This window comes from Paenibacillus whitsoniae (genome assembly GCF_003955665.1).
Classification (GTDB): Bacteria; Bacillota; Bacilli; order Paenibacillales; family NBRC-103111; genus Paenibacillus_E; species Paenibacillus_E whitsoniae.
Map to the genome: position 1 here is coordinate 57,672 of NZ_RXHU01000062.1, position 45,885 is coordinate 103,556.

39 protein-coding genes (1 of these 39 cut by a window edge) are annotated in these 45,885 nt (G+C 52.4%); 30 read left to right on the forward strand and 9 right to left on the reverse strand.

Annotated features, from left to right (window positions below):
* From pseI to argH, 21 genes are all read left to right on the forward strand, one after another.
* Positions 1–377 carry the 3' portion of a pseudaminic acid synthase gene (gene pseI, locus EJQ19_RS20015; protein WP_126143008.1) on the forward strand. It extends 673 nt beyond the left edge of the window, so 377 of the gene's 1,050 nt are visible here — the last part of the coding sequence; the start codon falls outside the window, past its left edge; its stop codon occupies positions 375–377.
* A 26-nt stretch (positions 378–403) separates the two neighbouring features.
* Entirely contained in the window at positions 404–1,777 is a 1,374-nt protein-coding gene (locus EJQ19_RS20020) for a DUF4910 domain-containing protein (RefSeq protein WP_241243004.1), read from the forward strand.
* A 4-nt stretch (positions 1,778–1,781) separates the two neighbouring features.
* On the forward strand, positions 1,782–2,582 hold the full coding sequence (locus EJQ19_RS20025) for a formyltransferase family protein (protein WP_126143009.1): 801 nt from the start codon (positions 1,782–1,784) through the stop codon (positions 2,580–2,582).
* Between the two features lie 17 nt (positions 2,583–2,599).
* Positions 2,600–3,547: a dTDP-glucose 4,6-dehydratase gene (locus EJQ19_RS20030; RefSeq protein WP_126143010.1), complete on the forward strand. Its 948-nt coding sequence runs from the start codon at positions 2,600–2,602 to the stop codon at positions 3,545–3,547.
* 35 nt (positions 3,548–3,582) lie between these two features.
* Entirely contained in the window at positions 3,583–4,773 is a 1,191-nt protein-coding gene (pseC, locus tag EJQ19_RS20035; protein ID WP_126143011.1) for a UDP-4-amino-4,6-dideoxy-N-acetyl-beta-L-altrosamine transaminase, read from the forward strand.
* A 90-nt stretch (positions 4,774–4,863) separates the two neighbouring features.
* The gene (locus tag EJQ19_RS20040; protein WP_126143012.1) at positions 4,864–5,280 is read left to right on the forward strand and encodes a flagellar protein FlaG; all 417 of its coding nucleotides are present in this window, start codon (positions 4,864–4,866) and stop codon (positions 5,278–5,280) included.
* Positions 5,281–5,306: 26 nt separating this feature from the next.
* Positions 5,307–7,547 carry a flagellar filament capping protein FliD gene (fliD, locus tag EJQ19_RS20045; protein ID WP_126143013.1) on the forward strand — a complete coding sequence of 747 codons (2,241 nt, stop codon included), beginning with the start codon at positions 5,307–5,309 and terminating at the stop codon, positions 7,545–7,547.
* A gap of 32 nt (positions 7,548–7,579) precedes the next feature.
* A complete protein-coding gene (gene fliS / locus EJQ19_RS20050) occupies positions 7,580–7,978 on the forward strand; it encodes a flagellar export chaperone FliS (protein WP_126143014.1) in 399 nt (132 codons plus the stop codon).
* Positions 7,978–8,319 (forward strand): flagellar protein FliT, encoded by a 342-nt coding sequence (fliT, locus tag EJQ19_RS20055; RefSeq protein WP_126143015.1) that lies wholly within the window; start codon positions 7,978–7,980, stop codon positions 8,317–8,319. Before fliS ends, fliT begins: the two co-directional genes overlap by 1 nt.
* A gap of 395 nt (positions 8,320–8,714) precedes the next feature.
* Complete coding sequence (locus EJQ19_RS20060) at positions 8,715–8,912, forward strand: cold shock domain-containing protein (RefSeq protein ID WP_126143016.1); 198 nt, start codon at positions 8,715–8,717, stop codon at positions 8,910–8,912.
* A 167-nt stretch (positions 8,913–9,079) separates the two neighbouring features.
* The gene (gene hpf, locus EJQ19_RS20065; protein WP_126143017.1) at positions 9,080–9,628 is read left to right on the forward strand and encodes a ribosome hibernation-promoting factor, HPF/YfiA family; all 549 of its coding nucleotides are present in this window, start codon (positions 9,080–9,082) and stop codon (positions 9,626–9,628) included.
* Positions 9,629–9,907: 279 nt separating this feature from the next.
* Complete coding sequence (gene secA, locus EJQ19_RS20070; RefSeq protein ID WP_126143018.1) at positions 9,908–12,427, forward strand: preprotein translocase subunit SecA; 2,520 nt, start codon at positions 9,908–9,910, stop codon at positions 12,425–12,427.
* A gap of 57 nt (positions 12,428–12,484) precedes the next feature.
* A protein-coding gene (gene prfB, locus EJQ19_RS20075) for a peptide chain release factor 2 (RefSeq protein WP_126143019.1) occupies positions 12,485–13,604 on the forward strand; the annotation gives its coding sequence in 2 pieces (ribosomal slippage) (positions 12,485–12,556 and positions 12,558–13,604; 1,119 coding nt in all).
* Positions 13,605–13,799: 195 nt separating this feature from the next.
* Positions 13,800–14,642: a YitT family protein gene (locus EJQ19_RS20080; RefSeq protein ID WP_126143050.1), complete on the forward strand. Its 843-nt coding sequence runs from the start codon at positions 13,800–13,802 to the stop codon at positions 14,640–14,642.
* Positions 14,643–15,165: 523 nt separating this feature from the next.
* Positions 15,166–16,215 (forward strand): N-acetyl-gamma-glutamyl-phosphate reductase, encoded by a 1,050-nt coding sequence (argC, locus tag EJQ19_RS20085; protein ID WP_126143020.1) that lies wholly within the window; start codon positions 15,166–15,168, stop codon positions 16,213–16,215.
* A gap of 28 nt (positions 16,216–16,243) precedes the next feature.
* Positions 16,244–17,467: a bifunctional glutamate N-acetyltransferase/amino-acid acetyltransferase ArgJ gene (argJ, locus tag EJQ19_RS20090; protein ID WP_126143021.1), complete on the forward strand. Its 1,224-nt coding sequence runs from the start codon at positions 16,244–16,246 to the stop codon at positions 17,465–17,467.
* Between the two features lie 84 nt (positions 17,468–17,551).
* Positions 17,552–18,322 (forward strand): acetylglutamate kinase, encoded by a 771-nt coding sequence (gene argB, locus EJQ19_RS20095; protein ID WP_126143051.1) that lies wholly within the window; start codon positions 17,552–17,554, stop codon positions 18,320–18,322.
* A 137-nt stretch (positions 18,323–18,459) separates the two neighbouring features.
* Positions 18,460–19,656 (forward strand): acetylornithine transaminase, encoded by a 1,197-nt coding sequence (locus EJQ19_RS20100; protein ID WP_126143022.1) that lies wholly within the window; start codon positions 18,460–18,462, stop codon positions 19,654–19,656.
* A 30-nt stretch (positions 19,657–19,686) separates the two neighbouring features.
* Positions 19,687–20,646: an ornithine carbamoyltransferase gene (argF, locus tag EJQ19_RS20105; RefSeq protein ID WP_126143023.1), complete on the forward strand. Its 960-nt coding sequence runs from the start codon at positions 19,687–19,689 to the stop codon at positions 20,644–20,646.
* Positions 20,647–20,690: 44 nt separating this feature from the next.
* Positions 20,691–21,929, forward strand: coding sequence for an argininosuccinate synthase (locus tag EJQ19_RS20110; RefSeq protein ID WP_126143024.1), 1,239 nt, complete (start codon positions 20,691–20,693; stop codon positions 21,927–21,929).
* Between the two features lie 218 nt (positions 21,930–22,147).
* Positions 22,148–23,560, forward strand: coding sequence for an argininosuccinate lyase (gene argH / locus EJQ19_RS20115; protein WP_126143025.1), 1,413 nt, complete (start codon positions 22,148–22,150; stop codon positions 23,558–23,560).
* A 370-nt stretch (positions 23,561–23,930) separates the two neighbouring features.
* Here the strand turns inward: argH and EJQ19_RS20120 are convergent, their stop codons facing one another.
* From EJQ19_RS20120 to EJQ19_RS20130, 3 genes are all read right to left on the reverse strand, one after another.
* The gene (locus tag EJQ19_RS20120) at positions 23,931–24,818 is read right to left on the reverse strand and encodes a DUF4097 family beta strand repeat-containing protein (protein WP_126143026.1); all 888 of its coding nucleotides are present in this window, start codon (positions 24,816–24,818) and stop codon (positions 23,931–23,933) included.
* Between the two features lie 3 nt (positions 24,819–24,821).
* A complete protein-coding gene (locus tag EJQ19_RS20125) occupies positions 24,822–25,658 on the reverse strand; it encodes a DUF1700 domain-containing protein (protein ID WP_126143027.1) in 837 nt (278 codons plus the stop codon).
* A gap of 120 nt (positions 25,659–25,778) precedes the next feature.
* Positions 25,779–27,236, reverse strand: coding sequence for a VanW family protein (locus EJQ19_RS20130; RefSeq protein ID WP_126143028.1), 1,458 nt, complete (start codon positions 27,234–27,236; stop codon positions 25,779–25,781).
* Positions 27,237–27,601: 365 nt separating this feature from the next.
* Between EJQ19_RS20130 and ftsE the strand changes: the two genes are divergently transcribed.
* The 5 genes from ftsE (at position 27,602) to EJQ19_RS20155 (ending at position 33,451) form a co-directional block, all read left to right on the forward strand.
* Positions 27,602–28,288, forward strand: a complete 687-nt coding sequence (gene ftsE / locus EJQ19_RS20135) for a cell division ATP-binding protein FtsE (protein WP_126143029.1) — start codon at positions 27,602–27,604, stop codon at positions 28,286–28,288.
* Positions 28,278–29,195, forward strand: coding sequence for a permease-like cell division protein FtsX (ftsX, locus tag EJQ19_RS20140; RefSeq protein ID WP_126143030.1), 918 nt, complete (start codon positions 28,278–28,280; stop codon positions 29,193–29,195). The genes ftsE and ftsX overlap by 11 nt, the downstream gene beginning before the upstream one ends.
* A gap of 103 nt (positions 29,196–29,298) precedes the next feature.
* On the forward strand, positions 29,299–30,492 hold the full coding sequence (locus EJQ19_RS20145) for a murein hydrolase activator EnvC family protein (RefSeq protein WP_126143031.1): 1,194 nt from the start codon (positions 29,299–29,301) through the stop codon (positions 30,490–30,492).
* Between the two features lie 91 nt (positions 30,493–30,583).
* The gene (locus EJQ19_RS20150) at positions 30,584–32,047 is read left to right on the forward strand and encodes a S41 family peptidase (protein ID WP_126143032.1); all 1,464 of its coding nucleotides are present in this window, start codon (positions 30,584–30,586) and stop codon (positions 32,045–32,047) included.
* Between the two features lie 120 nt (positions 32,048–32,167).
* Positions 32,168–33,451, forward strand: a complete 1,284-nt coding sequence (locus EJQ19_RS20155) for a PDZ domain-containing protein (protein ID WP_126143033.1) — start codon at positions 32,168–32,170, stop codon at positions 33,449–33,451.
* Between the two features lie 60 nt (positions 33,452–33,511).
* Here EJQ19_RS20155 and EJQ19_RS20160 read toward each other — a convergent pair whose 3' ends face one another.
* Both EJQ19_RS20160 and EJQ19_RS20165 read right to left on the reverse strand, forming a co-directional pair.
* A complete protein-coding gene (locus EJQ19_RS20160) occupies positions 33,512–34,333 on the reverse strand; it encodes an OmpA/MotB family protein (protein ID WP_126143034.1) in 822 nt (273 codons plus the stop codon).
* Positions 34,317–35,111, reverse strand: a complete 795-nt coding sequence (locus EJQ19_RS20165) for a flagellar motor protein (RefSeq protein ID WP_126143035.1) — start codon at positions 35,109–35,111, stop codon at positions 34,317–34,319. Before EJQ19_RS20165 ends, EJQ19_RS20160 begins: the two co-directional genes overlap by 17 nt.
* 271 nt (positions 35,112–35,382) lie before the next feature.
* Here EJQ19_RS20165 and uvrB point away from each other — a divergent pair, with 271 nt between their 5' ends.
* From uvrB to EJQ19_RS20180, 4 genes are all read left to right on the forward strand, one after another.
* The gene (gene uvrB, locus EJQ19_RS20170) at positions 35,383–37,380 is read left to right on the forward strand and encodes an excinuclease ABC subunit UvrB (RefSeq protein ID WP_126143036.1); all 1,998 of its coding nucleotides are present in this window, start codon (positions 35,383–35,385) and stop codon (positions 37,378–37,380) included.
* A 38-nt stretch (positions 37,381–37,418) separates the two neighbouring features.
* A complete protein-coding gene (uvrA, locus tag EJQ19_RS20175) occupies positions 37,419–40,310 on the forward strand; it encodes an excinuclease ABC subunit UvrA (protein WP_126143037.1) in 2,892 nt (963 codons plus the stop codon).
* Positions 40,311–40,745: 435 nt separating this feature from the next.
* Positions 40,746–40,895: a hypothetical protein gene (locus EJQ19_RS31920; RefSeq protein WP_164716640.1), complete on the forward strand. Its 150-nt coding sequence runs from the start codon at positions 40,746–40,748 to the stop codon at positions 40,893–40,895.
* 374 nt (positions 40,896–41,269) lie between these two features.
* On the forward strand, positions 41,270–41,470 hold the full coding sequence (locus tag EJQ19_RS20180; RefSeq protein WP_126143038.1) for a hypothetical protein: 201 nt from the start codon (positions 41,270–41,272) through the stop codon (positions 41,468–41,470).
* A gap of 116 nt (positions 41,471–41,586) precedes the next feature.
* On the opposite strand, the gene EJQ19_RS20185 is transcribed toward EJQ19_RS20180, so the two are convergent.
* The 4 genes from EJQ19_RS20185 to EJQ19_RS20200 form a co-directional block, all read right to left on the reverse strand.
* Positions 41,587–42,555: a sugar phosphate isomerase/epimerase family protein gene (locus EJQ19_RS20185; RefSeq protein WP_126143039.1), complete on the reverse strand. Its 969-nt coding sequence runs from the start codon at positions 42,553–42,555 to the stop codon at positions 41,587–41,589.
* 49 nt (positions 42,556–42,604) lie between these two features.
* Positions 42,605–43,762 carry an MBOAT family O-acyltransferase gene (locus tag EJQ19_RS20190; protein WP_126143040.1) on the reverse strand — a complete coding sequence of 386 codons (1,158 nt, stop codon included), beginning with the start codon at positions 43,760–43,762 and terminating at the stop codon, positions 42,605–42,607.
* Positions 43,763–43,908: 146 nt separating this feature from the next.
* The gene (locus EJQ19_RS20195; protein ID WP_126143041.1) at positions 43,909–44,811 is read right to left on the reverse strand and encodes a hypothetical protein; all 903 of its coding nucleotides are present in this window, start codon (positions 44,809–44,811) and stop codon (positions 43,909–43,911) included.
* 251 nt (positions 44,812–45,062) lie between these two features.
* Positions 45,063–45,885 (reverse strand): class-II aminoacyl-tRNA synthetase family protein (locus EJQ19_RS20200; protein WP_126143042.1); only part of this gene is annotated, 823 nt, incomplete at its 5' end.

A 45,885-nucleotide genomic window follows, 5' to 3' on the forward strand; every position in this document is an offset into this window, starting at 1 on the left:
GTGTAGGCAGTGTGGCACTTGGTGCTTCCGTGATCGAAAAGCATTTTACGTTGTCGCGTGCTGCCGGCGGGGTGGACGCAGCTTTTTCCATGGAACCGGCCGAAATGAGCGCGTTGGTTGTCGAGACGGATCGCGTTTCGAAAAGCCTAGGACAAATCCATTATGGGCCAACAGAAGCCGAGAAAGTTTCATTAAAACATAGAAGATCCTTGTATGTGATTAAGGATTTGAAGCAGGGAGATATATTGACCAAGGACAATATCAAATCTATTCGCCCTGGGGCAGGGCTGCCGACGAAAAATTTGGAGCTTGTACTTGGCAGGAAGGTCACAAAGGATGTTGCAAGAGGAACTCCGATGACATGGGACATACTGTAACTTGAATGTAGAGGGATGGATAAATCATGGACCGGGTAGACAGCTTGGAAAAACAATCGGAAAAAATGCTGGAATTTGAGGAAATGGATAAGCTATTCGACCGTCTTTTCCCGATTTGCAGGAGTATTACAGGGCCTGGCGTCAGGGAAACGATTGCGATATTCCAACAATATATACCATTGGAGCAATTCGCCGTACCGACGGGGGCGAAGGTGTTTGATTGGGAGATTCCCCGTGAATGGAGAATTCGTGAAGCTTGGTTAAAAGGGCCGAATGGAGAAACAATCGTCGATTTTAAAGATCATAATCTGCATGTTCTCAATTACAGTGTTCCAGTAAATCGAACGCTATCTCTTGATGAAGTCAAAGCGCATCTTTACAGTGTTCCTAGCCTGCCAGACGCCATTCCATACGTGACATCTTACTATAAGGAGAGATGGGGATTTTGTCTTCCACATTGCGTACTGGAGAACCTGAAGCCGGGTCAGTACCATGCTTATATCGATAGCGAGCTCATTCAAGGTGAACTCAATTATGCGCAAGTTGTTTTGCCCGGTGAGTCCGATCAAGAAGTGCTGTTCAGTTCTTACATCTGCCATCCTTCTATGGCGAATAATGAGCTTAGCGGGCCAATCGTTACAGCCTTCATGTACCTTCGTTTGGCCAAATGGCAGCATCGCCGATTCACGTATCGGTTTGTATTAGCACCTGAGACGATCGGTGCGATTGCCTATCTGCATCAATTTGGGGAAGAGTTGAGGGAAAAGGTGGTTGCGGGCATGGTGTTAACTTGCATCGGCGGCAACGACCCGTTGAGCTTTAAGAAAACGAGACGCGATCATTCACAGCTGGATATAATCATTGCTCATTTAATTCATCATAAAAAGATAGACGCAAGATTGAGAGGGTTTACGCCAACTTATGGGTCTGATGAACGCCAGTTTTGCTCCCCCGGTTTTAATTTTCCGGTAGGTCAGATGTCGCGAGGTCTGCACTCGGGCTTTCCTGGCTATCATAATTCGTTAGATACGAAGGAAGCGATGACGATTGAAGCCCTTCAGCAAAGTTTGGATGAATTAGAATTCGTATGCAAAGCTCTGGAATTAGATGGATATTATATAAACCAGTCCCCTTTTGGTGAAGTCAAATTGGACAAGCATGGTCTTTATCCAGATATGAATGCGCCGACGATGAGAGGGCACTCCAATAATGAGGTCGTGGATCACCGAACACAGCTCAACCGTATCCTTATCGTTTTGAATTATTGCGATGGGCAGCATTCAATGCAGCAGATTGCGGATCGCTGTGGATGTTCGATCCTAGATCTAGAGCCCGTTATTGAGATTTTAAAAGAAAAACAACTGATCATCGGTCCATTTTCCGAAAAAAGGGGGTTATAACGAAATGAAAGTTGTGTTATTCATTGGCTCCCATCCCAGACACTTATTTGTAGCTGAAACATTGCAGAAACACGGATTTTTAAATGCCGTCGTCATGGAGAAACGAGAAGAATTTTTACCTGCGCCGCCTCCTGGCTTGCAGGAGCTAGATCGCGAGAACTTCATCCGCCATTTTGCAGACAGAGATGCAGCGGAAACTAGGCAATTTGGGCATTCGCGCCAATTGGAGATGGATCCGGAGGCTATTCTGCAAGTTGATTACCATAATCTGAACAGCAAGCAGGTTAAAGACTGGATCGATGCCATACAGCCGGATGTTGTGCTTACTTATGGCGTTCATAAAATCTCAACGGAGCTTCTGGCGTCGTTCCCGACTTACGCATGGAATGTTCATGGGGGATTGTCGCCGTGGTACCGCGGCAACACGACGCTGTTCTGGCCGTTTTATTTTATGAAGCCGAATTGGGCGGGGATGACCATCCACCAATTAACCTCAAAGTTAGATGCAGGAGCCATCATTCATCATGCGGTTCCGGAGCTAGTACGGGGAGACGGCTTGCATGACGTTGCCTGCCGTGCGGTTAAGCAAGCAGCAGAAGATATTGTGATGATTTTGCATAAATTAGCTAAGGGCGAATCGGTTCAGCCTGTACCCCAAAAATCGTCCGGCAAGTTATTTATGACAGAGGACTGGGGCCCGCAGCACCTGCGAGTGGTTTACAATCTGTTCGATAATGACATTGTCGATCGCTATCTTGATGGCGAGTTTGGACATCACGAGCCTCCACTTATTAAGGCTTTTTAACAAAGGAGCGGAATGTAGTGAACATTTTATTAACAGGCGGTGCGGGGTTTATCGGCCGATGGGTGGCGAAACGTTTGCTGGAAGACGGCCATCAGGTTTGGATTGTGGATGACTTCTCCAATGGCCGTCGAGAGAATGTACATGAGTTTGAGCAGCATCCTGGCTTCCAAGAACTAATTGCCGGAGATATTAAGGATGAGAATCTGCTGACGCAGTTATTTGATGCGCACCACTTTGATATTTGCTATCATCTTGGCGCTTCGATCAACGTACAGGATTCCATCGATGACCCCCGAACGACGTTTAATAACGACACTGTGGGAACTTTTTATATGATGGAGCAATGCCGGAAGCACCAAGTTAAGGTGGTGTTTATGAGCACTTGCATGGTCTATGATCGTTGTACGGACGATACTGGTATTACGGAATTGCATCCGACCAAACCGGCCTCTCCGTACGCAGGCGCCAAAATCGCAGCAGAAAATATGGTGCTCTCCTACTACTATGCGTACAATCTGCCGGTTGTCGTTATTCGTCCATTCAATACGTACGGTCCTTTCCAAAAAACAGGCGGTGAAGGCGGCGTTGTCGCGATTTTCGTGAGAAATAAGCTGGCTGGGAAAGATCTGCAAATTTATGGCGAGGGAACTCAAACACGAGACCTATTATATGTAGAGGATTGCGCACGTTTTGTAGTAGAAGCCGGGTATTCCGACCGTGTTAATGGGCAAATTGTGAATGCTGGGCTAGGGCGTGATATTTCGGTTAATGAGCTTGCACGGCTAGTCGTTGGCGATGAGAATCGAATAAAACATGTTGAGCATATTCACCCGCAAAGTGAAATCCAAAAATTATTGTGCAACTATTCAAAAGCCAAAGAGCTGCTCGACTGGGAGCCTTCGGTGTCTCTTGAAGAGGGAATCAAGTTAACTGAAGAATGGATTCGTACAAGCTACCTTATGTAAATAAGGTGGCTATTTTACATAAAGGTGGACGCTAGATGGACAAGTTGGCAATTAACGGAGGACAGCCGATCAGAAACGCGATGCTGCCTTATGGTCAGCAATGGATTGATGGTGACGATATTAGTGCGGTTATAGCTACACTGGAAAGCAGTTTTATAACCCAAGGGCCAGCCATCCAAAAGTTTGAACAAGCCATTGCGGACTATGTTGGAGCCCAATATGCAGTGGCCTTTTGTAATGGAACGGCTGCTTTACATGGCGCTTGTTTTGCTGCAGGGATTTCAACCGGTGACGAAGTGATTACGACGCCGCTTACTTTTCTGGCAAGCAGCAACGCTGTGCTTTATCAAGGCGGGGTACCTATCTTTGCAGATATAGACGAGAATACCTATAATATCAGCCCAAATGAAGTTGAAAAAAAGATTACAAACAAAACGAAAGCCATCATTGCTGTTGATTTTACAGGCCAGCCTGTTGAGATCGATCGTATCACTAGCCTTGCGCGGAAACATAATCTGGTTGTGATCCAAGATGCTGCCCACTCATTAGGCGCTGAGTATAAAGGTGTAAAAGTGGGTTCAACAGCAGATATGACGATGTTCAGTTTTCATCCAGTTAAGCATATAACAACGGGTGAAGGCGGCATTATCACAACGGACTCGAAGGCTTACTATGACAGATTAGTTTTATTCAGAAGCCACGGGATGACCAAAGATGATGGCATCATGACCAAAAATGATGGTCCGTGGTATTACGAAATGCACGAGCTGGGCTACAACTATCGGATGACAGATCTTCAAGCCTCGCTAGGTGTATCTCAAATGTCTAAGCTGCATGATTTCATAGAAAAGCGCCGTACAATTGCTATGCAGTATAACGAGGCTTTTAGCGGCATGGAGGGGATCATTACTCCTTTTCAACATGCCGATACGAATTCGAGCTGGCATTTATACGTCTTAAAATTCAAATTAGATCGTTGTTCCGTAGGGCGAAGAGAACTTTTTGATGCCTTACGTGCCGAGAATATTGGTGTTCATGTCCATTATATTCCCGTGTACCTTCAGCCCTATTATCAAAACCTTGGTTATCCAAGCGGCCTGTGCCCCAACGCAGAGAATTATTACGATAATGCCATTACACTACCATTATTCCCGAAAATGACAGACCAAGACGTCCGGGATGTTATTCTTGCTGTGAAAAAGGTATATGCCGCCTATTATTTTTAGGTTAAATGCTGCTAAGAAACCCTAACAACTTCACAACCTCCGTCCGATATATAAGGTATATGTATATCTCGGATGGAGGTTGTTTATTCGATGAGTATCAATAACCAGATTGGCGGAATTGGCAGTGCAGTTGGTGAAAGCAGGCCTGCCCCAGAACCTGTGAAAGTGACCAAAGTCGATGATGTCACAGCGAGCAATGCAGCAGCTGAACTGATCGCATCGACGATTACGAACACATCGGAACTTAAAAGAGCTGAGCTTCAGGGCGAGAACGTCACAATTAGCGATGCTCAAGTCGTCAAAGCGATCGAGCATGCGATCAAGGCCATGCAGGGCAGATCCACATCGCTAGAGTTTTCGGTCCATCAGAAGACAAAACTTATTTCTGTGAAGGTCATGGACAAAGATACAGGCGAAGTGATTCGTGAAATTCCGCCTGAGAAGAGTCTGGACTTCGTAGCAAAACTTTGGCAAATGGCCGGCATTTTAGTTGACGAGAAGAGATAAATTGAAGAAGCAGTGAGGTGAGTTACATGGTTATGCGTTTGAGTGGTTTTTCCAACTCGGGCATTGATATTGATGAAACGGTCAAGAAGCTGGTAGCAGCTGCGCGCATTCCGCAGGACAAGCTGAAACAGCAAAAGCAATGGCTAGAATGGCAGCGCGACGATTATCGTACGATCAATACGAAGATTTTGGCTTTTAGAAGCGCAGCGTCGGATATGACACGTCAGGCGGCATTTTTGACTAAGAAATCCACTTCGGCGGATGATAGTATTGTCTCAGTTACTTCGTCGGCAACGGCGCCTGATGGAATTTTCTCTATAAAAGTCAACAAGTTGGCTACGTCGGCTTCGGTTACATCAGAGAAAGTAGGAGCTTCAGCAGATACAGCACTACTGAGCTCAATCGATCCTTCTTTTGCGCAGCCGACCACGTTGACAATTGGCGGTGAGAAAGGAACGGCAACCATTAATGTTAAGCCGGGAGACACGATTGCTAGTTTGGTTGCGAATGTGAACGGTAAATCTTCCACAACTGGCGTGACGATGAGTTATGATGCGAATCTTGATCGTTTCTTTTTTACCTCTTCTTCTACCGGTAGCAAGGCTGCGATTGACTTGAAGATGGACAGTGAAGCTAATGGTCATAATTTACTCACATCGGTGCTTAGATTGACTTCAAGCCAGGGCAGCAAAATTACTGGAAATCAGGCCTTTGCATCGGGTTCAACAACCGTGATCGATGGTGGTATGGGAGCCCCCCAAGCGTTTCATATTGAGGCTGGGGGAGAAACTTTTGATTATAATGTGACGGCTTCGACGACGATCGGAGATTTAATTAATCAAATAAATAACTCTGATGTGGGAAAAAAAGCCGGTATAACAGCGTACCTGGATGGAAGTAATAAGTTGGCTTTTTATAATCCTGATAAAAGTAAACCTATTACTTTGACCGATGCTACAAGCGATGGTTATAATTTACTAACTAAACTTGGTGTTGATTCAGCTACTGAAGTACCGACAACAGCTTGGCCACTATCGACGGACAGTGCAAATAAAGGTGGCAAGGTAACAGGGACTCAGGCCTTTGCTTCTGGTTCCACAACATTAATTGACGGATCTCTTGCCTCGACGCAAAAGTTTCATATTGAGGCAAACGGCAAAACATTCGACTATGATGTCACCAAAACAACAACGATCGGTCAACTCATTGATCAAATTAATAGCTCGGACATTGGTAAATCTGGCGTTTCGGCTTACTTAGACAAAGACAATAAGTTGGCTTTCTATAACCCTGACCAAACGAAGCCGATAACTGTAACCGATGGAACGAGTGATTCATACAATTTAGCCGATAAATTAGGAATGACCTCCCCTACATCCACAACGGATTTGGATTATGGGTCTTATCGGATCACCGGTCAGCAAGCCGAAATCATCTACAATGGTGTTACAGCCAATTACGACACCAACAATTTCTCCATCAGCGGGATGAATATTACCATTAAGAAAACATCGTCTAGTGCTGTCAACATCACGAATACGCGCGACGTAGACACTGTCTTCAATTCCATCAAATCGTTCGTCGACAAATACAACGAGTTAATCGACACAATCAATACCAAGACGACTGAAAAAAGAAATAGAGATTTCTCGCCATTGACCGATGAGCAGCGCGAAGCGATGAAAGATGACCAAATCACGCAATGGGAAACAAAGGCTAAGAGCGGTACATTGTATGGTGACTCGATTCTTAGGGCAGGGATAACTAATTTCCGTACGTCGTTCTCCAATACAATAGAAGGCCTGCCGACCGGGAATATGAAATCCCTATCCCAGATTGGCATCTCAACAGCCAACGTTTCCGGCGCCAGCATCTCCGGCAGCTATCTGGATAACGGCAAAATCTATATCGACGAAGACAAGCTGAAGAAAGCGATCGCAGAGAACCCTGACCAAGTTATGGCACTCTTTACGGCCAATGATGGTCTGAAAGACTCTAATAAAGGCGATGGTCTAGCTAGACGCTTGTCCGATCAAGCAGATGCGCTCTTCAAGAACATCTCTGCGAAAGCGGGCGTGACCGGCAGCGTAGATACGACGTATATCATCGGGAAATCGCTCAAAGATCTCAACACCCGCATCGACGATTTTACGACAAAGCTTGATGATTTAGAAACCCGCTATTATAATCAATTTACAGCAATGGAAAAATATATGAATCAAATGCAAGCGCAAAGTGCACAATTAACTCAACAGATGGGCGGCTAGCGATCTGTATTTTACACTAGGGGGAAAAGACAATGATTCAAGCCCAACGGAATAAATACTTGGAGAACACGGTGCAAACGGCTAGCCCTGCTCAACTGCTGATCATGCTTTGCGATGGGGCCATCCGATTCTGCCGTGCAGGTATTGAGGCTTTGAAAAATCACAATCACCAAGACGCGAACACGAACCTAGTCAAAGTACAGGACATCATTAGCGAGTTCACGATTACGCTTGACCGGAATGCGCCGATTGCGGAGGACTTGCTGCGGCTGTACGAATATTTTAACCATCGTCTGATCGAGGCGAATATCAAAAAAACGGCCGAACCTGCCGAGGAAGTGCTGGGCTATCTCATTGAGCTGAAAGAGACATGGCTGCAAGCGGCCAAGCAAATGAACGCAGGGCCTAACGCAGCTCCGGTAGGCACGTAATGGAGAAGCTGGTAACAGAGCTGGAGCAGATCACGCAGCAAGCGATGGCGGAACTCTCCATGATGGATGCGGAGCGTATGTCCGTGTATATGGAACAGCGGGGGCAGTTAATGGAAGCGATTCTAGCCAACGTGGATAAGGCCTCCGCAGCCGAAAAAAACGTCTATAAAGCGCGTCTGCAAGCCATTATCAGCCTGGATCCGATTATCCGCAAGAAGCTGGAACAGTTCCGGCAGCAGGCGAGCGACCAATTGGTCAAGCTGGACCAAGGGAAGACGCAGCGCAATGCCTACGATCAGGCGTATGATCAGGCGAGCCTCTTTTTTGATCGAAAAAAATAAAGGGAATGAGAACCTCTTGCCGCGGCAGGAGGTTTTTCTCTATGCCGCAATACATCCGCCCGTTATGCACAACCCCACCCATGAAGCACTTAACCTGTACACATCTCTCCTCAAATTGAGTCTAACTTATCCCTTGATGATCCCTCAGTAACTTGTGGATAATGTGTACAATTATGTGTATAACTTTGTTGATAAATTGTAAAAACCCGCGCCACGACAATGTTCTACAAATTTTGCAGTTATCCACGGCTTGTATATAGCCGAATTTTCAAAAAATTCAACGGAATGAGAAGTTAGAAATTGACAGAAGTTCAAAGTCGATGTTATAGTCAAAAAGTAAGGGCTTTCATTTTAAATTTCATTTTATTTTTCAAGACGAAAGGAATGTGTACGTTATGCAAGGTAAAGTAAAATGGTTCAACGCAGAGAAGGGCTATGGTTTTATCGAGCGTGAGGATGGCGGAGATGTATTCGTTCACTTCTCAGCAATTCAAGCGGAAGGCTTCAAAACGTTGGACGAAGGTCAAGCTGTTGAATTCGACATCGTGGAAGGCGCACGCGGACCTCAAGCTGCTAACGTAAGCAAACTATAATCCTCCGGCACAGCGAGTGCCTCTAGCATACACTTTGTAAGTGTGGCACCCTGGGTGAAATAATCCTGGGGTGTTTTTTTCTATTTTTTTGAAGATCGACATTTAAAGGAATTATGAAGATGGCGTGGAATGTAGTATAATGTAAGCAGGAAGGGAGATGTTTAACTATGATGATTAGCATTCGCGGAGAACACCTTGAAGTAACTGAGGCACTCAGGGACTATGTCGAAAAGAAACTCAATAGACTAGAAAGGTACTTTGAAGCTCCCCTTACATCCGACGTACAAGTCAAGCTAAGCGTTGTCAAAGGTTTGCAAGCTATTGAGGTTAGCATCCCACTGACAGGCGTCCTGCTTCGTGCCGAAGTTCGCAATTCGGACATGTACGCTTCCATCGACCTCGTGGTGGACAAACTGGAAAGACAAATTCGTAAGCACAAAACAAGAACGAATCGAAAAATTCGCCAGGAAGGCGGCAAACGCGACTTGTTCAAGGTCGAAACTTCCCCGGTAACGTATGCGGAGGAAGAGGAAGATTTTGAATTGGTACGCAATAAGCGTTTCGCCTTGAAGCCTATGGACGTGGAGGAAGCGATCCTTCAAATGAACCTCGTAGGCCACAACTTCTTCGTGTTCTCCAATATGGAGACCGATACGGTGAATGTGGTGTATAAGCGTGATGACGGCAAGTACGGCTTGATTGAGCCGGCGATGTAAACCAGAACCGTTTCAACTAGAATGAACTCCACGCTGCATGAGCCCACCGAGATGACAACTAATGAATATTAATGTGCGACTAATATAAAATTTATATTCCTCAGCCCGACAAGGCCTAATTTCGATACTATCGAGTTAGGCTCTTTTCATTATAGACCGGTGGCAGGATGCATGGGATTGGCTCCTCCTTTTCATACTAAAATGGAGCGTTTGTTGCGGCAGGACTGTGAGAAGTGGTACAATTTAAGGATACGAATGCAAGATGAAAGGGGTTCACCGATGCTAGGACTAGTGAAGAAAATTTTTGGTGATTCCAATGAACGGGAAATTAAACGAATGCTCAAAGCCGTTGATTATATCAACGAGCTGGAAGCCACAATTTCACCGCTGACCGATGAAGAGCTGCGAGGCAAAACCATCGAGTTCAGAGAGCGTCTGGACAAAGGGGAGGAATTGGACGACCTGTTGCCGGAGGCGTTTGCCGTTGTACGTGAAGCGGCGAAGCGTGTGCTCGGGAAACGTCATTATGATGTACAGCTCATCGGGGGCATGGTGCTTCATGAAGGCCGTATCGCGGAGATGCGTACAGGGGAAGGGAAGACGCTGGTCGGTACGCTGCCGGTTTATTTGAATGCACTTTTGGGCAAAGGCGTACACGTTGTAACGGTCAATGATTACTTGGCGCAGCGCGATAGCGCGGAAATGGGCCAAATTTATAAATTCCTCGGGCTGACGGTGGGCGTGAACCTTCACGATCTGTCACATGAAGAGAAGCAAGCAGCTTATGCTTGCGATATTACGTACGGCACGAACAATGAATATGGCTTCGACTATTTGCGCGACAATATGGTGCTGTACAAAGAGCAAATGGTGCAGCGGCCGCTGTACTACGCGGTCATTGACGAAGTAGACTCCATTCTGGTCGACGAAGCGAGAACGCCGCTCATTATTTCCGGACAAGCTGCCAAATCGACGGATTTGTATTACGCGGCGGACCGTTTTGCGGCGAAACTGAAAGAGGAAGAAGATTACACGATCGATATCAAAGTGCGTTCAGTCGCGCTGACGGAAGAAGGCGTGGCGAAAGCGGAGCGTGCCTTCGGCATCGAGAACTTATTTGATCATGCGAATGTGAACATCAATCACCATGTGACGCAGGCGCTGAAAGCCCGTTTTATCATGAGACGCGATGTGGATTATGTCGTGCAAGAAGACGAAGTCATGATCGTCGACGAGTTTACAGGCCGGATTATGACAGGCCGCCGTTACAGCGATGGGCTGCACCAAGCGATTGAAGCGAAAGAGCAGCTCCAGGTGCAAAATGAAAGCATGACGCTGGCAACGATCACGTTCCAGAACTATTTCCGGATGTACCGCAAGCTTGCGGGCATGACGGGTACAGCGAAAACCGAGGAAGAAGAACTCAAAAAAATCTACGGCCTCGAGGTTATTGTGGTGCCGACGAACCGTCCGATGATTCGGAAAGATATGCCGGACGTTGTGTACAAATCCGAACAAGGCAAATTCAGAGCGGTCGTCGAACAAATCGTCGAGCGCCACAAGCTGAACCAACCGGTGCTGGTCGGTACGGTGTCGATCGAGAACTCGGAGCTTTTGTCCGAAATGTTAAAAAAGAAAGGCATCACGCATAAAGTACTTAATGCGAAGTACCATGCGGAAGAAGCGGAAATCGTCTCCCGTGCTGGTCAGCCTGGCGCCGTAACCATCGCCACGAACATGGCGGGCCGCGGTACGGACATTATGCTCGGCGAAGGTGTACATGAAGCTGGCGGGCTGCATATCATAGGAACAGAGCGCCACGAAAGCCGCCGGATCGATAACCAGCTGCGCGGTCGTGCAGGGCGTCAAGGGGACCCGGGTTCGTCCCAATTCTTCTTGTCGCTGGAAGATGAACTCATGAAGCGTTTCGGCGCTGAAAATATTATGGCGATGATGGATCGTCTTGGCATGGAGGAAGATCAGCCCATCGAGAGCAAGCTGATCACCCGTGCGGTTGAATCCGCGCAGAAGCGCGTAGAGGGCAACAACTTCGACGTTCGGAAAGTCGTCTTGCAGTATGACGATGTGATGAACCAACAGCGGGAGATCATCTACAAACAGCGCCGCGAGCTGCTGGAGTCGGAGAATATCCGCGAGATTATCGAAGGCATGATCAACTCTGTTATCGAGCGTATCGTGAAAGCACACTGTCCGGAAGAAACGATTCCGGAAGAGTGGGAGCTCCCGGAAGTTGCGAACTTTGTGAACAACAACCTGCTGCACGATGATGCGCAGATCACGGTGGAACAGCTGTGGGGCAAAGAGCAGGAAGAAATCATCGAGTATATCAAAGAACTCGTGAAGAAACGCTACGACGAGCGTGAAGAGGAAATCGGCGCAGAATTCATGCGGGAATTCGAGAAAGTCGTTGCCTTGCGTGCGGTCGACAGCAAGTGGATGGACCACATCGATGCGATGGACCAGCTCCGTCAAGGGATTCACTTGCGCGCGTACGGCGGTACCGATCCGCTGCGCGAGTACCAATTTGAAGGCTTTGAAATGTTCCAAGACATGATCGACAACATCCGCGAAGAAGTGGCGATGTATATCATGAAAGCCCATGTACAAAGCAACCTCGAGCGTCAAGCCGTCGCAGAGGGCCAAGCGGTCGATACGAAGAACGAAGCTGCAGGCAAGAAGCCGCTCGTGCGCGGCGATGAGCAGCGGATCGGTCGGAACGATCCATGCCCATGCGGCAGCGGCAAGAAGTTCAAACAATGCCACGGACAAGGGGCATAATCGCGTTGTAGACGCGAGGGCCACCGCCGTGATGCGGAATAAATGAGGTGTAAGACAATGCTGGAACCAGAAGTAAAACAGGATTTACGTGAGACAGCAAAGCGACTAACTGAACTTAGGGGGTCTCTTTGACTTAGATCATAAGCTCGAAGAGATTGCCGATTACGAGGAAAAAATGGGAGCGCCGGACTTCTGGGACGATAACGAACGTGCCCAGAAGACCATTGCGAACCTCAACGCGATCAAGAGCGTTGTGGATCAGTTCCAAGGCTTCTCGAGCGAGTTCGATGACCTCCAGGTCATGGTAGAGCTCGAGGAAGAGGAAAGCGATGCCGGCCTCGTGCAAGACATTGAGAACGGCATCAAGGCCCTTGTGAAGAAGCTCGAGACCTTCGAGCTGGGGCTCTTGCTCAATCAGCCGTATGACCGGCTGAATGCGATTTTGGAGCTGCACCCGGGAGCGGGCGGCACCGAGTCACAGGATTGGGCTGAGATGCTGCTGCGCATGTACCGCCGCTGGGCGGAGAAGCGGGGATACAAAGTCGAGGTGCTCGACTATTTGCCCGGGGACGAAGCCGGCGTGAAGAGTGTCACGCTGCAGATCACAGGCTTCAATGCCTACGGCTATTTGAAGGCGGAGAAGGGCGTGCACCGGCTCGTCCGGATCTCGCCGTTCGATGCCTCCGGCCGTCGTCACACGTCCTTCGTGTCGTGCGACGTCATGCCGGAGATCGATGACGATACGGAGATTGAGATCCGCACCGAGGATCTCAAAATCGATACGTACCGCGCCAGCGGCGCCGGCGGTCAGCACATCAATACGACGGACTCGGCGGTGCGGATTACACACGTGCCGACAGGCGTCGTGGTGAGCTGTCAGCAAGAGCGCTCGCAGATCAAAAACCGCGAGAAAGCGATGAAGATGCTGCGCTCGAAGCTCTACGAGAAGAAGATCGAAGACCAGATGAAGAAACTAGCGGAGATCCGCGGCGAAGTGTCTGACATCGCGTGGGGCAGTCAGATCCGTTCCTACGTGTTCCATCCGTACAGCATGGTGAAGGATCACCGCACATCTGCGGAGACAGGCAACATCGGCGCGGTCATGGACGGCGATCTGGACACGTTCATCGACGCGTATCTGCGGCACCAGATTCGGAAGCCGGAGCAGCAAAGCTAAATAGAGGTCGGACACGGAATAGGACGAAGCATGTGCCATATGTGCTCCGTCCTATTTGCTGTGTGCGGATGTGAATGGACGGCAAGCATTTAAGGAAGCGTATAGATAAACGCTTCTAGGCCAAGCGAGCGGCTTGCGCACCAAGAGAGGAGGGCATGCATCCCCGTGCCCAGAAGAAAAGAACCGAGAATTAAGATGGGCAGTCCGAGTCATACCGTATTGGAATACGTACTGCTCGTTGTAGGCTCGCTGATTATGGCGGCGAGTTTTAATAGTTTTTTGAACCCGAATCATATTGCATCGGGTGGCGTGGCCGGGATGTCGACCGTCGTGCAGCATTTGACGGACATTGCGCCGGCGATTACGCAGTGGTCGCTGAACATCCCGATTTTGCTGCTGGCGCTGTGGCTGCTGGGCCAGAAGTTCGGCATCAAGGCGATCGTAGGCTCGATCGTCTTCCCGTTCTGCGTCCTGATCACCAGCCATATCGGGGAGCTGACGCAGAACCCGCTGCTCGCCGCGTTGTACGGCGGAATCGGCGTAGGACTCGGACTCGGCATCGTGTTCCGGGGCCGGGGCTCGACGGGCGGCTTCGGGCTGGCCGCGCAGATGTTGCATAAGTACTCAGGGCTGAGCTTGGGGATGTGTGTGGCCATTTTTGACGGCCTCGTAATTCTGTTGTCGGCCTTCATCTTTACGCCGGAGAATGCGCTGTATGGGTTGATCGCGCTGTTCGTCACAACCAAAACGATCGACATTGTACAGCTCGGCTTCAATTATGCCAAGGTGGCATTCATCATCTCAGACCATACGGAGGCGATTCGCAAAGCGATCCTCGTTGACCTGGATCGGGGGCTGACCGAACTGAACGGGGCGGGCGGTTACACCGGAGAATCGCGAACCGTCATGATGGTCGTCGTGAAGCAGAACGAGGTCATCCGGCTGAAGACGCTGGTGCGGTCGGTGGATCCGCAGGCTTTTGTCATTATTAGCGAAACGAATGAGGTGCTGGGCGAGGGGTTCAAGCATCATGCCTAGTGAACAGAGAATTGTGGATAATGAAGAGGGAGGCGAGGAGCGCTTGCCTCTTCTTTTTGTGAAAGTCAGGCGGGATAAGGTCTGGCGGGCCTCTAAAGTTATCCAGAGGGATGTGCACAACTTGTTGATAACTTGTGAATAATCCACAAAGTTGTTCACAACACAGGCTGTCCGCGGAAAATAAAAAGAAACATTTGCCTTTCAATCCGCTAGTTTGCGATAATAAGCAGGGTGCCGTATGCAGCTGTTTTTGCCAGGAGAATTCCGACCGTCGAATGGACAAGAGGGTCCTTCACCGGCTTATGCAATAAATGCGAAAAAACGCTGCATAACGTGCATAACACGTCGAGAAATCTGACAATTCCGGAAACTTAAAGGTTGTCGATTTTTCGCCTGAAATCCCTTGAAAATCCTTGATTCTGTGCAGCAGCCGTTTTCCAAACAGCGCAAAAAAATTCATTGAATTATTATGTATGCGACTGTATAATAATACATATCTTTTGAGGATATCGGAGGGAATTGTATGAGCCACACAGTGAGAGCGGCAATTATTGGAGCCACAGGTTATGGTGGTGCGGAGGTTATTCGTCTTTTGCAGGCACATCCCTATGTGCACATTACATCGGTCATTTCCACATCCAATGCGGGGGCGCCGCTGGCGGACCATTTTCCGCATTTGCAGGAAATCGTTGTGGATAGGCTGGATGCGCTGGACGTGGAGCTGATCGCGGGCAAAGCGGACGTCGTATTCCTGGCAACGCCGGCGGGCGTGAGCGCCGAGCTCTCGCCGAAGCTGCTGGCAGCGGGGCTGAAAGTGATCGACATCTCGGGCGATTTGCGCTTGAAGTCGAGCAGCGAGTATGAGCAATGGTATAAAAAACCGGCGGCATCCGCAGACATGCTGGAGCGTTCAGTGTACGGCCTCTGCGAGGTTTTCGGCGACGAAGTGAAGGGCCAAGACCTGATTGCGAATCCGGGCTGCTATCCGACAGCGTCCTTGCTGGGCTTGATTCCTGCGGTTGAAGCGGGCTGGATCGATCCTTCGACGATTATCATTGATGCCAAATCCGGCGTATCCGGTGCAGGGCGCGGTGTAGGCCTCGGCACGCACTATGCGGAAGTGAATGAGAACTTCTCGGCTTATAAAGTAAACAAACATCAGCACATTCCGGAAATTGAGCAGGCGCTCAGCCGGGTTGCGGGCAAACCGGTCGTTACGACGTTCACGACGCACCTGGTTCCGATGACACGCGGGATTATGTCGACGATGTATGCGACGATTCAGGGTGAGCACTCGACTCAGGATTTTATTGATAAATACAAAGCGTACTACGAAGGCCGCAAGTTCGTGCGGATTCGTCAAGCAGGCAAAACGCCGGCGACGAAAGAAGTTACAGGCTCCAACTATTGCGATATCGGTTTCGCCGTGGATGAGCGCACCAACCGGGTCACGATCGTTTCGGTGATCGATAACGTGGTCAAAGGCGCAGCGGGGCAAGCGATTCAGAACTTGAACTTAATGTACGGCTGGGATGAAACAACAGGCTTGTTGTTCTCCCCTGTGTATCCATAATTGACGAAGACGGGAGATTACGAAGACGATGGATCAAGCAAGCTTTACGGTGGTGCCGGAGGGCACGATTACGACGCCAAAAGGTTTTCGCGCAGGCGGATTGCACTGCGGACTTAAAAAGACGGAGCGCTTCGACCTCGGCGCGATCGTGTGTGATGTGCCGGCGGCAGCAGCGGGCGTATACACGCTGAATGCCTTCCAGGCGGCGCCGCTGCGCGTGACGCAGGAGAGCATCGCCCAAGGCGGCAAGCTGCAGGCGATGATCGTGAACAGCGGCAACGCCAATGCGTGCACCGGCCAGCAGGGCGAGGACGACGCGCGTGCGATGCGCGCAGCCAGCGCCAAGGCGCTTGGCGTGGCCGAGCACGAAGTCGGCGTCACGAGCACAGGCGTCATTGGCGAACTCTTGCCGATGGGCAAAGTGCTGAGCGGCATCGAGCAGTTGCCGGCGAAGGTAAAGGCAGACGGCGGCGAAGACTTCTGCCAGGCGATCCTGACAACGGATCTCGTGCAGAAGATGACGTGCGTCCGTGTTGTGGTGGGCGGCCAGGAGATCCACATTGCCGGGGCAGCCAAAGGTTCGGGCATGATTCACCCGAACATGGCGACGATGCTCGGTTTCATGACAACCGACGCGCCGATCGCAAGCGAACACCTTCAGCTGCTGCTGAACAAGGTGACGGACAATACGTTCAACATGATCACCGTTGACGGCGATACCTCCACCAACGACATGGTCGTGGTGATGGCCAGTGGCTTGGCCGGCGGCGATACCCTCCATCCGGGGCACCCGGATTGGGACGCGTTCGCAGCAGGCTTCCAATACGTCGGCGAGTACCTCGCGAAGGCGATTGCGCGCGATGGCGAGGGCGCTACGAAGCTGATCGAGACGACGGTCATTGGGGCAGAGAGCGATGAAGCGGCGCGCAAAATCGTGAAGTCCATCATCGGCTCCTCGTTGGTCAAATCCGCCGTGTACGGCGCGGATGCGAACTGGGGCCGCATCATTGCGGCGGTCGGCTACTCCGGTCAGCCGGTCAATGTGAATACCGTCGATATTCGCCTCGGCGACATCGCGGTGCTGGAGCAGTCCCGTCCGGTGAAGTTCGACGAGGAAGCGGCGCTGGCTTATTTGAAAACAGATACCATTCAAATTCACGTCAATTTACATATGGGTTCGGGCAAAGCGACCGGTTGGGGCTGCGACTTGACCTATGATTATGTGCGGATTAATGCGGCTTACCGGACGTAATGATCGTTGCGGCGTAAGCGTGTAAAATCAGCCATACCGAAGCGTTAAGGAGGAGCAACAGCGGTGAAGAACAATTGTTTTGTGATGAAATGCGGGGGCAGCACGCTTGCGGCGCTGCCGGCCAGCTTTTTTGAAGATATGCGTGGGCTGCAAGAAGAAGGCATCGTGACGGTGATCGTACACGGCGGAGGGCCAGCGATCTCCGAGACGCTTGGCAAGCTCGGTATCGAGTCCGGCTTTGTGAACGGGCTGCGCGTGACGAACGAAGCGGTGCTGGACGTGGTGGAGATGGTGCTGTCCGGCCAGATCAACAAGGAAATCGTCCGCCGCATTCAACTGACGGGCGCGAAAGCGCTTGGACTGTCCGGCGTGGACGGCCACCTGATTGAAGCGCAGCCTGTGGCGAACAGCCACGAAGTCGGCTTAGTCGGCGATGTGACGAACGTCAACGCAGCGCTCATTGAAGGCGTTGTCGGCATGGGTTACATTCCGGTCATCGCGCCGGTAGGCCTGGGCAGCGATGGCGGCCAGCGCTACAACATCAACGCCGATACCGCAGCGGGTGCGGTGGCCTCCCATTTGGGCGTGGAGCAAATGATCGTGGTGACGGATGTCCCCGGCATTATGAAAGTCGTAGACGGCGAGAAGCAGGTGCTGCCTGTGGTTAGCGTCGCGCAAATCGAAGAGATGATCGTAAGCGGCGATATTTACGGAGGTATGATTCCGAAGGTTCGCGCAGCGATTGCATGTATACAGGGAAAAGTGCAGGAAGTGGTCATTGTGAACGGATCGGAGCCGAACGTCCTGAGCAAAGTGCTCAAAGACGGGGGCATCGGCACACGAATTGTGCGGTAATTAGGCGCGGGCCGCAGGCGAAGTCAGGGTGCATATGACCCGCATCCGCTCGCCGAGGCGACTGGCGACCTAAGCCGCTGCAAGCATACACGAACGAGAAACGAGCCCTAACAGACCATTTTAGGAGGGATTGTACGATGCAAGAACAAGGAACAAGCGCGCTGTTTCCAACCTACGGCAGGTACCCGATCACGCTGGTGAAAGGCGAAGGCAGCCGTCTGTGGGACGACGCAGGCAAAGAGTACATCGATTTGATGAGCGGTATCGCCGTCACGAATCTGGGGCATGCGCCGCAGGCGGTCAAGGAAGCGCTGATTGAGCAGCTAAATCAAGTGTGGCACGTGAGCAACCTGTTCCACATTCCGAACCAGGAGAAGCTGGCTTCGCTGCTGACGGCGAACAGCTGTGCGGATGCAGTGTTTTTCTGCTCCACCGGCGCGGAAGCGAACGAAGCGGCAATCAAAATTGCGCGCCGTTATCACCAAAAGGTGCTGAATAACGGACGTTATGAGATCATTACGTTCAACATGTCCTTCCACGGACGTACGCTGGCTACACTGACGGCGACAGGTCAGGATAAAGTGAAGGAAGGCTTCCTGCCGCTTCCGGAAGGCTTTGTTTATGCGGAATACAACGACATCGAGTCCGTCCGTGCGTTGATCAACGACAAAACAGCGGCCGTCATGCTGGAGTTCGTGCAAGGCGAGGGCGGCGTGCTGCCGGCCGATCCGACGTTCGTGAAGCAGCTTGCAGAGCTGTGCAAGCAAGAGGGCATCCTGCTTATTGGCGACGAGATCCAGACGGGCATGGGCCGCACAGGCAAGCTATTCGCTTATGAGCACTATGGCGTGGAGCCGGACATTTTTACATTGGCCAAAGGCTTAGGCGGCGGTTTCCCAATCGGAGCGATGCTCGGCAAAGGCTTCCTGAAAGACGCGTTTAGCGCAGGCAGCCACGGCTCGACGTTCGGCGGTACGCCGATAGCGACAGCAGCGGCATTTGCGGCAACGGATGCGATTATTTCCGGGAAATATCCAGAGCGCGCATTGGAGCTGGGCGAGTACACCGTGAAGAAGCTGGAGAGCAAGCTCGCTGGCAACCCGCTTGTGGCGAATGTGCGCGGGATCGGTCTTTTGATTGGGATTGCATGCACACAGCCTGCAGGTGAGATTATAAGTGAGATTCACAAGCAAGGTGTGCTCGTCATTCCGGCGGGGCCGAACGTCATTCGTTTGGTGCCGGCGCTGACGATTCCGCTGGAAGATTTGGATCGCGCGTTAGATGTGGTGTGCGACGTGCTTGCCCAAAAGGCAGCGGCAGCGAGCTCCATTTAACGGCATTTTAGAGAGAGAGGTTGTGTTCGGATGACAAGTAGTGTAAAGGAAGAAATGGCTGCTCAGCTCAAGGGCAAGGATTTTCTTGCCCTCGTTGACTATACACCGGAAGAATTAGAGTATTTGATTGGTTATGCCATCGAGCTGAAGCGCAAGCAAAAAGCCGGCGAACCCCACCCGATTCTGGCGGGTAAGACGCTGGGTATGATTTTCGAGAAGTCGTCTACTCGGACGCGCGTGTCTTTTGAAGTGGGGATGTATCAGCTGGGCGGGCAAGCGCTCTTCCTGAGCAAAAACGACCTGCAGCTCGGACGCGGCGAGACGGTATGGGATACGGCGCAAACGCTGTCCCGTTACCTGGACGGTATCATGATCCGCACCTACGAGCACCGCAAGGTGATCGACCTCGCAAGAGGGGCGACAGTGCCGGTTATTAATGGGTTGACAGACCATGCGCACCCTTGCCAAGTGATGGCGGACTACCAGACCGTTCTGGAGAAAAAAGGCCGCCTCAGAGGCATCAAAGTCGCTTACATCGGCGACGGCAATAACATGGTGCACTCCCTGATGATGGGTGCTTCCAAGCTTGGTATGGATTTCGCTGTCGCTTCGCCGGAAGGCTATATGCCGGATGCAAGCGTGATTCAGCAATCCAAAGAGAACGCGGCACAGTCCGGCGGTTCCCTGCTCGTGACGACCAGCGCGCGCGAAGCGATTGAGAATGCCGATATCGTCTACACGGACGTATGGGCGAGCATGGGCTTTGAAGCCGAGCAAAAAGAGCGCGAAATCGCGTTCGCGAACTACCAGGTCAACGAGGAACTCGCCAAATACGCGAAATCCGACTACCTGTTCATGCACTGCCTGCCGGCGCACCGCGGCGAAGAAGTGAGCGAAGGCGTCATCGACGGCGAGCATTCCATCATTTTTGATCAGGCGGAGAACCGTCTGCACGCGCAAAAAGCGATCATGGCCGCAACGATGGTCTAATCTATATATTTTTGTACATTGACGAAACGGAGAGAAGAAACGACATGGCTAAGGAAAAAATCGTGCTCGCCTATTCCGGCGGGTTGGATACTTCGGTTATCCTCAAATGGTTGAAAGAAACGTACGACGCGGAAATTATCGCCTTCACGGCGGACATCGGGCAGAAAGATGAGCTCGACGGTCTGGAAGAAAAAGCGCTCGCAACCGGCGCCTCCAAAATCTACATCGACGATCTGCGCGACGAGTTCGCTCGCGATTTCATCAACCCGATGTTCCAAGCAGCTGCGCTGTATGAAGGTCAATACCTGCTCGGCACGTCCATCGCGCGTCCTTTAATCGCGAAGCGTATGGTCGAAATCGCCCGCGCTGAGGGCGCTACAGCGATTGCGCACGGCGCTACAGGCAAAGGCAACGACCAAGTGCGCTTCGAGCTCACGGCTGCTGCGCTTGCACCTGAGATTTCCGTGATCGCGCCATGGCGTCTGGAAGAGTTCCGCGAGCAGTTCCCGGGCCGCGCAGAAATGATCGCTTATGCTGAAAAGCATGGCATTCCAGTAACGGCATCTGCGGCGAAGCCATATTCCACGGACCGCAACCTGCTGCACATCTCCTTTGAGAGCGGCATGCTGGAGGATCCTTGGTTCGATCCATCCGCAACATCCAACAAAGACATGTTTGTGCTGAGCGTTGATCCTGAGGATGCGCCAGACCAAGCGGAATACATCGAGTTGGAGTTTGAAAAAGGCGACTGCGTTGCGATCAACGGCACGCGCTTGACACCGCTCCAAGTGATGGAAACGCTGAACGAAGTCGGCGGCAAGCACGGCATCGGCCGTGTCGACATGGTCGAGAACCGTTTCGTCGGCATGAAGAGCCGCGGCGTGTACGAAACGCCAGGCGGTACGATTCTTTTCACCGCGCACCGCAAAATGGAGTCCCTCACCATGGACCGCGACGTGATGCATCTGCGTGACTCTTTGATCTCCAAGTACGCGTCCCTCGTGTACAACGGCTTCTGGTTCGCGCCTGAGCGTTTGGCGATCCAAGCGTTGGTAACCGAGAGCCAAAAGAACGTATCCGGTACGGTTCGCCTGAAGCTGTACAAAGGCAACGTGATCGGCGCCGGCGTGAAGAGCCCGGTTTCCCTGTACAACCCGGACATCGCGACAATGGAAGCCGATCCGACGAAAGCGTACGATCAAGGGGATGCTACTGGCTTTATCCGCTTGAACGCGCTGCGCCTCAAAGTCGGTTCCGGCGTGGAGCAAAACGCGAACAAATAAGGTATGACGGGCTTTCCCTTGGGGAAAGCCTTTGGGCTATCTGGCGGTAGGGGCGGGAGTGGAGATGTCTGGGTAGATTGTAGCATCTTTGGTGTATTTGTTGACTAAGGTAGCTATGTTTTCAATGGCCTGCACAGTGCAGGCCCAACTCCCCCGTATCGCAAGCGCATGTGCGCGCGAAACTTCAAGATGTTGAGATCTGAGAGGAGCTATGCAAGGTGTCTAAGCTTTGGGGTGGGCGTTTTACGAAGAAAACCGACCAATTGGTCGAGGAATATACAGCGTCGATTACATTCGACAAAGAGCTGGCCGAGGAAGACATTGAAGGCAGCTTGGCGCACGTGACGATGCTGGGCAAGTGCGGCATTCTTCCGGCGGAAGATGTCGAGAAGATTAAGGACGGCTTGCTGCAGGTGCAAGGCATGATTCGCCGCGGCGAGCTGGAGTACACGATTCAAAACGAAGATATTCACATGAATATCGAGAAAACGCTGATCGATCTGATCGGACCTGTCGGCGGGAAGCTGCACACGGGCCGCAGCCGGAACGACCAAGTGGCGACGGACATGCATTTGTATCTGCGCAAACGCGTAGTCGAGTTCGTCGGTTTGCTCGTGAAGCTGCAAGAAGCATTGATCGTGAAGGCGAAGGAAAATCTTGACACGATTATCCCGGGCTACACGCATCTGCAGCGGGCGCAGCCGATTCTGTTCGCGCACCACTTGATGGCGTACGTGAGCATGTTCGGCCGCGATCTTGAGCGCTTGCAGGACAGTTACAAGCGCATTGACATGCTGCCGCTCGGCGCTGGCGCGCTCGCCGGCACGACGTTCCCGATCGACCGCCATTTCGTGGCGGAGCAGCTCGGGTTCGGGCGCGTGTACGAGAACTCCCTTGACGCGGTCAGCGACCGCGACTTCATTCTGGAGTTCCTCTCCAACGCGTCCATGATCATGATGCACCTTTCTCGCTTCTGCGAGGAAATGGTGCTGTGGTCCTCGACCGAGTTCCAATTCATTGAACTCGACGATGCTTTCTGCACCGGCAGCTCGATCATGCCGCAGAAGAAGAACCCGGACGTCGCCGAGCTCGTCCGCGGCAAAACCGGCCGCGTCTACGGCAACCTGTTCGGTCTGCTGACCGTACTGAAGTCGCTGCCGCTGGCGTACAACAAGGACATGCAGGAAGACAAAGAAGGCATGTTCGACACGGTTCGCACGCTGCAAGGCGCGCTGCAATTGTTTGCGCCGATGGTGTCCACGATGAAGGTGAACACCGGCCGCATGCGCCAAGCTGTGAACCAGGATTTCTCCAATGCGACGGACATCGCGGATTACCTCGTGAACAAAGGCCTGCCGTTCCGCCAGGCGCACGAAGTGATCGGCAAAACGGTGCTGTATTGCATCCAGAACAACAAATACCTCCTCGATATGAGCATCGAAGAGTTCAAAACGTTCTCGAACCTGTTCGAGTCCGATATTTACGCCGTGCTCCAGCCGGAGCAAGTCGTCAACGCGCGCAATGTGTACGGCGGTACGGCGACGAATCAAGTGAGCGAAGCGATCGGTCGCGCGGAAAGCGTGCTGGCTGAGTCGCAGGCTTGGCTGAACGCCTACCTAGAGAAAGCGTAATTTTGGGGCGGCTCTTAGGAGCGCCAACTCTAACAAAAAAGCTTCCAACCACGAATGTGGGAGGAAGCTTCTTTGTTTTCTTATTGGGCATCCGTGCCAATTAGCTTGTAACGGTCACCACAGCGCCTATTTCGGCAAAATCGCGGCTGTGCAGATTTTAACGGTTGTGACAGCGGCTATTGAGCCGAAATCGACAAGATTTCGCTGGAAATGCTGCCAATAAGCTCTGCAGCAACCGTTAGCGTCTGAAATGGCGCATTTTCGGCGAAATAAGCTCCAGGGCAACCGTTAAGTTTTTCTTGCGGGCCACACATCGTCGTAGACGCGCAGGCCGCGAGTCGGTGGGCCTAGAAGTTGCTTGCCAGTCTCATTAATCCCGCGTCCGCACCTCGATGAAGCCGGTGTCGGTCGTCGCTTTTACTTTTTTGCTGCCGTCGCCGATGATGCCTTTGACTGCCGTGCGGCTGCTTTCTTGTACATCGACGGCAGGGACATTCAACCGGGCGCTGCCCACATCCGAGCGAAGGTCGAAGGAGACATTGTTGATTTTGGACGGCACTTTTAGGCGAATGGAGCCCGTGTCGGCGCTAAGGCTGACCTCATTGCCGATTTCCGCAAGGACTGCGTCAATCGGGCCTGTATCGGTGCGCAGCTTGATATCGCCTTGTGCATCGTCAACACGGATCGACCCGGTGTCAGTTTGTACGTTGAGCAGCTTACCCTCAAAGTGATCGATATGCACAGACCCGGTATCGGACGTAACGGTCAATTTGTCGGATTTCAGCGAGCCAAGGTCGATGAGGCCCGTATCCGATTTGACGGTAATGGCCTTGAATAGTTTGTCGGGTACGCGCACTTCCGTCTTCAAGCCGAATTTCTGGCCGCTGAACAGACTCTTAAACTCGTCGATATCAAAGCCAAAATTAATATGTCCTCGGCGGGTACAGGCGTCGATACGCCAAGTTGTTGCATTTTCAGTTGTGGCCTCCAGGGTGCAGTTGGCGGCATTCGCTTCACGGAGCTTGCCGCTCAGGCTTACGCTGATCTCGTCAGTATTGCTGGGCACAAACGAAATACTTGACGTGTCGGTATTTAGGATGATGGTATCAATGCCGGCTGCTGCGACTTTTTTCTCTACGTTGACGGTGCTGAACCCGGCGGTTAGATCCAAAGATTTGAAAGTGACCGCTGCCCCGACGAGACCGACCGCTAGCAGGACAAAGCCGAGGAATAAGGAAAATTTGACTCCACGTTGCATTGCTTAGGCCCCCTTAATCAGTTTCGCGTTAAATTGAATGTACTTCCAGCTAAGTTTAAAAAAGAGCTTGATCAGCCACGAGCTGATCGATGTCAGGATGACGCCGAGACCGAAGCAGGCGAGCATCGCGAACAGGATAAAGGTCAGATCGTTGCCAGATGCGCTGCCCATGCTGGTTAACGCTCCGACAATCGGCGCTATAATCAGCGCGAAGCCGGATACAAACAGGGCGATCAACGTCGCGCAGAGGCCGAACCAAGGTCCAACAACGAAGATCAGGTTGAAAAAACCGAGCATAATCGAAATGATAATCGCCTTGATGCTCGAGTCCTGCTTCGCGGGATAAGGGTAATTCGGCGGCGTGTACGGTGGAAAAGGCGGCCGGTTCGCCGACTCGTGATCGGGCGCGTACGGCGGCGTGTAGGGAGGCGGCTCCCACGAGCGCGCAGCCTGCGGCGGCAGATCCCGGTTGACGTACGGCAGTTCTTCCGTCATTGGCTGGCGCGCGGGTTCAGGCTTAGGTGCCGTGAATGTTTCCTCATACACAGGCACTTGTTGCTGTTCGCCCGCCTCGCTTGGCGCGAATCCCGGATTCGGTGCGGCCTCTGAGGTCTGCGTTTGCGGCGTTTCCGCTTGCTGCGGTTTCGGATTCTGTTTTGCGCCATCCCAGTTCGGCACCCGCGGGTAACCTAGCGACTGAGCGACATCGGATTCCTGTTTGCCATTTTCCAAAGCTTTTTGGAATAATTCCTCGTAAACCGCTAATATATTTTGTCGCTCCTTGTCAGGCAATCCGCGCAATCTGTAGTTTAATTCTTTGAAATAATCGGCTTTGCTCACTAGATTTGGCCTCCTTCACGGTTCCTTCATATTCTTAGCTTAAAATAAAAAAGTCATCATGACGTAGTAACTACGGTCATATGACTCTCACTTTTTCGTATGGAATTGTCCTTGCTTCCGTCATAGTCCCAAATCCTCCGGCGTCACGTAACTCATGACCCCGTCTTCGATGACCGGCTGCTTGGGCGCAGCCGGTGTGCGAGGATCCGGTTTGGCGTCACCGCGATTGGCTGCTACAACGGCCGGCACAGGGGAGTAGGTATCTTTTGAGATGAGCTCCCGACTTACGACCGTGCCATTTTCCCGTTTAATCCGATACGTCTCCACTTTATAGCCTGCTTTGCCGGGACTAATGGGCCGCTCAGCACCAGGATTAAGGCTCGGATTGTTTACGTAGTTGACTGACGGCTGAATGGTCTCTACGATTTTGGAGTCGATATCATACGTAATTCCAGGTGTCAGGTGCCCGAACAGCTTAACGGTCACGGCCTTATCCGTTGTTTCTGTCCGAATCCACAAATAGCTTCCGGTGTTGTTCCGGAATTTGAAGTTAATATATCCGTTGGCAAACGTGGCATCTTGTCCGAGCGGAACGTAGCTGACGGGAAGGGAATGGTTGCGCCTTTCCACAATTTGCAGGCCGCTTCGCAGGGCGGCATTGTAGAGCGTTGTCGAGACTTGGCAGATACCGCCGCCAATACCAGGCACGAGCGTGCCGTTCAGGATGACCGGCGCTTCTTTGTAGCCGACCTTGGCTTCGGTCTCAGCAATAACTTTGCTGTAATCGAACGTTTCGCCCGGTGCCATCACGTAATCCTGAATCGTTGCGGCGGTCGCACGAATGTTATGAATACGGCCTTCTCCAGATGGGGGGAAGGATGTGGTGAATTCGGCAATTTTGCCATCGATGCCTTGCTGCTTAAGCGAGGCCACAGTGACGGAAGGGCGCAGTTCGTAAAGCGGCAGCGAGAGCTGGATTGGCTCCGCTGGCGGCGAGCCGTTCAAGAGGGAAGCGATCGCTTGCAGTTCCTCGGCGAGCTCTTTTGTATTCACGCGCAGTACGCTGATCTCAGGCGTATAGTCGATTTGGTCCTGCGCCTTCAGGACGCGCTTCGCGCTGACCGGCTTTTGGGCGTACAGCTCCTTCCACGCTGCTTGCACTTTGGCGTTCAACTGCTCTGCGCTCACCGAGGCTTCCAGCGGGAGCTGCATGCCCCGCAGTGCGAAGCGGGCTTTCAGCCGGGTTAGCGGCGAGCCCTCGACAAGCGGGCTAAGCGCTTGCGCAATGCTGTCCGCCGAGTAGTGCACGCCGAGCTCGCCGAGCGTAAGCTGCTTGTTTGGAATCACCGGCTGAGACGAAAGCAGCAGGACAGGAGCCGCGGACAGCTTGCTGACGCGCTGATTGAGCTCGCTTTTGAAAGCCGCATAGGTCATGCCGCCTACCTGCCATTCGCCGACGGTGACATGTGAGGGAAGTGTGGATTGCGTGCTGTATACGTAAAGCGCCGAGCCGCTAAGAGCGAATAAGCCCGCCGCAAGGACAAACGAATAGGTGAGCGTGCGGAATTTCCGTATCATGGACTGCCCCTCCTTAACATACGATTCGGTGAAGGCCTGTACTCTCTATATGTATCGATGGAGGAGAACATTTAGTACAGAATCGTCGTTTCGGGGCGAATAGCGACAATGTCAGGTGATTTGACGGAATTCACCAACAAGAAAGATGCTGAATAAGCAGGAATTTCAGCTTTTGTGTCGAATTGATATAGGCTGCGTGTGCAGCAGTGTGACTTTGGGCGGGTGCCCGAGAGGTTTGAATGGAAGATGAGAGACTTTGCCTCCGGCAAAGATCCCAAAGCAGAGAGACTTTGCCCCCGGCAAAGATCCCAAAGCAGAGAGACTTTTAGCTCCGCTAAAAGATCCCTATATTAGGATGTGATTCTGTGATCGAAATGCAGGACGTATGGAAGACATACTCCAACGGCACGCATGCATTGAGAGGCATTAGCGTTAAAGTAGACCGCAATGAATTCGTATACGTCGTCGGACCTTCCGGCGCCGGAAAATCGACATTTATGAAATTAATGTATAGAGAAGAACGGCCGACCAAAGGCCACATTTTCGTTAACGGCTTCAATCTCGAAAAGCTGAAACAGCGCAAAATCCCTTACGTACGCCGGAATATCGGCGTCATTTTTCAGGATTACCGCCTGCTGCCGAAGCTGTCGATTTTTGATAACGTGGCGTTTGCGATGGAGGTCATTGAGGCGCCGAAGAAGCAGATTAAGAAGCGCACGATGGAAGTGCTCGAGCTCGTCAACCTGAAGGACAAGGCTAATTCCCTTCCTTCGCAGCTTTCCGGGGGCGAACAGCAGCGTGTGGCCATTGCCCGGGCAATAATTAACAACCCATCTGTCATTATCGCCGACGAACCGACGGGAAACCTGGACCCCGATACGTCATGGGGGATCATGAAGCTGATGGAAGAAATCAACTTCCGCGGCACAACAATCGTCATGGCGACACATAACAAAGAAATCGTGAACACGATGCGCAAACGCGTGATTGCCATTGAGAACGGCCTTATTGCTCGCGATCAACACCGGGGGGAATACGGCTATGAAGATTAGTACGCTCGCGCGGCATTTGAGGGAAGGCACCCGCAATGTCGTCAGGAACGGTTGGATGACATTCGCTTCCATTTCCTCGATTGCCATTTCACTGTTTATTTTGGGAGTTTTCGTTCTGATCACGCTTAACGTAAACGATATTGCCGGTCAAATTGAGAAGCAAGTTGAGATTAATGTGTATCTGGAAGTCAATACGCCCCAGGATCAAATATCGGCGCTGCAGACCAAAATTGAGGCCATCCCGGAAGTCAAATCGATTAAGTTCGTTTCCAAAGAAGAAGGACTTGTGTATTTACGTGAAAAGCTCGGTGAAAGCGGCAAGTCGCTGCTCGAAGGTTTTGAAGGCGACAACAATCCATTGAATGATGCGTTTACGGTCGAAGTCGACGATCCGCGCAATGTCGCATCCGTCGCTAATCAGATTTCGGCGTTAAACACCGGTCTGGATCCAAAGCCCATCTACAAAGTGAATTACGGCAAAGGCACGGTAGAAACGCTGTTCAAAGTAACAAAAGTGGTCCGTTGGATCGGCATCGGCATCGTATTGCTGCTTTCTTTTACCGCGGTGTTCCTGATTGCCAATACGATCAAAATTACGATTTTAGCAAGACAGCGTGAAATTTCTATTATGAAGCTCGTGGGGGCGACGAACTCCTTCATTCGCTGGCCGTTCTTCATTGAGGGCGCGCTCCTTGGCTTTGTCGGCTCTTTTGTCCCTACGGCGATTATTCTAGCCGGGTACTGGAAGCTGCTTAATACGAGTTCGCTCAACCTGAATCTGCTGATGATTAAGCTAACGCCTTTTGAAAATATTGCGCCTACGCTGCTCGTGTTACTGCTTGGGTTGGGCATTGTGATCGGCGTCTGGGGCTCTCTGATTTCTGTGCGGAAGTTCCTTCGCGTGTAGCGAAGGCTTTTCACGTCACTTCATTTTCAAAGATTCATAGCATGCGAAATGCTAGATTAAGCTTAACCTGCTTGAACTAGCTCTAGAATGGGAGGCTACTTGCTTGAAGAAAAAGTTGATACCTGCCGCCTTGTCGCTCGGCATTGCCATGGCAGTAACAGTCCCGCCTGCGGCGAGCTACGCGGCTTCAGCAACGGAGAAGATCGACCAGCAGCTGAATCAGCTGAAGAAGCAGAAGGCAGAGATGCAGCAGAAGCAGAACGACGCGCAGAATCAGATCACGAAGGTTCAGAACGAGAAAGAGCAGACGACGAAAGACATGAATGAGCTTCTCGTGCAAGTGAACGAGGCCAGCAAAAAGCTGACGCAGTTGAACGAGCAGATCGATCAAGTGTCGGACGAGCTGGAGAAGAACGCGAAGGAGTTGGATGACGCGGAAGCGCGCGTAGAAAGCCGCGATGCAATGCTAAAATCCCGCGTGCGTCTTCTGTACACGAACGGCTTCGTTTCCTATATGGACGTGCTGCTGAGCGCGACCAGTTTTTCTGATTTTTTGAATCGTGTAGAAGCGCTTAAATCGATTGTGAGTCAAGATAAAGAGATTCTAGAATCGAATAAGAAGGATAAAGAGACCGTCGCTCAGAAAAAGGCAGAGACGGAAGAGCAGCTTGTGAAGGTACAAGGGCTCTATGCGGACGCGGAAACGCTGCGCGAGGATTTGAAGGCGAAGGAAAAGGCGAAAGAAGTAAAAATCGCGTCCCTTTCGAAGCAAGAGAAGACGTTGGAGAGTATCTCCGAGGAAAGCGATCAGCAGATTACGGCGCTGGCGAAGAAAGAAGCGCAGCTGCAAGAACAGAAGCGTCAAGCGATGAACACGAAATCGCCATTCACCTATGCCGGCGGGAAACTCGGTTATCCGCTTTCGGTGCAGGCACCGATTACGTCAGATTTTATTTTCCGCATCAATCCGGTTACGGGCAAGCCTGAGAACCACAAGGGCATCGATTTGGGCGCACCGAAAGGAACGCCGATTCTCGCGGCTGAGAACGGCTCTGTCATTTATGCGTCGTGGATGAACGGATATGGCAACTGCGTGATCGTCGATCACGGCGGGGGCTTGTGGACCTTGTACGGCCACATCATGAATGACGGCATCTACGTCAAAGTCGGCGACGTTGTCAAACGAGGTCAGAAGATCGCCGGCGTTGGCTCGACGGGTCAAGCGACCGGCAATCATTTGCATTTTGAAGTCCGGAAAAATGAAGTGCCTGTCGATCCCAAACCGTACCTGCGCTAGGACAAACCGGTTATAAAAATGGAAGAGCTTGTCATATACTACAGTACAGGCGAGCTCATTTGGGATAGAGGATAAGGTGGTGTATCGCACTTTGCAATTTAAAGGTCGAACGGTTATTGTCTTTGTTTTGTTGGCGATGTTTGCGAGCAGTATAGTAACACTCACGATTGCGGATCCCTCGTTCAGTTGGGGGCGAAAAGAGCAGGCAACAGGCGGGAAGGCTTCGGCGGCGTCCTCGAGTTCAGGGCTGACAAGCAAGGATTTAAACAAGATTTCCACGGCGTTTCAACTAATTGAGAGCAAATATTTAAAGCAGCCTGATCACGATGAGCTCGTCAATGGCGCAATTAACGGCATGCTAGAGTCGCTGGAGGATCCTTTTACGGTCTATATGGATCAAAAGGAAGCGAAGCAGTTCGATGAAAGCATCTCCTCTTCGTTCCAAGGCATTGGTGCCGAGGTGTCGATGGAGGAAGGCAAGTTCGTCATCGTCTCCCCGATCAAAGGCTCTCCGGCCGAGAAAGCGGGCCTTCAAGCGAAGGATGTCATCGTCTCGGTCAACGGCGAGAAGCTGGACGGGCTGACGCTGAATCAAGCCGTTATGAAAATCCGCGGGCCGAAGGGCACGCAAGCGAAGCTGGATCTGCTCCGACAAGGCGGCGGCGATCCGGTACAGGTCATTGTCGTACGCGATAACATCGACGTCGAGACGGTGTATGCCGAGATGCTCCCGGATCAGATCGGGAAAATCGAAATTCGCCAGTTCTCTTCCAATACGGCGGTTCGTTTTGCGGAAGAGCTGAAAAATCTCGAGGCTAAGGGCATGAAAGGCCTCGTTATTGACGTACGGAACGACCCGGGCGGCTTGCTCAATGTCGTCGTTGACATCGTGAATCCGTTCGTGAAGAGCGGCACGCCGATCGTGCAGGTGGAGAACCGTGATGGCAAGCGTGAACCGACGCCTTCAACGGGCAAAGGGAAGAATTACCCTGTCACGGTGTTGATTAATAAAGGAAGTGCGAGTGCTTCCGAGATTTTGGCAGGTGCGTTCCAGGAAGCGGTCGGCAGCAAAATCGTCGGCGAAACGTCCTACGGCAAAGGCACGGTGCAGGTGACATTCGAGAAGGAAATGGGCGACGGCAGCAACATCAAGATGACGGTGTACAAATGGCTGACGCCGAACGGCAACTGGATTCACAAAAAAGGCATCACCCCCGACATCGCGGTCGACCAACCGGCTTACTTCAAAGCGGCTCCGCTGGCGAAGAAAGATGTCCTGAAACCGGATATGACGAGCGACGATGTGAAAAATCTGCAGCTGATGCTGACGGGGCTCGGTTTCAATACCGAGCGGACGGATGGCTATTTCAACGAGAAAACGGCAACGGCCGTGAAGGCGTTCCAACGCACGAACGAGCTGCCGATGACCGGCGAAGTCGACGCGGATACGGCGGCGAAGATCGAGAAAGCGATTCTGGCGCAAATTCGCGATCCGAAGAACGACATGCAGCTCAAAGCGGCGGTCACACAATTGCAGAAGCAGATCGGGAAATAATGTTGGTAGGTTGATGGAAAAAACGGCAGTGCAGCAGGAAATGAGCGCTGTCAGTCGAAATAGATAGGGAGGCTGCGATTGCGGCCTTCCTATTTTTTAGTGTGTTAGGAGCTTGATTCGATGGACGTGTGGAATCCTTTGCTGGACCGCGGGCTGCATGCCTTGGGACAGCTGCTCATCAATCCTTTTTACTATATAGGCATCGTGTTCATTGTGCTTCACTACCGGAAACAAATTCAATTGGAGCGCAAGCTGTTTCATACCCGCCTGCACTCCTTGCTGAGTGAAACGTGGCGGGTTGTGCTCTGGGGCTGGGTCGGCGGCATCTGCGCCTCGCTGCTGCTTGCTTTGGTTGGGGTCAGCCTGCACGCGGACGCGGTGCTCCTGCTCTGGGGCATCACCATCGTGTTGATGCTCTTCCGCATTCGGTTCCTCTGCCTGGCGTACGCCGTCGGCATCCTCGGCATCGCGCAGGCGGTGCTGAGCTGGCTGCCGAATGCGGACAGCTTGCAGCAGTCGTACGCGCTCGCCGCTACTGTGGCAGGCGCTGACATTCCGTCGCTGCTCGTCATCGTGGCTGCGCTGCATCTCCTGGAAGGGCTGCTCGTCTCCACGCAGGGTGCGCGCATGGTCAGCCCGCTGTTCCTGGAAGGCAAGCGCGGGCAAATGATCGGCGGCCAGCAGCTGCAAGGCTTCTGGCCGGTGCCGCTGTTCCTGCTCGTGCCCTTCGCAGGCGGCAGCACGGCGGAACTGCCGTGGCCGACGCTGTTTGCGCCGGAGCTCGGCATGGGCTGGACGCTGCTCGCGTTCCCGGCGATGATCGGCTTCACGGAGCTGACGATTTCCAAGCTGCCGCGGAAGCAGGCCAAGTTCAGCGGCAATTTGCTGTATGTGTATGGCCTCGTGCTGCTCGGTGCAGCGATTGCCGCACATTTCTGGTCGCCGCTGATGCTGCTCGGCGCCTTGCTCGCCATCGGGCTGCACGAAGGGCTGCTCTACTATAACGCCTGGTCGGAAGATAAGCAGATTCCACGCTATATGCACGCGATGAACGGCCTGATGGTGCTCGCTATTGTGCCGGGGAGTCCGGCCGAGGAGTTGGGCATTCAGGTCGGTGAAATCATTCATAAAGTGAACGGCCACCGCATTCGGCACCGCACGGACCTGCACGCGGCGATGAGCCTCAACTCCGCATACTGCCGGCTTGAGGTGCTGAACGAGCAGGGCGAGGTGCGCTTCCTGAAGCGGGCGATTTACGCCGGCGAGCATCACCAGCTCGGTATCGTGCTCGCGCCGGACCAAGAGGTGCGGTACTTCATGGAGCAGCGGCCGATGCATTTGTTTTCCTATTTGCGCGGCAAGCTGACCGGTTTATTAACCAACGATTCGACGAAGTCGATGTAGCATTTGAAAAAGAAAACCGCCCTTCTGCCAGGTTAGCTGGCGTTGGGGCGGTTTTTCGTTTTATGATTTCGGTGTCGTCGGAGCGATATCTTCACGCAGAATGATGATTTCCACCCGCCGGTTTTTGCTGCGATTCTCTTCGCTCGTGTTCGGCACTTTCGGCATCGTGTCCGCGTAGGCCGTGGCGACGAACTTTTTGTCGTCCAGATGGGCTGTTTTGCTAAAATAGCGGAGCACGGAAAGGGAACGAGCGAAGGAAAGTCCCCAGTTGTCTTGGAACTGAGAGCCCGGTGCCAAAGGGAGATCGTCGGTGTGGCCTTCAATGCTGACTTTGCTGTTCAGTGTCGGGAAGAGCGACGCCAACTTTTGCAGAATCGGTAAGGATGGACCCTTGAGATCGGCTTTGCCGAGATCGAACAGGAAGAGATCGTTCAACGTAATCGCGACGCCGCGCTCAGTATCCGTTGCAGAGACCTGTTGCTCCAGATTCTGGTCCTGGATATAGCTTTGTACCTGCTTGAGCAGATCCTGCAGCTCTTTCTCGCGCTTCTCCTTTTCGTTCTCCTCCGGTTTGGTCTGATTGTTCTCTTCCTTCTTCACATCTTGATTTTGCTGAGTATAATCTTTGTCCTTGCTGTCCGCATCGCCTTGCTTCGGCGTCATTTGACCTGAAATGCCGTGCCCCTTATCCAGAATTGAATCGGCTTTCTGGAACTGGAGGTTTAAGGCTTGGGCCAAAACGGAATACTTCTGTACATCGACTTTACTCATGGCATACATGATGATGAAGAAAACGAGCAGCAACGTAATCAAGTCCGCGTAAGTGATCAACCAGCGCTCGTGATTGACGTGTTCTTCGGGTTTTTTACCTCGCCTCGCCATTGTCCTGGGCCTCCTCTGATACTTGCTTGGTTGATTTATCGTGGAGGAAGGAAGTCAGTTTTTTCTTGATCAACTGCGGATTCTCACCGGCTTGCAATGCGAGAATGCCTTCGAGCATCAATTCCATTTCACTGACCATTTCTTTGCCGCGGATTTTGATTTTGTTCGCAATCGGCAGGTAGATCAGGTTCGCACTCATAACCCCGTAGAGGGTGGCGGTAAAAGCAACCGCGATCGCAGGCCCCAGGGACGACGGGTCTTCGAGATTGCCGAGTACGTGAATGAGGCCCATGACCGTACCGATGATCCCCATCGTCGGCGCATAGCCGCCGCCTGCTTCGAATACTTTGGACATGTTGGTCACTTGATGTTCAATGGCGTCCATTTCGAGCTCCAGAATTTGCCGGGTAAGCTCCGGGTCCGTACCGTCAACGACCATCAGCAGACCGTCTTTGAGGAAAGGATTTTCATGCTCCTGTGCGCGCTGTTCCAAGGCGAGAACTCCTTCGCGGCGGGCGACGGAGGCCATGTCAACGATTTCATCGATGGTCGCCCCGGGATCGCGTTTGACATTGCGAAAGGCGATGCCGAGCGCTTTGGGAATATTTTTGAGAATAGAGCCTGGGAAAGAAACGGCAACCGCGCCGAATGTTCCGCCGAAAACGATGAGCATGGCGCTTGGAATCACCAAGGAAGCCAGGTGGCCGCCATCCCACATATACCCGCCAACCAAACCTGCCAGACCCAAAACCAACCCTAATACCGTTGTCAAATCCATGACTGTACCACTCCTAATTTAACTAAAAAGATAGGGAGCACTCACGCATAAAAAAGGTGCCGCGAGACAGGCAGAAACAACCTATGCCGTTTGCATCCCGGATTCAAAAAGAGTATAATAAGAAAACGAGAACAAACATTCCTATGTGGGAATATGTCGAATCCTCATAGATGTGGGCGAATGTACCATAGACAACTATATCGGAAAGTGCTACATGAAAGTTTATAGGATAAAAGTCTCGATTTATCTCGAAAAATGTAGGTGATAAAAGATGAGCGACTTGATTTTGAGCTCGAAGAAGTTCGAGCTGGTGTCGGAATTTTCCCCACAGGGCGACCAGCCGCAGGCGATTGAAGCGATCGTCCGCAGTATTGAGGCCGGCAATCGGCATCAGACATTGCTGGGTGCGACCGGAACGGGTAAGACCTTTACAGCGGCGCAAGTCATTGCCAGGCTGAACCGTCCGACGCTGATTATTGCCCATAACAAGACATTGGCTGCGCAATTGTGCAGCGAGTTTAAAGAGTTTTTTCCTCACAATGCCGTCTCCTACTTCGTCAGTTACTATGACTACTACCAACCGGAAGCCTACATTGCCTCATCGGATACGTACATCGAGAAAGATTCCAGCGTTAATGAAGAAATTGATAAGCTTCGCCACTCGGCGACCAGCTCTCTGTTCGAGCGCCGCGACGTCATCGTCGTAGCCAGCGTGTCGTGCATTTACGGTTTGGGTTCTCCGATGGAATACGGGAAGCTGCTGTTATCTCTTCGCGTAGGGATGGAGAAATCGCGTACCGAGATTTTGCACCGCTTGGTGGACATTCAGTATCAGCGGAACGATTTGAACTTTGTGCGCGGGACATTCCGCGTGCGCGGCGATGTCGTGGAGATTTTCCCGGCTTCGCACAGCGAGCGGGCGATTCGGGTGGAGCTGTTCGGCGACGAGATCGAGCGCATCACGGAGATCGATGTGCTCACCGGCGAGATTATCGGCCAGCGCGATCACGTCGCGATTTTCCCGGCGTCTCACTTCGTGACGGCGGAAGATACGATGAAGCGGGCGCTTGTGAACATCGAGCGGGAGTTGGAAGAGCGGCTGGCTGAGCTTCGGGAGCAAGGTAAGCTGCTGGAAGCGCAGCGGCTGGAGCAGCGCACGCGCTACGATATGGAAATGATGGCGGAGATGGGTTTCTGTTCCGGTATTGAGAACTACTCGGGGCCGCTGACGTTCCGCGAGCGGGGCGCAACGCCTTATACATTGATGGACTACTTCCCGGACGATATGCTGGTGATGGTCGACGAGTCGCACGTGACGCTGCCACAGATTCGGGCGATGTTCAACGGTGACAAAGCGCGGAAAGAAGTGCTGGTGGAGCACGGCTTCCGGCTGCCGTCGGCGCTGGATAACCGTCCGCTTCGTTTCGAGGAGTTTGAAGAGAAAGCGAGTCAGCTTTTATATATTTCGGCGACGCCAGGCCCTTACGAGCTTGAGCATTGCCCGGAAATGATTCAGCAGATCATCCGTCCGACGGGGCTGCTCGATCCCATTGTTGAAGTACGTCCGACCAAAGGTCAAATCGACGATCTGATTGCCGAGATTCAGGACCGCGTCAGCAAGGATGAGCGTGTGCTCGTGACGACACTGACGAAGAAGATGTCGGAAGATTTGACGGATTATTTTAAAGACATTGGCATTAAAGTGAAGTATCTGCATTCCGATATCAAGACCTTTGAACGGATGCAGATATTGCGGGATCTGCGCCTCGGTACGTTCCACGTACTGGTGGGGATCAACCTGCTCCGGGAAGGTCTTGATTTGCCGGAAGTGTCGCTCGTGGCGATTCTCGACGCCGACAAAGAAGGGTTCCTGCGCTCAGAGCGCTCGCTGATTCAGACGATGGGCCGTGCGGCGCGTAATGCCGATGGTAAGGTCATCATGTACGGCGACCATATCACGGAGTCGATGGACAAAGCGATTACCGAGACGCGCCGCCGGCGGGCGATTCAAGAGGCCCACAACGAGAAGATGGGCATTACGCCGCAGACGATCGCGAAGAAGATTCGCGATGTGATCGAGGCGACGAAAGTCGCCGAGCAGAAGGCGGATTACCTCGCCGATGCCAAGGGTGCGAAGATGTCGAAGAAAGACCGCGCTTCGCTGATCGAACGCATGGAAGCCGAGATGAAAGAGGCGGCGAAGAACTTGCAGTTCGAGCGTGCGGCGGAGCTGCGTGACGCAGTGATGGAATTGAAGGCCGAAGCTTAGAGGAAGTTTCAGGGTCGAATAGGGGAGGAAGGGTTGTTTTGTCTAGAGATCAGATCGTCATTAAAGGAGCGCGAGCTCACAATCTGAAAAATATTGATGTCACGATTCCGCGCGATAAGTTCGTCGTACTCACGGGACTGAGCGGATCGGGGAAATCATCGCTGGCCTTTGATACGATTTATGCGGAAGGACAGCGGCGGTACGTCGAATCGCTATCGGCTTACGCGCGCCAATTTCTTGGTCAAATGGATAAGCCGGATGTCGATTCCATCGAAGGCTTGTCGCCGGCCATCTCGATCGACCAGAAGACGACGAGCCGGAATCCCCGTTCGACCGTCGGGACGGTTACGGAGATTTACGATTATTTGCGGCTGCTGTTTGCCCGCATCGGTCGTCCGCACTGCCCTACACACGGCATTGAGATTACGTCGCAAACCGTGGAACAAATGGTCGATCGCATTATGGAGCATCCGGAACGAACGCGTATTCAAATCTTGGCTCCAATGATTTCCGGCCGCAAGGGCGAACACACGAAGCTGCTGGCTGATGTGCAGAAGCAGGGCTTTATTCGGGTACGCATCAACGGCGAAACGATGGATCTATCCGATAAGATCGAGCTGGATAAAAATAAAAAGCATACCATCGACGTCGTCGTCGACCGGATCGTGCTCAAGGACGATGTTCATACCCGTCTCGCCGACTCGCTGGAGACGGCACTGAAGCTGGCGAACGGCCGGGTCATCGTCGATGTGATGGAGAAGGAAGAGCTCCTGTTCAGCCAGAACCTGGCGTGTCCGGAGTGCGGCTTCTCCGTGGAAGAGCTGGCGCCGAGAATGTTTTCGTTCAACAGCCCGTTCGGAGCATGTCCGGAGTGTGACGGCTTGGGCAGCCAAATGATCGTCGATCCTGAGCTGCTAGTACCGGATACGAAGCTGACGATCGAAGAAGGTGCGTTTGAAGCTTGGGCGGGTTCAACGTCCAACTATTACCCGCAATTTCTTGCAGCGGTATGTGAGCATTATAAGATCCCGCGCGATAAGCCGGTAGCCGAGCTCACCGCCGAGCAGATGAAAGTTATTCTGTACGGTACAGGCGGGGAGAAGATCCGCTTCCGGTACGAGAACGAAATGGGCGCGACCAAGGAAGCGCTTGTGCCGTTCGAAGGCATTATTCGCAACCTGGAGCGCCGATTCAAAGAGACGTTCTCCGATGGGATTCGTGAGCATATCCAGACGTACATGAGCACAAAGCCATGCCCGAAATGTAAAGGGCAGCGGCTGAAGCCGGAGACACTGGCCGTTACCATCAACGGTAAAAACATCGCCTATGCGACATCGCTCTCCATCGGGGACGCGGACGAGTGGTTCCGGAATCTCGACTTGAACGAGAAGGAGCTCACGATTTCGAATCTGATTCTAAAAGAAATTCGAGCTCGTCTCGGCTTCCTCGTGAACGTGGGGCTCGACTATTTGACGATGCACCGCTCGGCTGGGACACTGTCCGGCGGTGAGGCGCAGCGGATTCGTCTGGCGACACAGATCGGCTCGAGCCTCATGGGCGTACTCTACATCCTCGACGAGCCGAGCATCGGTTTGCACCAACGCGATAACACGCGTCTGATCCAGACATTGGAGCACATGCGCAATCTCGGCAATACGCTGATCGTCGTCGAGCACGACGAGGATACGATGATGGCTGCGGATTACATTATCGACATCGGGCCTGGTGCCGGCATCCACGGCGGACAAGTGATCGCCCAGGGAACGCCGACCGAGCTGATGGCGGATGACAACTCGCTGACCGGGCAGTATCTGAGCGGGAAGAAGTTCATTCCGGTGCCGGCGCAGCGCCGCAAACCGTCGGATAAATGGATTGAAGTGAAAGGCGCCAAGGAGAATAACTTGCGCAATGTCTCCGCCAAGATACCGCTAGGGGTATTTACGTGCGTGACCGGTGTATCAGGCTCGGGCAAAAGTACGCTCATCAACGAGATTCTGTTCAAAACGCTCGCGCGCGAACTGAACGGCGCCAAAGTGCGCCCGGGCGAGTACAAGGAGATCCTTGGGCTGGAGCATGTGGACAAGGTCATTGACATCGACCAATCGCCGATTGGCCGCACGCCGCGCTCCAATCCGGCGACGTACACAGGCGTGTTCGATGACATCCGTGATGTATATGCGAATACGAACGAAGCCAAAGTCAGAGGCTACAAGAAAGGCCGCTTCTCGTTTAACGTGAAGGGCGGCCGCTGTGAAGCTTGCCGCGGCGACGGTATCATCAAGATCGAGATGCACTTCCTGCCGGACGTGTACGTGCCTTGCGAAGTGTGCAAAGGCAAGCGCTACAACCGCGAGACGCTGGAAGTGAAATATAAAGGCAAGAGCATCAGCGAAGTGCTGGAGATGACGATTGAGGACGGCTGCGAGTTTTTCAAAAACTTGCCGCGCATCCATCGCAAGCTCACGACGCTGCTGGACGTAGGGCTGGGCTATATGACGCTCGGCCAGCCGGCGACGACGCTGTCCGGGGGCGAAGCCCAGCGTGTGAAGCTCGCGGCGGAGCTGTACCGCCGCAGCACCGGCAAGACGATCTACATCCTGGATGAGCCCACGACGGGGCTCCATATCCATGATATCGATCGTCTGCTGAAGGTGTTGCACCGCCTCGTCGAGAGCGGTGAGACAGTCCTCGTCATCGAGCATAACCTCGATGTCATTAAGACGGCGGACTACCTGCTCGATCTGGGGCCGGAAGGCGGCAGCCGCGGCGGCCAGATCGTGGCGACCGGCACGCCGGAGCAGGTTGTGAAAGTGGCCGGATCGTACACCGGCCAATATTTAAAGCCGATCCTCGAGCGGGATCGGGCACGCTCCAACGACGACGCGGCCCGGCTCGCGGTGTTGGAGGGTTCGGTTGGCGCGGCGAAGTAAGCACCAGTGAAGAGCAGGCCCCCGGTCATGAAGGATCGGGGGCTTTTTTGCGCCGGAATGTGGGCGGCCTTGCACCCGAATGGTCGCATCGCCGGTCGGATTTTGGATGTGGATGTTGCAGCATATCCCAAATTCACTACCGAAGCCCCAATTTCATATGCTTTATGCAGGCAGCAGCCGGATGCAGTAAGAAGATCCGTTCACACGCACATACAATGCTCATAAAATAGTATGAAACGCTTACAATTTAATAGTTTGCTAAGACTTAATTGAATAGGTCAGTCTTCGACAATTTAACCCTCTATCCTTGATAACCAAATTGGGCCTATAATGAAGGTAGCTTAAAAATACGGTCTGGCCCATGAACACGTACATAACCGACACTGCACATATACATCCATTCAATTTATCAACGTATTGGAGGTCATTGTCATAATGAAACGGACGTTAGAATTGCAAGAGATTGTATCTGCTTTAGGGATTGACCCGGCGCGGTTTTTGGAGTGGCAGGAGAAAGAGCTTGGTTATGAAGCGTTCGATATCTTCCCGGAGGAGTCGGTGGAGGAACGCCAGTTGAGCGTTTAACGCTGCATGCAGGGCACCTGAATAGTGCTCGCTGAAGCGAGGACGTCGGTCGGACAGCTTTTACAGGGGTCATTTCCAGGCAACATGAGGATGAGGATCAGGCCCGGAACGGAAGGTTATTTGAGCCTGTGCGGCGAATTGGATGCCGTGCGGGCTTTATTTTGTTTTACTGGTGTAAAGCGGCTCGACATCTGTAATAAATTTTCGCAGGGATGGACAATTTATACTTAACTGTGAAGCAGGCTCCGCAAAAAGGTGACAAACTTGTTACACATGCCGGGAACCACTTGCATCTAGTGTCCAGACAGGCTAACATAGTAATTAAAATAGCAGGACGTGTGCCTTGCACCGAGTTACGAGAAGGAGGTTTCACCATGTTATTAGCAGAAGCAGCTGCATCCACGAGCACGTACACAGGCTTCGACATTTATGTCTTGATTTTCACATTGATTATCGCAATCGGGGTTATTAAACAACTGGTTTCGCCTAAAAGAAACCTGTTCGCACTAGCTTGGGGAACAATTGCCTTCCTAGTGTTCGCATTCATGGACGTTATCATGATTAAAGGTTGGTAAGCGAACCGGCTTTGCCTTACATACCGTCCGAACAAAAAGCCCGCAGGTCCAAGATCTTCCGATCTTGACGCCTGCGGGCTTTTTGCGTTACCTCTGCGGCTGCAGCGACGAGGGGATTATACCCACCACATCTCGCCCAGCGGCTCGCGGATGAGCACCTGTTGCAGGTTCGCTACCGCTTTGGAGAAACCTTCGTCAACGGACATCAAGCCGTCTTCATGCTCGATACTCACGACGTAGTCGTAGCCGACCAGACGCAGCGCGGAAATGATGTCCGCCCATACTTTCAGGTCGTGGCCAAAGCCGACGGAGCGGAACTGCCAGGAACGATCCAGCATGTTCGTGTAAGATTGCATATCCGTTACGCCGTAACGGTTCGTATTATTGTAGTCATGCGAAGTATCTTTGGCATGGAAGTGATGAATCGCACCTGCGCGGCCCAGGATTTGGACAGCTTGTACAGGGTCGATCCCTTGCCACCACATATGGCTTGGGTCAAGGTTGGCACCAATGACCTCGCCAACCGCTTCGCGAAGGCGAAGAAGAGTCGCAGGTGTATGTACGGAGAAACCGCCGTGCAGCTCGAGACCGATTTTGATATTGCGATCGGCTGCGAATTTGCCTGTTTCTTTCCAGTAAGGAATGACTTTATTCGCCCATTGCCAGTCGAGGATTTCTTGGAAATCGTTCGGCCAAGGAGCAACCGGCCAGTTCGGATATTTCGCATCTTCGTGGTCGCCAGGGCAGCCGGAGAACGTGTTCACAACCGGAACTTCCAGGCGCTCTGCAAGCTCAATCGTTTGGATGATCGCGTCGTGGAACTCTTTAGCGACCGCTTTTTGCGGGTGAAGCGGGTTGCCGTGCGCGCTCAGTGCGGAGATCGTGAGGCCGCGGGATTCAACCGCTTGCTTAAACGCTTTTAGCTTGCCAGCGTCCGCCAGCAGCTCAGCTGGGTTGCAGTGCGCTGTACCCGGGTAGCCGCCTGTCCCGATTTCAACCGCATCAAGGCCTTTGGCCGCGATATAATCGAGGGCTTCTTCGAAAGATTTACCGCCGAATAAAACCATAAAAACGCCTAATTTCATGACGTACACCTCCATTATTGGTAACAAACAATCAGATCAAATTATACCACTATCCCGCCGTAAAATGAAACAAGCCGCGATAGATGCGAAGCACCGTTTCGTAATTGGAACTGTAAATAATAACGGAAATCGTCACCAGCGCCTGCGTCACGAAACAACGGAAATAGAAGTACGTTTTGGATACTTTTTTGCGTTGGACGGTCGTGATCTTGAACCAGTTCTCAATCGCCAGGATGAGGCCGTGGTACAGTCCATAGAAGAAGTACAGCCACGTGAAGCCGTGCCAAAGGCCGATCAGCACCATGATGAGGATGGAGAGGGCTGAGGCGAGACCGCGGGACGGCGCTTTGCGTGAGAAGAACATAAAGATGTGATCCCGGAAAAAGTCCCCCAGCGTCGCGTGCCAGTTCCGCCAAAACTGCGTCATGGACGGGGAGAGGAATGGCTTTTTGAAGTTTTCGGGCATCGTGTAACCCATCAATCGGCCGAAGCCGATTGCCATATCCGAATAGCCCGAGAAGTCGAAGTAGATGATCGCGTAAAACCAGATAAGCAGGAAGACGGACTGCAGCGTGTACAGCTCGCCCTTCAACACGTGATCGAACACAGAGGTCATCCAGGTGACGAGGACGATTTTTTTAAACAAGCCCAGGATCACGCGCTTCACGCTATCCTCGAACAGCTTGGCATCCACGGTGTACGGCTTTTTCGTATCTGCCATAAAGTCGCGGAATTTCAAGATCGGCCCGGACGTGAAGGTCGGGATGAACAGCACATAGTTGGCGTAATCCAGCGCCGGCACCTCGCCGTCTTTTCCGAAGAAATAGGCGAAGTAGTAGGCATCAATGACTTTTAACACGTTATAGATGAGACCAAGATAAATGACCGCGTCGAACATCGGATTGTGGAAAATCCCCATCACGAAGAAGCGGACGCCGAGAAACACACCGACGACATTCGCGGCGATGCCGAAAATAAAGGCCGTTTTCCGCCAGACGGAGGTGCGGCACAAATAGATGAAGCCGAGATAATTGATGACCGTGTACACGGCATAGAAAACAAACAGCTTCTGGCTGAACAGCAGCAGAAAGCACAAGCTGAAAATCAGCATCAGAATGCGCTTATTGTTCGCCCATCTGCGGGTGAGCATCAGCACGGCGACCATGCCGATCATCGCGATGATGGCGTTCATGTGCATATAAAACATAGGAGAACTCCTCGCTGGCTTGGAATGCTGGGACGTGTCTGAACACCCACCTTCGGAGCATTCAGACACGCCCTAGAACTTTTCGTAGATGAACAAACCTTTGCCGGTAAAATATATGAGCACGAGATACAGCATCACGAGGTAGATCAGGATTTCGGCGGTTTTCCTAAGGAATTTAACCACGTGTCAACCTCCTTCGTAAAAATCGGTGCGCCATCTTCACGATTCAAGTGGACGAGATCATGGAAATAGGGGGGGTCATACGTGTGCATGAGATCCAGCACGGGCACCCCGGCGGCCTGCAAGCGACCGTTCACATCTTGCTTCAGAGACGCCACATAAGGCGGATCCGCATAGCCTTTGTTCCACGGCATCCAGATCACGCGCAGCGCCAGCCTATGATCGTTCGCGTAGGTCAGCACCCAGTCCAGAGCGTCCAGATTTTGCTTAAAATCTTTCAAGGCCATCGCGCCGAACCGTTTGTCGTAGTCGTCCCACTTGGACTTCAAGTACGCATCGTCCTTGCGTCCGGGGTACAGCTCCTTATCGATCCAGCGCGGCTGGTAGTCGAGGCTGCCCTTCAACAGATTCTTGGCGAACTCCTCGCCGGAATCGCGGAAATAATCGCGGTACGTATACACGTACGGCTGATACCACGGTTTGAACCACTGGTAGGTCGGGTCGGTTTCCAGTGGGTCGAGCATCGTATGGACATCAATCCCGATGACCAGCTCCTGTTGGACATCATAGAGCTTGTCCTGCAGAATGCCCTTCAGATCCGTCAGTTTGCCGTAGGAGAGCCCCATTTCGACGAGCGGATGGGTAGACTTCTCTTCGATATAAGCGCCCGTCACGGACGAATTGCCGAAGAACACGGGGCCGGAGCGCGACCAGTCGTGATGGTAGAGCGTTTTGGTAAAATCGTTTTTGTAAAAACGCCGGGACGTCTCCATCGGATCCCACCGGGTGATGAGCAGGTTTGACACCACGACGGCGAGCAGGAGCCCGAGGATGAAGCTGTTTTTTTTCAAATAAGCGGCTGCTTTCATAGAATCACTCATTATCGTAGTAGTGGTGGGGCAGGGGGCAAAATTGCGTAAAGTACGGGTGAAAAAGGTATAGCACAGATAGAGCACGGAAAAGCTTGGATGGCCACGGTGCAACACGCTTATCACGACTAGGGCGAATAGGCTGAGCAAAGGCCGGAACTATAGGGCAAAACAAGGAGCAAGCCCACTCGCCGGTACGAACTGCAGGCAGCTCTGAAACCGGATAGTGGGCTAGTGTTATGGGTTAAGGGCTACAGTGCCTTCTCCTGCCAAGCGTGGTACTGCTCGCGGAAGGAGGCGGGCCAAGCTTGCTCATCCAAGCCGTATTGGGCCAGGAACGCGAATGCCCAGCGCTCGATGCCGAAGCCGACGCAGCCGGTGACGGCGTTGCGTTTGCCCATTTTGATATTAAATGCGTTGCCGAACGTGTTGCTGTGGAAGTTGACGGAGGAGCAGGCAATCGACTTCTTCACATGCGGAATCGTCAGACGCAGCTCGTATTTCATCTCTTGGTTGCGTTGGAAGGACGCTTTCACTTGGAAATCGTTCGTAAAGAACGGATCGTTCGCGATCTCCAGCATGCTGTCCACGTTCCATTCCACAGCAAGCTCTTTCAGATACTCGATCGATTTCAGACGGTTTTCCTTTACGAAGTCCGGCTTGCCGACGAAAATAATTTCGCGCATCGAGAAATCGAGCAGACGTCCGAAATCGGAATGGTTTTTGGATTCGAAGCGGTGGCATTTCGCAATGGCTGTCACAACGATGCCTTCGCCTTCGAGCGTTTCATTCTCAAGCCCTTCGTAGCAGTGGTAGCAAGTTGATGGATTCATCATGAAATTCGGCTTCACCATGTTATTATCCAGCGCCAGTGGCTGCTCATGAACCCACCCGCCCGCCTCGCGGATCGATTGGGAGAACGACTCGATGACATCCAAATCTTCGCGCAGGTGCGTAACGAAATGGATATGCTCCGGGAAGGAGGTAAAATGGTTCGTTTTATTGAGCGTGTGGCTGTGAATGACCGCCGGATATTGCTCCTCTTTGACGCCCTCGAAACGCTTCGCAATCTTC

Excerpts from the sequence above, each read along its gene's own strand:
- EJQ19_RS20020 (WP_241243004.1), top strand. The coding sequence starts at position 404 with ATGGACCGGGTAGACAGCTTGGAAAAACAATCGGAAAAAATGCTGGAA.
- EJQ19_RS20025 (WP_126143009.1), top strand. The coding sequence starts at position 1,782 with ATGAAAGTTGTGTTATTCATTGGCTCCCATCCCAGACACTTATTTGTA.
- pseC (WP_126143011.1), top strand. The coding sequence starts at position 3,583 with ATGGACAAGTTGGCAATTAACGGAGGACAGCCGATCAGAAACGCGATG.
- EJQ19_RS20040 (WP_126143012.1), top strand. The coding sequence starts at position 4,864 with ATGAGTATCAATAACCAGATTGGCGGAATTGGCAGTGCAGTTGGTGAA.
- fliD (WP_126143013.1), top strand. The coding sequence starts at position 5,307 with ATGGTTATGCGTTTGAGTGGTTTTTCCAACTCGGGCATTGATATTGAT.
- fliS (WP_126143014.1), top strand. The coding sequence starts at position 7,580 with ATGATTCAAGCCCAACGGAATAAATACTTGGAGAACACGGTGCAAACG.
- fliT (WP_126143015.1), top strand. The coding sequence starts at position 7,978 with ATGGAGAAGCTGGTAACAGAGCTGGAGCAGATCACGCAGCAAGCGATG.
- EJQ19_RS20060 (WP_126143016.1), top strand. The coding sequence starts at position 8,715 with ATGCAAGGTAAAGTAAAATGGTTCAACGCAGAGAAGGGCTATGGTTTT.
- hpf (WP_126143017.1), top strand. The coding sequence starts at position 9,080 with ATGATGATTAGCATTCGCGGAGAACACCTTGAAGTAACTGAGGCACTC.
- secA (WP_126143018.1), top strand. The coding sequence starts at position 9,908 with ATGCTAGGACTAGTGAAGAAAATTTTTGGTGATTCCAATGAACGGGAA.
- EJQ19_RS20080 (WP_126143050.1), top strand. The coding sequence starts at position 13,800 with ATGGGCAGTCCGAGTCATACCGTATTGGAATACGTACTGCTCGTTGTA.
- argC (WP_126143020.1), top strand. The coding sequence starts at position 15,166 with ATGAGCCACACAGTGAGAGCGGCAATTATTGGAGCCACAGGTTATGGT.
- argJ (WP_126143021.1), top strand. The coding sequence starts at position 16,244 with ATGGATCAAGCAAGCTTTACGGTGGTGCCGGAGGGCACGATTACGACG.
- argB (WP_126143051.1), top strand. The coding sequence starts at position 17,552 with ATGAAATGCGGGGGCAGCACGCTTGCGGCGCTGCCGGCCAGCTTTTTT.
- EJQ19_RS20100 (WP_126143022.1), top strand. The coding sequence starts at position 18,460 with ATGCAAGAACAAGGAACAAGCGCGCTGTTTCCAACCTACGGCAGGTAC.
- argF (WP_126143023.1), top strand. The coding sequence starts at position 19,687 with ATGACAAGTAGTGTAAAGGAAGAAATGGCTGCTCAGCTCAAGGGCAAG.
- EJQ19_RS20110 (WP_126143024.1), top strand. The coding sequence starts at position 20,691 with ATGGCTAAGGAAAAAATCGTGCTCGCCTATTCCGGCGGGTTGGATACT.
- EJQ19_RS20120 (WP_126143026.1), bottom strand. The coding sequence starts at position 24,818 with ATGCAACGTGGAGTCAAATTTTCCTTATTCCTCGGCTTTGTCCTGCTA.
- EJQ19_RS20130 (WP_126143028.1), bottom strand. The coding sequence starts at position 27,236 with ATGATACGGAAATTCCGCACGCTCACCTATTCGTTTGTCCTTGCGGCG.
- ftsX (WP_126143030.1), top strand. The coding sequence starts at position 28,278 with ATGAAGATTAGTACGCTCGCGCGGCATTTGAGGGAAGGCACCCGCAAT.
- EJQ19_RS20155 (WP_126143033.1), top strand. The coding sequence starts at position 32,168 with ATGGACGTGTGGAATCCTTTGCTGGACCGCGGGCTGCATGCCTTGGGA.
- EJQ19_RS20160 (WP_126143034.1), bottom strand. The coding sequence starts at position 34,333 with ATGGCGAGGCGAGGTAAAAAACCCGAAGAACACGTCAATCACGAGCGC.
- EJQ19_RS20165 (WP_126143035.1), bottom strand. The coding sequence starts at position 35,111 with ATGGATTTGACAACGGTATTAGGGTTGGTTTTGGGTCTGGCAGGTTTG.
- uvrB (WP_126143036.1), top strand. The coding sequence starts at position 35,383 with ATGAGCGACTTGATTTTGAGCTCGAAGAAGTTCGAGCTGGTGTCGGAA.
- EJQ19_RS31920 (WP_164716640.1), top strand. The coding sequence starts at position 40,746 with ATGAAACGGACGTTAGAATTGCAAGAGATTGTATCTGCTTTAGGGATT.
- EJQ19_RS20180 (WP_126143038.1), top strand. The coding sequence starts at position 41,270 with ATGTTATTAGCAGAAGCAGCTGCATCCACGAGCACGTACACAGGCTTC.
- EJQ19_RS20185 (WP_126143039.1), bottom strand. The coding sequence starts at position 42,555 with ATGAAATTAGGCGTTTTTATGGTTTTATTCGGCGGTAAATCTTTCGAA.
- EJQ19_RS20190 (WP_126143040.1), bottom strand. The coding sequence starts at position 43,762 with ATGTTTTATATGCACATGAACGCCATCATCGCGATGATCGGCATGGTC.
- EJQ19_RS20195 (WP_126143041.1), bottom strand. The coding sequence starts at position 44,811 with ATGAAAGCAGCCGCTTATTTGAAAAAAAACAGCTTCATCCTCGGGCTC.